The following is a 57,671-nucleotide window of genomic DNA, read 5'->3' on the forward strand; positions in this document are numbered from 1 at the left end:
CGCACCTGCATGGCGTAGATTTCCGGGTAGCTGATGCCCAGACGGCACCCGCGATGGCCGAGCATCGGGTTGGCTTCGGAAAGAGCTGAGCGACGGGCACGCAGAACTTCTACATCCTGCCCCAGAGCCTTGGCGACTTCCTTCAGTTCTGCTTCCCCATGCGGCAGGAACTCATGCAGCGGCGGGTCAAGCAGACGGATGGTAACAGGCAACCCAGCCATGATGCGGAACAGAGCTGTAAAGTCATCCCGCTGGAAGGGCAGCAGCGCACCGATTGCCTTGGCGCGGGCGCTCTTTTCTTCCGTCATGATCATCTGACGGATGTGGCCAATACGGTCAGGGCCGAAGAACATATGTTCCGTGCGGCACAGGCCAATACCTTCCGCACCAAAGCGACGGGCGGTTTCCGCATCTTCCGGTGTTTCCGCGTTGGCGCGCACGCCAAGACGACGCACGGAGTCTGCCCAGCCCATCAGGGTTGAGAAGTCACCAGAAAGGGTCGGCGGAATGGTAGGCACGCGGCCCAGATAGACAGCCCCTGTGCCGCCATCCAGCGTCAGCCAGTCACCAGCCTTCAGCGTATGGCCGTTTACGGTCATGGTCTGGGCTTTGTAATCAACCAGAATGCTGCCTGCACCGGCCACGCACACACGGCCCATGCCACGCGCCACAACGGCGGCGTGAGAGGTCATGCCGCCACGGGTGGTCAGTACGCCACGGGCGGCATGCATACCATGCACGTCTTCCGGGGAGGTTTCTATACGGACCAGAATGACATCCTCGCCCTTGCTGGCGCGGTCTTCTACATCTTCCGCGGAGAAGGCGATGACACCTGTTGCCGCGCCGGGGGAGGCAGGCAGGCCACGGGCAAGCTGCTTGCGCTCGGCCTTGGGGTCCAGAATCGGGTGCAGAAGCTGGTCGAGCGATGCGGGCGGGACGCGGGCAATCGCTTCTTCCTTGGTGATCAGCCCTTCCTGCGCCATGTCGATGGCAATACGCAGAGCCGCTGCCGCCGTGCGCTTACCAGAACGGGTCTGGAGCAGGTAGAGCGTGTTGCTCTGCACGGTGAACTCAATGTCCTGCATGTCCTTGTAGTGGCGCTCAAGCAGGTCACGTACCTTCAGCATTTCCTGATAGGCTTCCGGCAGGGTCTTTTCCATCGGGTTCTGGTCAGCCGCCGCGCGTTCAGCCGCCATGGGCTGCGGGGTGCGGATACCGGCTACCACATCTTCGCCCTGCGCGTTGATGAGGTATTCGCCGTAGAACACGTTTTCACCCGTGGACGGGTCACGCGTGAAGCAGACGCCGGTGGCGCAATCCTGCCCCATGTTACCGAACACCATGGACTGCACGTTAACAGCCGTGCCCCAGCTTGCCGGAATATCATGCAGTTTGCGGTAGGTGTTGGCGCGCGGGTTCATCCATGAGCCAAACACGGCCCCAATCGCGCCCCAGAGCTGGTCCTGCGGCTCTTCCGGGAAGGGAGTGCCGGTTTCATTCAGCACAATGTCCTTATACCCTTTAAGGACCATCTGCCATTCTTCGGCGGTCAGTTCGGTATCTTCCTGTCTGCCGAGTTCACGCTTGGTCTGTTCAAGCAGATCTTCAAAGCGATGATGGGAGACACCGAGCACGACGGAGCCGTACATCTGGATAAAGCGGCGGTAGCTGTCCCACGCAAAGCGGGAATCGCCGGAAGAGCGGGCAAGTCCTTCAACCGTCTGGTCATTCAGGCCGAGGTTGAGAACAGTATCCATCATGCCGGGCATGGAAACGCGGGCGCCGGAGCGCACGGAAACCAGCAGCGGCGCGTCCGCATCCCCAAAGCGCAGGCCCATCGCCTTTTCCACGCGGGCCATGGCTTCATCCAGTTGCGCCTTCAGGTCATCCGGATACTTGCGGCCATTGTCGTAAAAGGCAGAGCAGACTTCAGTGGTAATGGTAAATCCGGGCGGCACGGGCAGGCCGATATTGGACATTTCGGCCAGGTTTGCGCCTTTGCCGCCGAGGAGATTGCGCATTCCGGCGTTGCCGTCATTTTGGCCTGCGCCGAAACTGTAGATCCACTTGGTCATATTGCCGTTCACTTTGTTGTTGCGAACGCAGATGCCGTATTGCCCGCACGAGGGGGAGAGAACAACGGGGAAACAGGCTGGTCTGCGCACGAAATTTTATTTTTATTCTGGACGACGAATTCCACCCCTTCGCTGCCGCATAGCATGGCGCAGATTTGTGGTCTGGGCAACGACTCTTTTTGGGATTTCAGGCAGAAAAATTGCTTTCTTGCTGTGTGCAAAATGCAGTCCAGCCTGCTTCATCCAGCGTGGCGATTTTAAGGTCTTCCGCCTTCTTGGCTTTTGAGCCAGCCTTTTCTCCAAGGATGACGAGATCGGTCTTTTTGGAGACGGAGTCAGACACTTTAGCCCCCATGCGTTCGGCCATGGCGCGGGCTTCCTGCCGGGTGAGAGTGTGCAGCGTGCCGGTAAAAACAACCGTCTTGCCCGCCAGAGCTCCGCCGGAGACGGCTTCCTCATCCGTGATGGTTAGAGAGGCCCGCAGGTCGGCCAGAGTTTCAAGATTGTGCGCTTCCTGCATGAAGGCCACCAGATCATCCGCAATAACCGTGCCAATGCCGGTGATGGACCCCAGTTCCAGCCGTTCGTCCGAGCCGATGATGGCCGCCTTGCGCAGTTGCTCCATCCAGTTTTCGTAAGACCCGTAATGCCGGGCCAGCAGGCGGGCATTACTTTCCCCCACACGGCGAATACCCAGAGCATAAATAAAGCGGGAGAGCGGGATGGTGCGGCGGGCTTCAATGGCCTGCATCAGATTGCGGACAGACTGCTCACCCCAGCCATCCCGCTTCATGATGTCTTCTGCATGGTCCTGCAATCGGAAAATATCGCCCGGTGTGTGCAGGAACCCAGCGTCATAAAACTCCCGAATACTGCGGTCGCCCAGTCCGTCAATGTCAAACGCGGTGCGGGAGACAAAGTGGATCAGCCGTTCAACAATCTGCGCCGGGCAGGTCAGGCCGCCAGTGCAGCGGCGCACGGCTTCACCCTCTGGCCGTACAGCCAGAGCGCCGCAGGCCGGGCAGTGGTCAGGGAAATGGAACGGGTCCTGCCGGGGGGGCGCGTCCGGCGCGAGAGGAATGACACACAGGATTTGTGGAATGACATCCCCCGCACGCTGAATCTGCACCTTATCTCCGGGGCGGACATCCTTGCGGGCAATTTCATCTTCATTATGCAAGGTCGCGCGCATGACCAGCACGCCGCCGACATTGACCGGCTCCAGATGTGCAACCGGGGTCAGAGCGCCAGTCCGGCCGACCTGAATTTCAATGGTTTTCAGGGTTGTGACGGCCTGTTCCGCCGGGAACTTCCACGCCACCGCCCAGCGCGGCGCGCGGCCAGCAAAGCCCAGCCGCTCCTGAAGTGTCAGGTTATCAATTTTGTAAACAACGCCATCAATATCATAAGCCAGTGCGGCGCGTTCCTGACCGATTTTGTCAAAAAATGCTTCCGCGCCACTGGCGGCTTCCAGCCGCATAGAGAGCGGATTGACCGGAAAACCCCACGCTTTCAACTGTTCCAGATAGTCCCAATGGCTGAACGTGGTTTTTTCCGAACAGAACCCCATGGAATACGCAAACAGGGAGAGGGGACGCCGGGCTGTCACGCGGGCATCAAGCTGGCGTAGAGACCCTGCGGCGGCATTGCGCGGGTTGGCGAACGGTTTGCGTCCCAGTTCTTCCTGTGCCGCATTGAGGGCCAGAAAATGCTCTTTGGAGAGAAAGACCTCGCCACGAATTTCAATGAGTTCCGGTGCGTGGCCGTGCAGGCGCTCCGGCAGGTCTTTCAACGTGCGCAGGTTGGCGGTGACATCCTCGCCCTCGGTCCCGTCGCCGCGTGTGGTGCCACGAACAAACACGCCGTTTTCATACGTCAAGCTGATGGAGAGCCCATCAATCTTGGGCTCCGCAACAAAAGCCAGCTTTGCGGTCTCTTCCTCATTCAGGCCCAGAAAGCGTGTGGCGCGGCCGATAAAGGCTTCAAACTCAGCCTGATCAAACACGTTATCCAGCGACAGCATGGGCACCAGATGCCGGTGTTTGCCAAATGCACTGTCCGGCGCGGCCCCGACTGTGCGGGCCGCACTGTCCGCAGGTTCTGCCTCCGGGTGCAGGGCGAGAAGGGTATCGTAGCGTTTGCGGAGTGCGTCATACGCCGCATCACTCACCTCCGGGGCATCCTCCGTATAGTAGGCGGTATTGTAACGGCCAATGAGGTCTGCAAGGCGGGCCAGTTCGGCGCGAGCCTGTTCGGGGTTCAGGGAAGTGAGGTCGGGGAGATCAGTCATTTTCACGTTTCAGTAGGCTGGCGGCGGCCGCGCGGGCGGCATCGGTAATCACATCCCCGGCCAGCATGCGGGCAATTTCTTCCTGTCGTTCTGACTGGCTGAGGGGGGCTGCATGGGTGGCAGTCTGCCCGTCACGCACAATTTTGCCAATGCGCAAATGGGCGTCCGCACTGGCGGCAACCTGTGGACTATGCGTTACAGCCAGAACCTGCACGGTCTTGGCCAGACGGTGCAGCCGCTCCCCAATGGCGGCGGCGGTCGCACCGCCAACACCAGCATCAATTTCATCAAAAACCAGCGTGCCGATGCCAGACTGGCCAGCCAGCACCAGCTTTAAGGCGAGCATTAGGCGGGAAAGTTCACCGCCCGAGGCGACTTTGGCCAACGGGCCGGGGGGCTGGCCGGGGTTGGCCGCAATCAGGAATGTCACCTGCTCCATACCATGCCGGCTCCAGCTTTCCGGCGGGAGCGGCTCAATCTTGGCGAAGAAACGCGCCCTTTCCAGTTTGATGGGCTTGAGTTCTCGGGTAACGGCCTGCTCCATTTTGCGAGAGGCTTTGTCCCGCGCGGCGGAAAGCCCGGTGGCGGCCTGTTCATACTGGGTCAGCGCGTCTTTCACAGCTTGCTCCAGCGCGTCAAGCTGTGTGGCTCCCGTCTCCAGCGCGACCAGACGGGCGGAGAGGTCTGCCAATAGGGCGGGGAGACTATCGACCGTAACATCATGCTTTCGGGCGGCGGCCCGCAGCGTAAACAGGCGTTCTTCAATCTCTTCCAGTAGGCGCGGGTTGGCTTCAGAATCGTCTGCCAGACGAGAGAGAAGCGTTTCTGCCTCGGCCAGAGCGTTCTCCGCACTTTCCAGCGCGTTGAGAGCCTCGTTCGTGCGGATTTCCAGTGGGTCGGCGGCTGTCTGTTCGGCCGAGGGGGCAGGGAGCAGGCGTTGCAGGGCGCGGCTGGCCCCCCGGAGTGCTGCTGCCGGCCCGCTGTTGCGCCTATCTCTGGGCGTGAGTTCGGCAAGGGCGGCAGTAATAGCCTCGCCTCGGCGTTCGGACTGTTGCAGGCTGTGGCGTTGGAGCGCTAGTTGCTCTTCCTCATCTGCCTGCGGGTTAAGGGTCGTCAGTTCCTCAACCGTGTGCCGCAGCCAGTCCTCTTCCCGCGCGGCGTCCTGCAAACTTTTGCGGGCGGCTTCCAGATCTCGCCGCAGGGTCTGCCAACGGTCAAACGCGCAGGAAACATCCCGCAACAGCGCAGTGGGGACACCGTAAGCATCCAGAAGACCGCGATGGGTGCTGGAATCCGCCAGCCCCATCTGCTCATGCTGACCCTGAATTTCTACCAAAGAAACTGCCACCCGGCGCATCAGCGTGATGCCGACCGGCTGGTCGTTGATCCATGCACGGGATCGGCCCTCTGCGGAGACAATGCGGCGCAGCATGAGAGGCTCACCCGTTTCCGCCGGAATGCCCTGTTCTTTCAGGAGGTCATAGGCTGCGTGGTTCTGGGGAATGTCGAAACTGGCTGTCACGCGGGCTTCTTCCGCCCCGGCGCGGACCAGTCCGGCATTGGCGCGTTCGCCCAGAGCCAGCCCGAGGCTGTCCAGCAGGATGGATTTACCTGCCCCGGTTTCACCCGTCAGGGCCGTAAAACCGGCGTGCAGAGAAAGATCTAGTGCTTCAATCAGCACGACGTCCCTGATGGAAAGGTTTGTCAGCATGATGATGTCCGGTCCGAAAGACTGTTCACTATACGTTCTTGTGTCTTGTAGCTGCCCTCTGCTGCTTTGTCTGCCCATAAAACAACAAACCCACGCGGAAGCGTGGGCTTCGGCGTGGGTCTGGTTTTTGCGTCATGCCGCTGGGTTTATCGTAGCACAGGAGCCTGATCGACCTGCGGCTCAATCCGTTGTTTTTTAACAGGTTGAACTGGAGCCGTTTTAATATCCACCGGCTGCGGCTTGCCGGAGCGTGACATGGCCGCGGGAGCCGGAGCAGTGCCAGAAGCCGTTGGCGGCTGGGTGGTGGCAGCAGGCGTGTTCTGGGCCGTAATAACCTTGCCGGGAACAGGGAAGTTGCTGCTGAGCAGCTTGTAGCGTTTCAGATTATTATAAGCGTACCGGTACCATTTGCTGCCCGGATAGTTATAGCCCAGCACAATCGCGGATTTGCGGGCCTGCTCTGTCAGGCCGAGGTCCAGATAGACTTCAACCATACGCTCCAGTGCTTCGGGCACATGGTTGGTTGTCTGGAAATCCTGAATCACGCGCTGATAGCGGTTGATGGCGCCTTCGTAATTTCGTTCCTGCTGGTAGTAACGGCCAACCAGCATTTCCTTACCAGCCAGATGGTCGCGGCACAGGTCAATTTTTAGCTGGGCATCCCGTGCATACTGGGACTGTGGGAAGCGGGTGATGACTTCTTCCAGCGCATCCATAGCTTCCACCGTGCCCTGCTGGTCACGCTGTACATCCGCAATCTGCTCATAAAAACACAGAGCGCGCAGGTAATAGGCGTAAGCGGCGTCAGCACTGGTGGGATGCAGGCCGATAAAGCGGTTCAACTGCTGCACGGCTTCCGGGTATTTGCCTTTTAGATAATAGGCATACCCTTCCATTAACTGGGCGTTCGCGATGTAGCCGGAGTAGGGATAGTTCTGTTGCAGAACCTCGAATTCTGCGGCCGCCAGCGTGTAACGCTGGGTCCGCAGAGCATCAATCCCGTTATTATAGAGGGTTTCCGGAGACGCGAGTTTAGGAGCTGGAGCGGGAGTCCCTCCGCCAAACAGGCCGCACCCGGACAGGCCTAAAAGCAGACCAGCGGATGCCAGACGGCGAATGCGGCAGCGAACGGAGAAAGAATTAATGAGGCTCACAGACATTCCGGCTCTTCAAATTGAACTTGTCTTATAGCACGCATGGCGCTCAAGAAAAGAGAATGAAGACGCCCTTTGTATTTTGGCAGTCGTCATCTCATGCGGCGGCGAGGGAAAAGCCCTCATGGGCAGGGACATAGCGCCACGCTGTGGGGTCTGCAAACAGCGCGCGTAGCACCTTGTTATTCAGGCAATGGCCTGAACGATAGCCTGTAAACCGTGCGCGCAGCGGGGCACCTGCCAGATAAAGATCTCCTACCGCATCCATCACCTTATGGCGGATAAATTCATCAGGGCAACGCAGGCCGGACGGGTTGAGAATCTGGTCTCCATCCACGACAATCGCGTTATCGAGCGAGCCACCGCGCGCCAGCCCGGCCTTGTGCAGAGCCTCAATTTCCTGCCGTAGCGTGAAGGTTCTGTTACGCGCCAGATCCTGCCGGAAGGTGGAGGGGGTGAGTTCCGTGGCAAAAGTCTGCTTGCCAATGGCTTCCGCCGGGAAATCAATACTCAGGTCCAGATGCAGGTTGCGGACTGGGGCCGGTCTGAGTTCAACAAAAGCCCCGTCCTGCTCAACCCGCACGGACCGCAGGACATCAATCCGGTGCCTGACCGCGTCCTGCGGCACGCGCCCGGCGCAGTCCATCAGGAACACGAAGTCCGCCGCAGAGCCGTCAAACACAGGAATTTCCGGGCCATCGACCAGCACCAGCACGTTATCAATCCCGCAGCCGTTGAGGGCGGCCATCAGGTGCTCAACGGTAGCAATCCGGTTGGCAGGATTTGCAGCCTCGCCCAGCACAGTGCTGAGGCGCGTATCCATCACATAATCGAATCGGGCCGGGAGAAAGGCCGCGTTCAGGTCCGAGCGTTTGAAGATGATACCGTGCCCGACAGGAGCGGGCTGGAGGGTAAGCGTAATACGCGCCCCGGTATGCAGGCCGATGCCAACGGAGGAAATGGCATGGTGCAGAGTATGCTGGACGGCAGGCTGCTCTGTTACAGAGGGCTGGGCGGAGCGGAAAACGGGTTCCAGCGTAGCGGAGCGACTCTTCGGTTCCATAAGCAGATTGTCCATGGCTCTGGCTTCTTTCCTGCGCGGTTTAAAAGACGTGCAGGGTAACGCTAAAGCCCGCCTTCTGTTCTGGCGAGTCAATCATTATTGCCGTCTATTACATAAAAAACCGCGCTACTCACGAGGAGCAGCGCGGCAGAAAACTGCGCTTTACTTACTGGCGGCGCAGGAAGGTCGGAATTTCAAGGCCAGTATCATCCGTATCAGCCGGGCGCACGCTCGGGCTATGCTGGGGAGCAGGGCTCACGACAGGGCGCTGCGGCTCCATAGCCGGTTCACTCCGCTGCTCCTCTCCCGCACCACGGCGGAACGCACCCGTCACGCGGCCAAACAGGCTGCGTGAAGACGGCTGGCCGGATTCTGGCAGATACGGGGAGCGTGGGGCTTCCGTAAACAGACCAGCCCGCGGAGAGGCTGCCGGGCGCTGCGGCTGGGCAGGAGCCTGTGCCGCAGGAGCGGAGTTGATCTGGCCGGGAACACTATGCGCGGGCGGCGGAGACATATGCTGCCCCCCCATCTGCGGCTGATAAGCCTGCGGTGCCGGAGCGGCCGGGCGAGGCTGTTGCATGCCCGTATCCATGCGCGGTGCGACAGGCTGCTGCATGGGGGCGGTCGGCTGAGAGGCTCCCGTCATGACGGACGGACCTGTGCCGGTCGCAACAGCCTGCTGTTCAGCCTGTTCTTCGTTTTCCACAGGTACCAGATGCAGGCGGTCATGAGCCTGTGTGCCGATATCAATTCCGGTTGCTACGACGGACACGCGGATCTTGCCGTTCATGTTTTCATCAATAATGGAGCCGAAGATCATGTTCGCATCTTCCGCAACTTCGCGGCGGATACGGTTACAGGCTTCGTCCACTTCAAAGAACGTCATGTCTTCACCACCGGTCACGTTGACCAGCAGACCCTGCGCGCCGGACATGCAGGTATCTTCCAGCAGCGGGTTGGCAATGGCGGCCTCGGCGGCTTCAACCGCACGGTTTTCACCTTCGGCTTCACCCGTGCCCATCATGGCTTTGCCCATTTCCGCCATGACGCTGCGGATATCGGCGAAGTCGAGATTGATGTAGCCGGGAGCCATCATCAGATCGGTCACGCCGCGCACGCCCATGTAGAGAACATGGTCAGCCATCTTGTAGGCTTCACGCAGAGTTGTGCGTTCACTGGCGACGCGGAACAGGTTCTGGTTGGGGATGACAATCAGCGTATCAACATACTGCTGAAGTTCCTTGATGCCTTCTTCCGCAATGCGGGCGCGGCGTTTGCCTTCGTAATCAAACGGCTTGCTGACCACGCCAACCGTCAGAATATTCCGCTCACGCGCCATGCGGGCAATAACCGGAGCAGCCCCGGTGCCCGTGCCGCCGCCCATGCCGGTGGTGATGAACACCATATGGCACCCATCCAGATACCGGGCCAGTTCATCAGCCGCTTCTTCCGCAGCACCCCGGCCTACTTCCGGTTTCGCGCCAGCACCCAGACCGTGGGTCAGGTGCGGGCCAAGCTGCACGCGGCGGTCCGCGCGGCTTTTGGCAAGGCTCTGGGCATCCGTGTTGGCAACGACAAACTCAACACCCTGAAGGCTGGACGCAATCATGTTGTCCACTGCGTTCGTACCGCCGCCCCCAACGCCGAAAACTGTAATTCTCGGTGAAAAATCTGCGTGTGTCTGAGGTGGAACGGTCAGGTTCAGTGTCATGTGGCTCTCCCGGGCAGTCTTGGCAAACTAACGAAGTCTTCGGAAGGATGCTAGATCGAAGTTATCAATATTTCTCTAAGTATATCAGACTCTGCCGCGAATAAAAGCGACTAGTCTTTGTAAAGTGCCAGAAGGCGGGGCTTCGCGGAATTCAACATCCCCAAATGGACGCTCCGCGCTGGCGGCCCAAGACAGCAGACCGGCCGCTGTCGCAAAACCCGCAGCCGCAGCAGTATTTTCCGGAAGTCCCAGAATATGCTTTGGCCGACCAAGGCGGACTGAGCGTGTAAAAGCAGGCCCTCCGCTGCGCCCTTTAGTGGCGGATGCGCCAAGAATACGTTCCGCCAGCGGGCGCATGCCGTCTAGCAGGGAGGCACCGCCTGTCAGCACGATGCGGCCACTGGCGGCATTGCCCAGCCCCGCACCATCCAGTTTTTCACGCACCAGTTCCAGAGTTTCTTCCATACGTGGGCGGATGATACGGCCAAGCTGTGCACGTGAAATCTGTTCAAAATGAGGAACATCATTGCCCAGAAGCTCAACAGTCAGAATTTCATCTTCCACATCGGACGAGAGATCAGCGCTTCCGTAAACTGTCTTGAGCCGCTCGGCATTTTCCAGAGAAGTGCTGAGTCCGCGCGCGATGTCGCGCGTCACATGCAGTCCGCCAACGCTGATTTGTGCCGTGTGCAAAATCTGGCCTTCCCCGAATACGGCGAGTGAGGTTGTGCCACCGCCCATTTCTACAACGGTTGTGCCAAGTTCCCGTTCATCCGCATCCAGCACGGACAGGCCGGAGGCAAGCGGGGAGGAAACCAGTGCTTCCACTTTCAATTCCGCGCGGCTGAGCACGGTTTCAAGGTTCAGCAACGCCGTCGAGGCAGCATCAATAATATGCAGTCGGGCCTTCAGGGTCTCGCACAAATGGCCGCGCGGGTCGGCCACGCCTTCCGTATCATCCACGGTAAAATCAATCGGCAGGGTGTGCACTACATCGCGCCCGTCCACGGTGGCCTGCACGCGTCCTTCCGTGACAACCCGGCGAATATCGGCTTCCGTCACCACGCGCCCGCCGACCGGCCAGCGCACATTGAACAAGCGGCTAGCCGGATGCCCGCAGGAGAGATTGACCACCACGCGGTCAATCGTCCGTTCCGCCATGAGTTCGGCCTGTCCGACCGTCGCGCGGATGGCGGCTTCCGCCGCTTGCAGGTCGGTAATCGCTCCGTTCCGGATACCGGCGGAGCGACGCCACCCGCAGCCAATCACCTTTAAGTTGCCATTGGGCTCGCCTTTACCAATCAGGCACGTGATTTTGGTGGAGCCAATATCCAGCACCGCGGAATAGCCGTTACGCCACGCGCGCGGGCGTTTGTTGGTCTCGGTGGGGGGGAGCGGGAGAATGGTGTCATCCCCGCTCATCCGCAGACTGGACGAGGCGGATACTGTTCCGGCTTTTTTGCGTAAGCGGGACTGAGCATCGGAACTGAGCGAAAAGGACGGGCGCGCGCGGTTGATCATGCGGGACTTCCCTGACGGCCAGCGGGCGGAGTGCTGCCGGATTGTGATGGAGGCTGTTGCGGGGCGTGGCCGCCGGGAGCACCCCCGGGAACATTGGCGGGGGCAGCATTCGTGCCGGACTGCGGTGCCGGGTCGGGTTGCGGTGGACGTTCCCGAATGGTCAGGCGGTCGGGCAGGCGCATATCAATCAGCACCACCGGGCGGTCGAGCAGATGCGTGGTGGCGTCCAGCTTGGCGAGGCGGTGAATAGCCGGAATTTCCTCGCCTTCGGGCAGTAGAACCGTAGCGCCATTCCGCAGCGTCAGATTCCAGCGACGGCTGCTGACCCGCACGGCGGCAATCACATGGTCCCGCACGGTGGGTTCCTGCCCTAGTGCGTCAATCAGCGCGGCAGCGGCGTCATTCGCGCCATCCCCCACCACCAGCGGCAGTTTGGTAAAGGCTTCGGCGTCCTTGCCCGTCATGCCCTGATCCGGCACGCGCTTGCCCTGCTTGTCGATCAGTTCAAAATGGCCCTGATGTTGCCAGACAGCAAAGGGCGGACGCTCGGTAATGGTGACAGTAATTTCCCCGGAAAGATGCCGCTCAACCGTGACATGGTCCACAAAGGGGAGGGCGTTCAGCCGGTCCCGCGCCTCGGAGACACTGAAATTCAGCACCGGGTCCCCTACGGAGACGCCAAGCGCCTTGTGGATAGCGGAGTCACTGGTCAGTTGCGCGCCCTGCACCTGAATTTTTGTGATACGCAAGGGTGCTGAACTCAGAACTTTGTCGCGCAGCGGGGCCAGACGCTCCTGCGCGCCGGGTTGCTGGAGATACAGATACCCTCCTCCTCCTAATGCCGCCAGAAACAGCACGCCAAACAGGGGGCGGACCAGCCGTTTCTGCCGCCGGGCAAACAACCCGAAGCGTGACGGACGATCAGACGGGGAGGAGGGGACTCTCATTGGCGGCAGGTTGCCTGATCAACCAGCCAGCCGCACAACTCCGGGTAGCTGATGCCGCAATAGGCGGCCTGTTCGGGCAGCAGGGAGGTGGCCGTCATGCCGGGTTGAGTATTGACCTCAAGCAGAATGAGCCGCGCCGGACCGGGGCCGGTATCATCCAGCCGGAAATCTGAACGAGACGCGCCAGAGCAGCCAAGAGCCTGATGCGCGGCCACGGCCACGGCGCAGGCTTCTTTGCTGACGACGTCATCAATCAGTGCTGGCAGCACATGGCTGGAGCCGCCGCTGGTATATTTGGCGTCATAATTATAAAAATCATGCCCGGCACCGGGGGTGGGCGTGATGTCCGTGACCGTTAGGGCGCGGTCTCCCAGAACCCCAACCGTAATTTCCTTGCCGGGGATAAAATCTTCCACCAGCGCATGCGGGCCGTAGCACCAGTTTTTTACAATTTCCTGCCGCGTGTTGGAGCCGGGCCGGACAATGGAGACACCGACGGACGAGCCTTCGCTCACAGGTTTGACAACATATGGGGCCGGTAGCGGGTCTGCTTTGGCCAGTTCTTCAATGGCAATCACCCGGCCTTCCGCCACTGGCAGACCGGCGGCGAGAAAAACGGCGCGGGCGGCGGCTTTATCCATGGCAGTGGCGGAGGCCCGCACGCCGGAGTGGGTGTACGGAAGACCCATCCAGTCCAGAACGCCCTGAATACAGCCATCTTCTCCAAACCGTCCGTGCAGGGCGTTGAACACGACGTCAGGTTTCTGCTCGGTCAGGCTTGTTACCAGTGCGGCCAGATCTGCTCCGGCATCCAGTGGTGTCACGGTATGGCCGAGGCTGCGCAGAGCCTCCACAGCCCCCTTGCCGGACGAGAGGCTGACATCCCGCTCGGAAGACATACCACCCATCAGAACGGTAATCCGTTTTGTGCTGCTCATGCGGAGGGTCCTTCTGCCTTGCCGATGCGTTTGATTTCCCAATGGAGCTGAACCCCGGAGTGCTGGGCCACACGCTGCCGCACGTCATCACCCAGACCTTCAAGGTCGGCAGCACTGGCCTGACCGAGGTTGATCAGGAAGTTGCAGTGTTTTTCGCTGACCTGCGCATCCCCGCGCGTCAGGCCACGGCATCCGGCGGCGTCAATCAGCTCCCACGCCTTGCGCGGGGAAATATCCGCGTCGGGGTTACGGAAAGTGGAGCCGCCGGTTCTGGCGCGTACGGGCTGCGAGAGTTCCCGCGCTGCGCGGACCTGAGCAATGCGGGCGGCAATATCCGCTTGCTTGTCCGGCGTGCCACGCAGGCGGGCACGGATGACAAGCGCGCCTTCCGGCAGGCCGGAGCGGCGATAGCCAAAGTTCAGCGCGCCAGCATCCAACCGTATCAGGCTGCCATCCCGCGTGATGATGTCCGCCCAGTCCAGCACGGTGGCGATGTCAGACCCGTAGGCACCGGCGTTCATCCGCACCGCTCCGCCGATGGAGCCGGGGATACCCGCCAGAAATTCCAGCCCGGCCAGTCCCGCCTGTGCGGCGTATTCAGCCACCGTCGCATCCAGACAGGCGCTGCCGACCACCAGCCCGTCTTCTTCCACCGTAATGTCAGAGAAGCCACGTGCCAGACGGATCACAATGCCGTCCAACCCGCCATCCCGGATAATCACGTTCGAGCAGGCTCCGAGTGCCGTCACCGGCAGTTCGGGGGAAAGCCGCTGCATGACAGCGGCAAGGTCTTCCGCATCCGCAGGCTGATACATCCATTCCGCGGCACCGCCCACGCGGAACCATGTGCGTGGGCCAAGTGGGGCCTGCGGTGTCAGGCGGCCACGGGTTTCCGCAAAGGCCTGCTGCACCAGATCCGTCATGGACGTGGAAGACAGGCTCATGCCGCGCGCCCGCCATCGGCCGCGTTCAGGGCGGCAAGCTGTTCCGGCAATGCCTGCGCCCAGTTGGTAATGGTGCCTGCGCCAAGGCAGACCACATAGTCACCCGGTTTGGCGATGGCGTTGATCATTTCCGCCAGATGGTCCGGGCTGGAAAGCGGCACCACGGAGCGATGGCCGCGTTCACGCAGGCCTTCAATCAGTTTGTCACGGCTCACATCCGGGTCGGGCTGTTCCCCTGCGGCGTAGATATCCGACACAATGACGGTATCCGCATCATTCATGCAGGTGCAGAAGTCCGAGAACAGCATTTTCAGGCGCGAATAACGGTGCGGCTGCATGACGGCAATCACCTTGTTCGCCCCGGCCTGCCGCGCGGCTTTCAGCACAGCGGCAATTTCTACCGGGTGATGACCGTAATCATCAATGACCGTTACGCCGTTATATTCGCCCGTGCGTGTGAAGCGACGCTTGACGCCACGGAAGGCGGCCAGACCGGAGCGGATAACGTCATCACTGATATCCATCTCCGTTGCCACGGCAATGGCGGCCAGCGCGTTCTGCACGTTGTGGGCACCCAGCATGGGCAGGCGGAACGGGCCAGCCTTGCGGGTGTGGCGGGTGGAGCGGTCTGTCAGCGTGACTTCAAACGTCGCGCCCATCTTGTCGGTAATCAGTTTTTCAGCTCGCACGTCCGCCTGCGGGGAGAACCCGTAGGTGACAATCCGGTGGTCTGACATACGCGGGATCATCTGCTGCACGGCGGGATGGTCTATGCACAGCACGGCAAAGCCGTAAAACGGTACGTTGGAGACAAACTGGTCATACGCCGCTTCCATGGCCTCGGCGGAACCCCAGTGGTCCAGATGTTCCGGGTCCATGTTGGTCACGACGGAAATCACGGAGGGCAGACGCAGGAAGGAGCCGTCGCTCTCATCCGCTTCCGCCACCATCCAGTCGCCTTTGCCCATGCGCGTGTTGGTGCCGTAGGCTTCAATAATCCCGCCGTTGATCACGGTCGGGTCCAGCTTTGCTGCTTCCAGCACGGCGGCAATCAGGCTGGTGGTGGTGGTTTTGCCGTGTGTGCCGCCAACGGCCACGGACCAGCGCAGGCGCATGAGTTCCGCCAGCATTTCCGCGCGGCGCACCACCGGAATCAGGCGGCTGCGGGCTGCCATGACTTCCGGGTTGTCCCGGCTGACAGCGGTGGAGATCACAACAACCTGAGCCGCGCCCAGATTTTCCGCCGCATGGCCGATGGTAATGGGAATACCCGCAGCGCGCAGCCGTTTGACATTAGCGCTTTCCGCAATGTCTGACCCCTGAACGGAATAGCCCAACATGGACAGAACCTCGGCAATGCCAGACATGCCGATGCCACCAATCCCGACAAAATGAATGGTTCCGATGGAAAGGGGCAGGGCTCTCATGCGTTGGATTCCGTCTGGCTGGGGGGCGTCGGATAGGCGGGCGATGGGGAAAGGTGCAAGCATTCTTCTACAATATCGGCCAGTCGGGTGGCGGCATCCGGGCGGGCGAGTGAGGCTGCGGCGGCCGCTGCGCGCGCCAGCTCTTCCGGGGCCGTAAGGAGGTCATTCAGGCGGTCTGCCAGTGCCACGGCGGTAAAGTCGGGCTGGCGGATCATCCAGCCTGCACCGGCGGTGGTGATGGCATCGGCGTTTTCGGTCTGCTCATCGCTCGCGGCAATGGGCAGGGGCACCAGAATGGAGGGGCGGCCAGCGGTGGTGATTTCCGCAACGGAAGAGCCACCAGCCCGGCCAATGACGAGATGCGCGCTCTGCAACAGGGCGGGCACATCATGCAGGAAAGGCTCCACGCGGGCGGTAATGCCCATATCGGCATAGGCCTTGCGCGTGGCTTCAAGATCATCCTGCCGTGCCTGCTGCGTGACATGCAGGCGGGCGCGCAGGGCTTCCGGCAGTTTGCCAAGGGCCGCGGGCACCACTTTTGCAAAGACACTGGCCCCGAGGGACCCGCCCCAGACCAGCAGATTGATGGTCTGGTCCGGCATGGTCCAGCCTTCACCTGCCAGAGCGGCAATGGCGGGGCGGACGGGCATGCCGGTAAAGGCCGTGCGGGCGCCGATCGGCAGTTTGGCGACGGAGGGGAAAGAGGTGGCAATCACATCCGCAAAGCGGGAGAGCACGGCGTTGGCCTTGCCCAGCACGGCATTGCCTTCATGAATAATCAGGGCGGGATGTTTGCGGCCCAGCAGGCGCGCACCCAACAGCGGCGGCACGGAGGGGTAGCCGCCAAAACCCACCACGGCGTCCGGCTGTATGCTGCGCAGGATGGAACGCGCCTTCCAAGCGCTGCTCAGCAGGGTGAGGCCAGATTTGAACGCTCGCAGCGGTCCGCGCCCGGCCACACCAGCCCCCGGCAGAACATATTGCGGCCCGCGTGAAAAAACGCCTGTCGCGCGGGCACCGGCCCGGGCGTCTGTCATCAGCACCAGCCGGTGGCCGCGTTCTGCCAGAGCATCGGCTAGTGCTTCAGCCGGAAAGAAATGTCCGCCGGTGCCGCCTGCGGCAATGACGATAGTGCGTTGGGTCATACAGGCCGCCATTGTCTGAGAGTGGTCATGAAGCCTCCTTTACCCGACGACCGCTCACCCGGCTGGTGCCGTGTAAGTGCCAGAACCATGCCCATGGCCAGTGCGACGGACATGGCGGAGGACCCGCCATAGGAAATGAAAGGCAGCGTCATGCCCTTGGTGGGGATGAGATGCAAGGAGGACGCCATATTCACAAAAGCCTGAAGGCCGAAACCTGTCACCAGCCCGGTGGTGGAAATGACGATGAACGGATCATCCTCCCGGATCAGCCGGAGCAGGGTGCGGACCACAATCACGCCAAACACGCAGATGATGAGCATGCAGACAATCAGACCATATTCTTCCCCCGCCACGGCGAACACAAAGTCCGCATGAGCATCGGGCAGCAAGTCTTTCACCCGGCCCTCGCCGGGGCCACGGCCAGTCAGACCGCCATTGCCGAAGGCGCGCAGGGCGGTATCAATCTGGTAATGGTCGCCCACATTAGGGTGCATAAAGCGCTCCACGCGGGAGCGCACATGCGGGAAGAGGAAGAATGCGGCAATGCCCGCGCCAATCATGATGGCAACGCCCAGCCCGACCAGAATGAGGTTCAGCCCATCCACAAAAAGCTGGGTCATGAAAACGGTGGTGATAACCGTGAGCATCCCGATATCCGGCTGGGACTTCAGCAGCATCAGAATGACGCCAAACAGCGCGAATGCCAGAAGCATCCCCGGAAAATAACGGGTGACGCGGCGTTTGGTGAGCAGCCAACCAGTGACCACCGCAAAGCAAGGCTTGAGAAACTCAGACGGCTGGAGGGACATCAGCGGCAGGGCAATCCACCGGCGTGCGCCCTTGATTTCAATCCCATGCACCAGCGTGAGCGCGGTAGCACCCAGCATCAGCGCGCCACCGACAAGAGAAAGCCTGAGCACAGTCTTGCGGGAGAGCATGGAGACACTCACCACAATAAATCCCGCAATACTGAGGAACATCACCTGTTTGAAAATGAACATATTGCGGGAAGCGCCAATACGCACCGCAACAGCCGGGCTTGCGGCCAGCATCAGGATATACCCGAAGCCGATCAGAATGAACGCGCAGACCAGCGTGGTGCGGTCCACATTGCGCCACCAGCGCCCAAACAGGGAGTCATCAAGGCGGGAGCCTGCCATCAGTCGGCCTTTCCTGTTCCGGTTTGTGGCTGGTCCGTAACCGCGCGGACGCATTCCAGAAAACGCACTCCGCGGGCTTCAAACCCGGAAAACTGGTCAAAACTGGCGCAAGCGGGGGAGAGCAGCACCACAGGGGTGTCCGTGCTTCGGGCGGCCGCATACGCTGCAGGAACAGCTGCTTCCAGCGTGCCGGACAGCGTGGAGGGAACCCCATGCGCTGCCAGTGTTTCGGCCAGTTGTGCTGCGTCTCGCCCGATCAGGAACGCATGTACAATGCGCGGAAAATACGGCGTGAGCGAGGCAATGCCTCCCTCTTTTGCCATGCCGCCTGCAATCCAGATCAGGCGGTCATAACAGCCCAATGCTCGGGCGGCGGCATCGGCATTGGTGGCTTTGCTGTCATCAATAAAGGCTACGCCATTCTGTTCGGCCACCAACTTCTGCCGGTGGGGCAGGCCGGGGAAGGAGAGAAGGGCTGCTGCCAGTTGTGCGTCAGACACGCCCAGAAAGCGCGCCATGGCACAGGCCGCGGCAGCGTTTTCCGCATTGTGGCTACCGGGCAGAGCCGGGCCGAGGCGCGCGAGGCGCTCACCAGCCCGCCAGATGGCGTTATCCTGACCGTAAAGATCACTGTCCGGGTTGGTGCCGGAGATGGTCAGGCATTGCGCGGGGCCAGATTTAAGCGTTCTGGCAATGGCGCGGCAATAATCATCATCCACGCCAATTACGGCCAGATCCTGCGCGGTCTGCCCGGTAAAGACGCGGGTTTTGGCGCGGGCATAGCCGTCCATGCCAGCATGGCGGTCCAGATGGTCCGGGGTCAGGTTCAGCAGGCAGGCCGCGTCAAAACGCAGCGTGTCCAGCCGTTCCAGCATGTAGGACGACATTTCCAGCACATACACGCCGTTGTCCGGCAGCAAAGGCAGGGCAAGAGCGGCCGGACCAAGATTGCCGCCCGCCGCAACAGGCACCCCGGCTTCGGCCAGAATGTGCGCCAGCAGAGTGGTGGTGGTGGATTTGCCGTTGGTGCCGGTAATGCCCGCAAACCGTGCTTTGCTGCCTGATTTGCGCACGGCGCGATACAGTAGTTCCGCATCGGACAGGATCGGCACCCCTGCTTCCTGCGCCATGAGAGCAACGGGATGCGGTTTGGGCAGGACATGCGGGATACCGGGGGAAAGAACGAGACCATCCGCGCCAGCAAGGCTTTCAATGGGGGCGCAGGTAATCCGGGCCGCTGCGTCCTGCGGTAGCCCAGTTATAGCTTTGGCGAGCGCTGCACGGGCAGCCTCGCCATCATCCCACGCCTGAACGGTCGCCCCGCTTTGTGCGAGGGCGCAGACAGCGGGCAGGCCGTTCCGGCCCAGACCCAGCACAGCAAAATGCTGGCCGGTAAAAAGGGTGGGGGGAAAGGCGCTCATCGCAGTTTCAGCGTGGCGAGGCCACACATCCCCAGAATGACGGAAACAATCCAGAAACGGATAACGATTTTAGGCTCAGCCCAGCCCTTTTTTTCAAAATGATGATGGATGGGGGCCATAAGGAACACCCGTCGCTTGGTGCGCTTGTACCAGAACACCTGAATAACCACGGACAGCGTTTCCACCACAAACAGACCGCCCACAATGCACAGAACCAGCTCGTGCTTGATGGCAACCGCCATGGCTCCCAACGCGCCGCCGAGAGACAGGGAGCCAGTATCCCCCATGAAGACGGACGCCGGAGGGGCATTGAACCACAGGAACCCAAGGCCCGCCCCAACCAGAGCCGCGCAGAAAACCGCCAGTTCCCCCGTGCCGGGCACGGCATGAACCTGTAGATAATCCGCAAAAACATGGTTGCCGACAACATAAGAGAGGATGGCAAACACCAGGGCCGCAATCACCACCGGGACAATGGCCAGTCCGTCCAGCCCGTCGGTAAAGTTCACGGCGTTGCCGAAGCCGGTAATGGTGAGCATGGCGAAGATGGGATACGCAAACCCGAGCGGAAGCAGCAGGTCTTTCACAAAGGGAAAGGCGAGCTGATTGGTCAGGTCATCCGGCATCAGGGTTTGCAGGAACCAGCCGCACAGCAGGGAGGCGGAGAATTCACACCCCAACCGCATCCGCTTGGAGACGCCATCCGTATTGCGGCGGGCCAGTTTGCGGTAATCATCCGCAAAGCCCACAGCGCCAAACGCCAGCGTGGTGAGCATGACGGCCCAGACAAACCCGTTTTCAAGGTCACCCCACAGCAGCGTGGAGCCGAACAGCGCGATCAGGATCAGCACACCACCCATGGTTGGCGTGCCGGCTTTTTCCAGCAGGTGCCGTTCTGGCCCAAGGGCGCGGATGGGCTGCCCACCGCGCTGGATGCGGCGCAGCATGGCAATGAGCGGTCGGCCCAGCAGCAGGCTGATGGCGAGTGCCGTAAAGCAGGCAGCCCCGGCCCGGAACGTAATGTAGCGGAACAGGTTAAGCAGCGGGATATGTGCGTCTGTCAGCGGGTGGGAGACCAGAAAATAAAGCATCAGGCGGGCTCCACGGTGTTCAGGCTGTTCAGCGCCGTAATGATGTCCCGCATGCGGCTCCCCAGACTGCCTTTGACCAGAATGGCGTCCCCCTTGCGCAGGGCCGCGCAAACCAGAGGAGCCAGAGTGGCGGCGTCTTGCGCCCAAGCGCCCTGTGCCGATTTGGGCAGGGCATCAAAAAGGGATTTCATATGGGGTCCGCAACAGAAAACAAGGTCGGCACCATCGGCGGCGGGCTGGGCCAGTGCCTGATGCTCAGAGGTGGAAAAATCGCCCAGTTCACGCATATCGCCCAGAACGGCAATGCGGCGTGTGACTGGAAGGTGATGGAGAACATCCAGTGCCGCACGGATGGAGGCGGAGGAGGCATTATAGCTTTCATCCAGCAGGGTTACGCTCCCGCCAGCAATCTGCGCTAGTGCGCCGCGCCCCTTCCCGGGGCGGAAGTTGGCAAGAGCCTGCGCGGCCTTGCCGAGATCACCCCCCAGAGCGGCACACACGGCCAGCGCCGCCAGAGCGTTGCGGGCCAGATGGGTGCCGGGGGCGTGAAGCGTGACGGGCACGGAGCGGCTGCCCGCATGGGCGGTAAACTCGCTGCCACCTTCAATGGCTTTCAGGCCGGACAGATGCACAAAGCTGTCACGCTTCAGGCCGGTGTGCCATAGGGTCGCGTTAGCCTGCCGGGCGGCGGCGGCAAAAAAGGACTGGCCGTGCGCATCATCCGGCACAATGGCTACGCCGCCTGTGGGGAGTGCGGTAATCAGTTCCGCTTTTTCCTGCGCAATGGCGTCCACGCTGCCCATATAGCCCAGATGGGCGGAGCCAATGGTGGTGATAACGGCAATGTCCGGGCGCACCATGCTGGCCAGCGGCAGGATTTCCCCCGGATGGTTCATGCCGATTTCACTGACACAGAAGGCCGCATCACGCGGTAGGCGGGCCAGCGTGAGGGGCACACCCCAGTGGTTATTGTAGGAAGCCTCCGCCGCATGGGTGGCCCCGAGCGCACCGAGGCACAGCCGCAGCATTTCCTTGGTGGTGGTTTTGCCCACGCTGCCGGTTACAGCCACCATCTTGCCGGTAAAACGCGCCCGTGCGGCGCGGGCCAGCGCCTGCAAGGCCGCCATGGTATCTTCCACCACCAGCAGGCGCGGGTCCGTGTTGCTGGTGGTGTCATGCACCAGAACCGCCGCAGCCCCTTTGTCCAGCGCCATGGCGATGTGCGCGTGGCCGTCACTGTTATCGCCTTTCAGGGCGACAAACAGATCACCGGGTGCGAGTGTCCGGGTATCAATGGAAATGCCGGTGACAACCGGGGTGCATGGGCCAGCGAATGTGCCGCCCGTGGCGGCTTCCAGTTCATCGCGCGTCCAGAGTGCCGTCATGCCCGGTCTGCCTGTTTTGAGGAACTATGCGTCGGGGCACCGGCGAGTTCGCGCAGCACGGCGGCATCATCAAACGGATGGACTTCCGTGCCGATAATCTGGCCCTGCTCATGGCCTTTCCCGGCGACAACCAGCACATCATCCGGGCCAAGCAGGGTCAGGGCTTCGGCAATGGCCTGCCTACGCCCGCCAATTTCCAGCGCATCCGGGGCACCTGTGCGCACTTCCGCGCGGATGGCCGCGGCGTTTTCCGTCCGGGGGTTGTCATCCGTGATGATGGCGATGTCCGCCCCGCGTGCGGCTTCCTGCGCCATGAGCGGGCGTTTGCCCCGGTCTCGGTCACCGCCCGCACCAAAGACCACAACCAGCTTGCCGTGCGCATGGGGGCGCAGAGAGGCCAGCAGGCGGGCGAGGGCGTCCGGCGTGTGGGCATAGTCCACATAAGCACTGGCGCCGTTGGGCAGAACGACCGCGCGTTCCATCCGCCCGCGCACACCTTGTAACTGCGGCAGCAGCGCAATCATCGCGGGGAGGGCAGCGTCATCCGGCGCAGCAAGGGCGGCGGCGAGCAAGGCGTTATCGATCTGGAAACGGCCCGGCAGTGCGAGAGAGACTGTCTGGCGTTGGCCACAGACCTCTAGTTCCAGCTCTTGCCCGGAGGGCAGCGGCGTGTGGCGCAGCAGGCGTAAAGTGGTGCCGTTTTCTCCCGTCAGCCGCAGCTTGAGCCCACGACAGGACGCAATGGCGCGCAGGTCTGCCAGCGTCTGTGCATCCATATCCGCATTGGCAACGGCCAGCCCACCTTCGGGCAGCACGGTTTCAAACAGTTTCAGCTTGGCGACGCGGTAGGCTTCTAGAGTGCCGTGATAGTCCAGATGGTCGCGCGTCAGGTTGGTAAACCCGGCAGCGGACAGATGCAGCCCATCCAGCCGCCCCTGTTCCAATCCGTGGGAAGAGGCTTCCAGCGCAACATGCTCAACACCGGCCTGAGCAAGGGCCGCCAGCCCATTGGCCAGCGCTACCGGGTCCGGCGTGGTGAGGGAGGGCATGGTAATGCCAGTCTCGTTTACGCCCGTCAGACCGAGTGTGCCTACGCCCGCAGCTTTCAACCCTTGCAACGCCCAGAGCTGGCGGAGGAAATCCGTCGTGCTGGTTTTGCCGTTGGTGCCGGTAATGGCCACAAGGCAGTCCGGCTGACGCCCGGCAAGAGCCGTTGCCAGAACAGCCAGCACATGACGTGGGTTTTCCGCAAGCACTAGCGGGCAGGGCGGAACATCCGCAGGCCAGACGGTGCCGGTCGGGGCCAGCACAGCGGCGGTGCCGTTCTGCACGGCGGCGGGAATAAAGGCCCGGCCGTCACTTTTGGTGCCGGGCAGCGCCACAAACAGCGTGCCGGGTTTAACAGCACGACTGTCCGCTGTGATGGCGGTAATGGCAGGATCATCCTGCGGGCCTGTTGCGGCAAACCCGACGGGCTGGAGAAGGGTGGAAAGGCGTGTGGTCATTCGTCCATCACCTCCTGAGCCTGTTTTTTCAGAGCAGCTTTTCTGTCTGCCAGTTCTTTGCGTTCCGCAGCCTTGGCCGCGCGGTGCTCGGCTTCCGCCTTGCGCGGGTCTCCGGGGTCATTCCCCGGACCAAGTGGGCGCACACCACGAGGCACAGCCGGGTGCATGGGCAGCGTCATGCTGGCGTCAATCTGTGCGGCATGGGCCGTATCAGGGAAGATTTGCAGCATTGGCCCGATGCGCGAGACAATTTTGGAAACCGTAGGCGCGGCGTTCCAGCCAGCCGTGGTCCAGCCGTGCGTCTGCGGTGTGGGTTTGGGGCTGTCCAGCATGACATACACGGCGTAACGCGGTGCGTTCATCGGGAAAATACCTGTAAACGCCGAGATATTGACGTGTTTCAGGTAGCCACCGTGCGGGCCAATTTTTTCCGCCGTGCCAGTCTTGCCGCCCACAAAATAGCCGGGAGATTCCGCGGTGCGTCCCGTGCCGCTGGTAACGTCCAGACGCAGCAGGCGGCGCAGTAGTGCCGAGTTTTTCTCAGAAATAACGCGCCGCCCCTGTGGGGTAGCAAGGTCGTCCTCGCTTGTGCTGGTCTGCGGGGGCGTCGTCTCGGTTTCCGCCTGTTCCAGTGCTGTAGTCTGCATGCCTTGGGAAAGGGGTGTCGCCTGCGTGGGGGCGGAAGAAGCGTCTTCTTTTTCCAGCAGTGTCGGCGTGACGAGAATGCCGCCATTTACCGTCGCTGCGGTGCCGCGCACAATGGACAGCGGTGGCTCTGCCATACCGTGCCCAAACCCGACCGTCATGGTTGTGGAAATCCCCCACTGATGTGGCACCAGCGGGCGGGCAGCTTCCGGCAACTCAATGGGGACAGGCGCAAAAAAGCCCAGATCACGGAACCATTGCGCCTGCCGCGTTGCGCCAACATCCAGCGCGATATGTGCGGCGGCGGGGTTCGAGGAGAATGCCATAACTTCTGGCAGGCTCATCCATGGTGCAAAATGGTCGCTCTTCATGTCTGAGATAGTGAAGCGGCCAATGTGGATGGGAATGGAAGAAAAGCGGTCCCAGATATGGATGGTTCCTGTTTCCAACCCCATAGCCGCCGTTTGCAGCTTGAAGGTAGACCCCGGTTCATACAGGCCGGTCACGGCGCGGTTGAAGCGGGCGTCGTTCGTGGCGTGGGAAAACTCGTTCGCGTCATAGTCCGGCAGGCTGACCATCGCGATGACTTCACCCGTCCGCACATCCATTACAATGGCGCAGGCGCCAATGGCCTGAAAGGTCGTCATGGCGGTTGCCAGTTCATCCCGCACAACGGACTGAACGCGCACATCTAGAGAGAGGCGGAGCGGGCGGTGGTCGCTCATCAGGCGTTTGTCAAAATACCGCTCAACGCCTGCTACGCCGTGGTCATCAATATCCACCGTGCCCATAATCTGCGCGGCCATGTGGCCAAGGGGGTAATGGCGACGCTCTCCGGGTTCAAAATAAATCCCCGGAATACCCATGCTGTTAATAGCCAGTTCCTGCTGCGGCGTAATATTACGGGCGATATACACAAACTGTTTGGGCAGGGAGAGCTTACGGGTGGTGTCTTCCTCGTTCAGGTCTTTCAGAACGGTTTTGAGTTTTTTGGTGACATCCTGTGGGTCAATCAGTTCCTGCGGGTTCGCGTAAACCTGCGCCACAGGCAGAGAGAGGGCTAGGGTCTGCCCGTTGCGGTCCATAATAGAGGCCCGGTGTACCTGCGGGAGAGAGAAATCTCCCGCCAGACTGCCTTTGGGGTCGATTTTGGGAATTTCGGGAACCTGCGACGCGATTTGCCGCTTTTCCGGGGCCATGGGGTGCAGAACTGTCGCGACCGATAGCTTGATGGCAACAACAGTAAAAAGTAGGCAAAATCCGCCTGCAACCCCAAGTAATCTGACATGCATTTGCTCCCGATGGGCACGCGCACGAAGATCCTCACCCGTTACGCGCACAGTGCGCGTAACGGGGGGCGGCGTATCATAATCGTGCGGCGGAACGGCCATATCGGATTGAAGTCACCTTGTTGTCTGGGGAAATCAGTTGGTCATGGGCACCGGGGCTGGCAGCGCATCATCCCCGTGGCTCAGCAGAGAGCCGCCACTGTAGGAGGACGTTGCCCGGGCTTCAACATATCCAGCGGAAGGCGTTGCGGCCCGATGCTGCCGGGTTGCATGCCAGCTTGCCACAGTAACCGGCAGCGGATGCCGAACCTGAGAGTCTGCCTCGCTGTCCGCGACACTGGGGCGGGGTGTTGCCGCCGCAACGCGTGTGGGGGCCGGAGCGCTCTGGCGATGCACAGGCTGAGAACTCTCTGCCGCGCTGGCAACCGTCACCGGCGTACGTATTACGGGCTGGCTGCTGCGGGGTGCTTCAGCCATCTGGGGGGCAACATGGCGCGGGGTAACAGGCCGAGCAGCGGGAACCGGCGCGCTGAGTTGCGCCATCCGCATTGCAACATCGTCCGTATCATCCGCAGTCGGACGCGATGCCCGTTCATGATGCACAACCGCACGGATAGCAGGGGCCGGGCGGGCTGGTGCGTCTTCCGCAACAGTCATGACAGCATGAGGCGCTGGGGCTGAGCTATCATCCGTCGCATGATCCCGATGCGGGAGGAGTGCGGGCCGCGCGGGTTTGCTATCGGCAACAGCAATAACGTCCGGATGCGCTACCGCCACAGGTGCGGCTGGCAGAGCGGAGGCCAGCGTAGCAGCCGTCATGCCTGCGCGTGGGTCTTCAACCGGGCCTTTGACGGTCGGGGCAGGCAGGCGGGCCGCCAGATCCGTCATGCGCACAAACTGCGCCGGGTCCATGGTGTGGAGACCCACCAGATGATGTTCCGCCAGACGGGTCAGCCTTTCCGGCTGGTTTTCCAAAGCCCATTCCGTGCGCAGCATGGCTGTCTGCGCGCGGACACGCTCCGTGTCAGACACGATTTTGGAAATCTGCTGGTCCAGCAGCGTGGTCTGATGCTTCTTCGTATAAAGGAAAAATCCCGAGGCTATGGCCAGAACGGCGCAGCAGCAGGTAAAGGGCCGGGGGATCATGGGATCAATCCTTTGCCGAAGGAGGAAATATCGGTCTTGCGTTTTTCCACAGCGCGGAGGCGGGCGCTGCGGGCACGCGGGTTGGCGACGCATTCTGCGTCACCCGGACGAAGGGGCCTCCCGGTGAGCGCGATAAAGGCGGGTTCATCCCCCTTCGTCAATGCCGCACGCGGATCATAACGTGAAAAACTTATCGTTTTGCCGGTTGCAGTCCCCATCACCCGCTTGGCGATGCGGTCTTCCAGAGAATGGAAGGAGACAACAACCAGTCGTCCACCGGGGGCGAGCAGATCAAGCGCCTGCGTCAGGCCGCGCTCTATTTCCCCCAGCTCATCATTCACGGCAATGCGCAGCCCCTGAAAAGAGCGGGTTGCAGCATCAATCCCGGAACGGTCCGCGGGCACCACGCGGCGGATCAATCCGGCAAGCTGCGCAGTTGTTTCAAAAGGCGTTTCCACACGGTCGGCCACAATGGCGCGGGCCACGCGGCGGGCGTGGCGCTCTTCCCCATAAAAATGGAAAATATCCGCAAGTTCGCTTTCCGGCGCGGTATTGACGATATCCGCAGCGGAGCGACCACTTTTTGCCATCCGCATATCCAGCGGGCCATCCATGCGGAAGGAAAAGCCGCGTTCGGCTTCATCCAACTGGAAAGAGGACACGCCGAGGTCCAGCACAATGCCATCAAACGCCGGAGCGTGGGCGGCCTGTGTCAACTCTGTCATACTGCCAAACCCACCATGCAGCATGTGCAGGCGCGGCTGACCGGCTGGGGAGGTGAAGCCTGCCGCCATGGCCTGCCCACGCGCAATGGCGTCCGGGTCACGGTCGATGCCCCATACGGTGCAGTCAGCACTTTTCAGAATGGCGGATGTGTAACCACCACCGCCGAACGTGCAGTCGAGAATGGCCTCGCCGTCAGCCGGTTTCAGCGTGTCCAGCACTTCCGCCAGCATCACCGGGACATGGCCCGGATTTGGTGTGTGGGAGAGTGGCAGGGGTGAGGCGGAAGCAGTCAGAGCGTTCATGCAGCCCCTCCGTCCTGTCCATCCCGTGCGGCGGGAATGCTGATGCGGCGCGAGCGCTGACGGGCTTCCTCACGGCGCTGGCGCGCAGCGTTTGGTTCCCAGATCTGAAAAGTGCGACCTACGCCCATGAACGCAACCGCTGCACTTTCCGTAATCCCTGCGTGTTCACGAAGGAAATCGGGAATGATGATGCGGCCTTCACGGTCCGGGTCGAGCGGGTAGGCATCCGCATACAAGGCTGCGGCGAGGTCATCATGGTCTTCAGAAAACATGTCCAGCCGATCCAGCGGCTGGGTGAGGTGAGAGAACGCTCCCGCGGGCCATGCTTCAATGCAGGGCATTGTATGGGAGGGTCGCAGGATCACCAGTGAATCGCCTTCCGTATGCTGCGCCTTCAGAACAGTGCGGAATCCGGCAGGAATCGAAACGCGACCTTTCGCGTCGAACCGATTCTCATGCGTGCCGAGAAACACACTCACGTAAGACGATGTCCTTCTGATTCAGACCTTTCCGTTCGCAGAACAGCGGGGAACGGAGCCACCTTCACCACTTTCATGGTGTGTTATGGGATAGCATGGGATTTTATGGGACGCAAATGAAAAAGGCAGAAAAAACAGCAGAAAACCGCCATTTGTAAAGTAGTTCTGAAAAACTGTTCTGGCACATGAAAGCAATGATGAAATAGAGATAAATAACACTTTGCCACATCATGTTCTTCAAATGTTCTGAATATATGCGCAAATATCGGCTTTAAGCCGTTCAATGCGGGTGCAAATGGGGCAGAAACAGAAAATGCCAGACGGTCTGTAAGCCGGGTTCTGTCCAGCTCCGAAGAGCCTAGACGGTCATTCGTCTGGGACACGCCTCGCGGCATGCCTCACGCAACCAACCCGAGCGGCGGGGCGGGAGAACCCCTGAAATCCTCGCGGATTTCCGCCGCTCCTATTCGGTCTTGCTCCCGGTGGGGTTTACCATGCCCCCTCTGTTGCCAGAGGAGCGGTGCGCTCTTACCGCACCGTTTCACCCTTACCTTCAGCTTTGTCCCATGGTTTCCCACGGAGCATCGCCCGGAAGGCGGTTTGTTTTCTGTGGCACTTTCCCTAAGGTCACCCTCGCCAGCTGTTAGCTGGCACCGTTCTCCCGTGGAGCCCGGACTTTCCTCCCTCCTGCATAAAATGCAGAACAGCGACCGTCCGACCGTCTGGCGGCGCCACCCTGCGTCGGGCGGCACAGCAGGTCAAGAGGCAAGCGTATCGGAATCGTATCGGCAGGCGCCAAGAATGCGGTATGCTGGTGTTATGAGAGTTCTTGCCGAGCCTGAGCGCGCTCAGGGTGTTCCCGCCTGTCCCAACCTGTCCTCCCGCCTTCTACTGGCGTGGATACGCTGGCAGGCGCGGCGGCGTAACGCCAGAACGCCTCAAAACCCTGTTCCGATGGTCGAAAGCCTTGTGCCGGAAAGCCTCCGGGATGAAAACGCGGCACAGGCGGCTTTTCTGGCGGCCCTTCGTAAGGCGATGGATACGCCGTCTTTCCCCACACGGCTTTCTTCGCTGGGGATTAGAAAAGTTCTGTCTCTTTCCGTGCCCGGCGCGGCTGGCTCCATGCAGGCAAGGCTTTATCTGCCGTATGGGCGGGTGCGGGGGGCGGTGCTGTATTTGCACGGGGGCGGGTTTGTGCATTGCGGCCTGAATTCGCACCATGGGCTTTGCTGCCGTCTGGCGCGGGTTTCCGGTGCGGCGGTGCTGTTGCCGGATTATCGGTTGGCGCCCGAGCATCCGTATCCCGCTGCGGCGGACGATGCGCTATGCGCCCTGCGTTGGCTGGCAGACCTGTCCGCACGGCTTTGGGGAGGCAAGGTTGCTGTGGCGGGGGATAGCGCCGGGGGCAACCTGTCCGCCGTGCTGGCGCAGGATGGGGCGGCGGGGCACGGGCCGGTTCCGGCGTTGCAACTGCTCTATTATCCCTCTCTGTATGGCGCGCAGGTTTTTCCCTCGCATGAGCTTTATGCGGAAGGCTATTTCCTCTCCCGTGCCTCCATGCAGTGGTATGGGGACCAGTATATTGCGCGGGAGGAAGACTGGGCCGCCCCGCGCTTTGTCCCCGGCCTTAAGCCTGATCTGTCCGGTCTGGCTCCCGCGGTGATTGTCACGGCGGAATGTGACCCGATGCGGGATGAAGGCGCGGCCTATGCCGAGGCGCTACGGCAGGCGGGTGTGCCGGTGCAGTATAAATGCTATCGCGGCGCGCTGCATGGTTTCCTGAATTTTTACGCGCTTATGCCCAACGGTAAAGCCGCGCTCAGGCTGGGTGGCCGTGCTTTGCGGAAAGCCTTTGCGCGCTGAACATCCTGAGGTGTTCAGCGCGTCGCACCCTTAAGGGATTGGGTGAAAGAGGGTGGGAGACCCCTGATCGGACATAATGACGTGGTTCATCCGGTCAATCCGCAGGGTGAACAGTTTGGGCAGTTCCCCTTTAGGGCCGGGGCAGGAGCCGGATGTTTTCTGCATCACGTCAATGCGGGAGGCCGTTGGCGGGTCATTACCATTTACTACAAATAGCAGACAGTCCGGCTTGATTTGCGTCATGCCGTTATGGGTGACCGTCACGCGCAGGTGGCGCACCAGAGCGGTATCATCAAACCAGCTTTCCGGCCGGAAGGTGTAGCGGTCCGTCAGCGTGTCGAGCACGCCACTTTTCGCGAGCACAATCACCAGCACGGAAATGGGCAGCACCAGCATTAGACGGCGGAGAATATGCTGCCGCAATGTGCGTTTGCGAAACGGGCCGCGCAGTTGCGGGGTGGTGGGTTTGGGTGTGTTTGTGTTCATGTCAGCATATCTTCGTGCCACAGGGCGCCGTCACGCGCCAGTAGGGCGCGGGTTGAGGCAGGCCCCCAGCTTCCAGCCGGGTAGGGTTCTAGCGGTGAGAGCGCATGGCGCCATGAGTCGAGGATCGGTTCAATCCAGCGCCATGAGGCTTCGACTTCATCCCGGCGGATAAACAGGGCCGGGTTGCCGCGTACGGCGTCCAGAAGCAGGCGCTCATAGGAATCATGATATTCGATGGTGAACTGGTTCTCGTACGACATATCAAGCGCTGCATTGCGCACGCGGAAGCCCCCTGCGCCGGGGTCTTTGGTCGCCAGAACGAGTGAAAGACCTTCCTTGGGGGCAATGCGGATAACCAGTCGGCCGGGGGAGGGCGTGTTGGTAAAAATCGGCCACATCTGCGGGCGGAATTGCAGCACGATTTCCGTTGTCTTGGCCGCCAGCCGCTTGCCGGTGCGCAGGTAGAACGGCGTGTTGCCCCAGCGGGAGGAGCGGATTTTAGTGCGGATCGCGACAAAGGTTTCCGTATTGCTGGCGCGGTTCTGGGCCAGATCCTCGGCGTAGCTCGGCACGTCCTGCCCATCAATGCGGCCAGCGGTGTACTGCCCGCGAATAACATTGTGGCGCACCATGTCCGGCGTCATCGGACGCAGCGCGTTCAGAACCTTCAGCTTTTCGTTCCGCAGGTCATCAGCCTGCAAGGAGGCCGGGGCATCCATCGCCACCATGCACAGCACCTGCAACAGGTGGTTCTGCACCATGTCCCGCAGAGCGCCGGATTCGTCGTAATACGGACCGCGCTTGCCAACCCCCACAGTTTCCGCCGCGGTAATCTGCACATGCGCAATGGCATCGGAAGACCAGAGTTTTTCTAGCGCCGGGTTAGCAAACCGGAGTGCCAGAATGTTCTGAACGCCCTCTTTTCCCAGATAGTGGTCAATCCGGTAGATTGAGTCTTCCGAGAAGAAGCGGCCTACGCCGTCATTGATTTCGGTCGCTGTTTTCAGATTCACCCCGATGGGTTTTTCCAGCACGACACGGGTGATGGGGGTAATCAGGCTGTGGTCTGCAAGGGCCGCGCACAGCGGAGCATACAGGGCCGGGCTGGTGGCCAGATAAAAGACTCGCGTGCGCTCCGCATCGCTCAGGCGGTCTTTTAAAGCCGTCCAGTCACTGTCTTCTTTCGTGGCGTCGAGCGAGACATACTGCACAATGGCCAGAAACTTGTTCAGCGTTTCCGTGTCTTGCGCGGCAGCGGGTGAGAATTCTTTTAAGGCGCGGCCCACCTGCTCACGGTACTGGTCCGGGGAGTGGGCGGAGCGTGCCACACAGATAATGCTGGCATCATCCTGAAATTCCTGCGCGTGGAAGCGCTGTAAAAACGCAGGCAGAAGCTTGCGCATTGTCAGATCGCCCGTAGCGCCGAAGATAATAAAATCGAAAGGGTCAATTCGATTAGTGTGCGCCATGGCCTGAGTACTCCCGCAGGATTATGGGTGCCCTTGAAAAGCCCCAAACAAAGACTTTCTTCCCCGTGGATAGAGATAAAGAATGGGGCAGTCGGGAAAACGTTGTGGCAGACGGTTTGTCCATAAGGCTTCTGGCTGTCAAGGTAATTGACCGCGCGGGCCGCTCGCGATAAGCCCGCGCCTTTGGTGTTCGGGCGTGGTGGGCGAAAGGCCTACCGCATTCTGGCCCGGAACACGGTCTGTAAACGGGGGAACTGGAGCATGGATACCGAAGGATTTTCCGGTGGTGATGATGCCGCTGTGGGTGGCATCGCCGCTGACCGGCTGAGAAGCATCATCGAGCGTGTCGAGCGTCTGGAAGAAGAACGCAAGGCGCTTGCTGGCGATATCAAGGATATCTTTACCGAAGCCAAGTCCGCCGGGTTTGATGTTAAGGTCATTCGGCAGATTATCCGCCTGCGCAAGCAGGAGCCGAGTGAGGTGGAAGAGCAGGAAACCCTGCTTGATATCTATCGTCGCGCCCTTGGAATGTAATAAAAACCGTGTAGCACCCGCGGGTGCCCTGATGGGGCGTCCCGCTGTTGCATGGAGTCCTGTCATGTCGGGTCTGTAAGGAATGATGTCTGTGGTGTTTCCAGATTGGATGCCGCTTTGGGCGCAACTGCTGGTGATAGCTATTGCTATTGTCTTCGGCCTTGCGTTTCTGATGATGCCTTTTGCCGTTTTTGGTGTGAAAGGCAGACTGGTTGAACTGGAACTGCATATTCAGGAAATGCAGGCCGAGCTGCGGGCGCTGTCCATGCGTCTGGCTGCGGGGCCGGGACAGTCCGAGCGCCCCGCGCATGAAAATGCGTCGTTACTCCGCCCCCCCGCGCCTGAAGGCGTGCAGGTGGAGGAAATTCGTCCGCCGGAACCCGTCCAGCCCTCTCCCATTCTGTCTGCCCCTGTGCTGACACCGCTGCGGACTCCCAAAGTGTCCGATGCGTATGAACCGCGCCGGGATGCGCCACCTGCGCCCAATCTGGAGCCGGAACCACGGGAAGTCGGGGGGCATCGTGTCATGCCATGGCACGAACCGCAGAAAGATGCGTCCGGGCGGAAGGAGCCTTTAGCAGACGCCATGCGTCGCTATCAGGCGCCGGATGCGGACCAGCCACCTTACCGGCCAGATTTTTTACGCGCACCCACGCAGCCAGCAGAGCCGCGCGTTAATCGGCCTTATGATGAAAATACAGGGCGGTCTGAGCCCGTGCTGAACTGGCCGCCCCGCAAACCGGCCGATTTTTAAGGGGAAAGGAAGGGCGTTTCCCTTCCTCACACCATAACGAGATCATCCCGATGAATGATCTCATCCCGTCCCTGCCAGCCCAGAATGTCAGACAGTTCTGAGGAGCGATGCCCTGCAATCAGGCGGGCGTCATCGGCGTCATAAGCGGATAGGCCACGCGCCAGAACGCGCCCGCCATTATCAGTTACAACGACCAGATCGCCCTGCGTGAACTCACCCTTCACGCCCAGAACGCCCGCGGGTAACAAAGACCCCCCTTGGCGCAGGGCACCTGCGGCGCCCTCATCAATCATAATTTCACCCGCAGGGGTCAGGCTGCCGGCAATCCACTGTTTGCGGGCTGTCTGCGCACAGGTCTGCGGCAAAAACCAAGAGCAACGGGCTCCTTCCTGCAGCGCACGCAGGGGGTGGTCCTGCTTGCCAAGGGCAATCGCCATCGCGCAGCCAGAGCGGGTTGCAATGCCTGCCGCCAGAAGTTTAGTACGCATGCCGCCGGAAGAATAACCGGGAGGCGGCTCGCCTCCCATGGCCTCAATCTCCGCCGTCATGGTTTCAATGACAGGCAGATGCTGGGCATCCGGGTTGGTGCGTGGGTCTGCCGTGTAAAGGCCGTCAATATCCGAGAGCAGGACAAGCTGATCCGCTCCGGTCATCTGGGCAACGCGCGCGGCTAGGCGGTCATTATCGCCAAAACGGATTTCTGAGGTGGCGATCGTATCGTTCTCGTTGATAACCGGCACGCATCCCAGCCCAAGCAGGGTGTCCAGTGTCGCACGAGCATTCAGATACCGCTTGCGGTCTTCCGTATCTTCGGGGGTCAGTAAAAGCTGAGCCGCAGTCAGCCCCTGTGCGGAGAGCGCCTGACTCCACGCTTGCGCCAGACTGATCTGCCCCACCGCGGCTGCGGCCTGTTTTTCTGGCAGGCGGAGCGCGCCATGTGTCAGCCCCAACGTGTGGCGGGCCAGTGCAATAGCGCCGGAGGAAACAACGGTGACATCGGTGCCCTGCCGCCGCAGTTGCGCGATATCCTCGGCCACGCTGGCCAGCCACGTCTTTCGTGGGGCTGCTTTGTCCGGGTCCACCACTAGCGCACTGCCGATCTTGATAACAAGCCGTCGCGCGGAAGAAAGGGAAGGGCTGGTGAGGCGTCCGGTCATGGAAAGCAGTCCATTCTCTGTCGTGACCCCGGAGGGGTATGTAGAGCTTAAGCGGGGTCTTTTTCATCCTTACGGATGGTTGTAACCTGTGTCTGTATAGCCCGGAGCAATTCCGGCACACCCTGCCGCGTGGCAGCGGAAATCAACATGACCGGCGCGCCACTGGCTTTTTCCAGAGCGCGTTTGCGGGCAGATGCTTCCCGCGGGCTCATGGCATCATTCTTGTTCAGGGCGATAATTTCCGGCTTGTCCGCCAGACCGCCACCATAAGCCGCCAGCTCATGCCGGATGGTGCGCCATGTGTCCACAACGTCGCCCGCTGCCCCATCAATCAGATGCAGGAGCACAGCGCAGCGTTCGACGTGCCCGAGAAAGCGGTCACCAAGGCCAGTACCTTCATGCGCACCTTCAATCAGCCCCGGAATATCCGCCACCACAAATTCTTCTGTCATGGACAGGCGCACTACGCCCAACTGGGGGTGCAAAGTGGTGAAGGGATAATCGGCAATCTTCGGGCGCGCGGCGGATACAACGGAGAGAAAAGTGGATTTCCCGGCATTGGGCAGACCGACCAGACCAACATCGGCAATCAGCTTCAGACGCAGCCAGACCCAGCGTTCTTCACCCGGCCAGCCTTTGTCAGACCGGCGCGGGGCGCGATTGGTGCTGCTTTTGAAGTTTGCGTTGCCAAAGCCGCCATCGCCACCCCGGCAGAGGGTAATGGTTTTACCGGCTTCATCCAGATCAGCCAGCAGGGTTTCCCGGTCATCATCAAAAATCTGGGTGCCGATTGGCACTTTGATCACCACGTTCTGCGCGGCAGCGCCCGTGCGGTCAGAGCCAGCCCCGTTACCACCCTTACGGGCACGGAAATGCTGGGTGTAGCGGAAGTCGATCAGCGTGTTCAGGTTGGGTACGGCTTCAAACAGAATGTCACCACCCCGACCACCATTGCCACCGTCCGGGCCGCCGAATTCAATATATTTTTCCCGGCGGAAGGCGGTGACACCATCTCCGCCATCGCCGGAGCGGACGTAGATTTTTGCCTGATCAAGAAACTTCATGGGATACCTTCAACGCCAGAACAGGAAAAGGGGCCGATCCTGTGAGGACCGGCCCCTTGCCATTCCGGCCACGGGAAAAACGCGTGGTGGAGCTTGCCGAATACTTATTCAGCAGCAGCCGGCAGCGCGTCCACGGAAACGTGCACGCGGCCTTCGGCGCGACGCTCAAAGCGAACGCTGCCGTCAATCAGAGCGAAGATGGTGTGGTCACGACCAACACCAACGTTCACGCCCGGCTTCATCTTCGTGCCGCGCTGGCGGATGATGATGTTGCCAGCGATAACCTGTTCGCCACCAAATTTCTTAACGCCAAGACGGCGTCCGGCGCTGTCGCGCCCGTTGCGGGATGAACCGCCTGCTTTTTTTTGTGCCATGACCTAAGTCCTCCTTGGTCTTACCAGCCGAACCCTAAGGGGCTCAGGCGGCGTTAATCTCTTGAATGCGCAGAACGGTAACCGGCTGACGGTGGCCATTCTTGCGGCGGCTGTTCTGCCGGCGGCGCTTCTTGAAGATGATGACCTTCTTGAGGCGGTCCTGAGCGATGACGGTTGCCGTCACCTTTGCGCCAGCAACGGTGGGGGCGCCAATAGTGGTCGTGCCTTCGCCACCTACGGCAAGAACTTCATCAAAGGTGATGGTTGCGCCAGCTTCGGTTTCCAGCTTTTCAACCTTGAGCACCATGTTGGGCTCAACCCGATACTGCTTGCCGCCTGTGCGGATAACTGCGAACATAAAACCTGTCTCTCTTTCCGATCTCTGGACCTTCCGCGGCATAGGCGCAGGCGAAAAATCTGGTCGCTTTTTGTTCCTTGGCCGCATGGGCGGCATGGCTCCATCTTTGTGGAGTGGTGCGGCCTTTTACGGGGAGAGTCCCTCATCCGTCAACAAGAACTTGCGAGGCTGGTTGATCTCTGCTTAAACCCGGACCCACGGAGAGATGCCGGAGCGGTCGAACGGGGCGGTCTCGAAAACCGTTGTGCAAGCAATTGTACCTAGGGTTCGAATCCCTGTCTCTCCGCCAGAGATGAAATTCCCAATGAAAACAACGACTTATGAACTTCCTCCGGTAGCTCAACCTACCGTGTCGGTAGCGGTCCAGCGGTAGTCCTTCACATGCCCAAGAAGGATGCCGACGTGTTTGGTCTGAAACGTGCTGCCAGTGGCCTGTGGTCCGCTCGGCTCTCCATTCCCCGTGATAGATGGCAGGATGTCGGTCTGGCCTATGGAACGAAGTCAGGCATCCGGCAGGAGTTCCTGAAGTCCCTCCAGACCCATGACAGGCAGGAAGCTATCAGGCGGCGTGGTCCGGCACTGGATGCCCTCCGCTCTCAGGTGAATGAGAAGCTGGCCGCCATTGGCAAACCTGCTCTTGAAGGGGACTGGAAGGTTCAGTCAGTGGTTGAGCAGGCCGTTGCTGATGCCCTGTCCGCCAAGGAAGAGATTGAGAAGGCCAGCACTGTGCCTGTCATCACCAGAGATGCGAATGGTCAGGTGATGGAAGAGCTTCCCGCCACAGATCAGGAGCATCTGAAGAACGTGGCCACAGGGCTGGCTGAGGACGTGGCTCAGGGCCTGCCGGATGCCAAGGGGCATTTATACCTGACCACGTATATGGAGACGCTGGCAGGCACAGCAACGCCTCTTGGCCCCTTGCTGGACCGCTGGGAACTGGAGAGAGACAGAAGCGTCAGCAAGGCTTCACGAGCGATGGACACGGCTGCTTTCAATCACTTTGCTGGCTATCTTGCCGAGCATGACAGTCAGCGGCAGGGCGGCTCAATAACAGACCCGATGAAGCATCTCAGAGCCAAAGGGCTGGAGCGTCTGGAGCCAAGGGTTCTGGGTGGCTTTACCGAGTGGCTGCTAGACAGTGCAGGTCTGACTGCCAAGACCGTGGGGAGCCGTGTCAGCCCTCTGAAGATGTTCTGGGACTGGTGTATTCGCAAGCACATTATCTCTGGTCCGAACCCGTGGGATGGTGCCACCCGTGGTCTGAAGCAGCAGGCTGCACGTCAGGGCAACGGCAAACCAAAGCGGCGCGAGTTCTCAGAAGATGAACTGCTGGCCCTCTTGCAGACTGATCCTGATGCAGGGAAACGATGGGCATGGGGGCAGGCTATCCGTGACCTGATGCCCTTGGCTCTCCTGACAGGAGCCAGAGAGAACGAACTGTGCAGCCTGACAGTGGACAAGGTTGTGCAGCTTTCGGGGGCTGAGCTGCTTGGCATTGCTGTGCTTGAAGAGGACGCAAAGACAGCCAGTTCCATCAGGCGTGTGCCTCTGCACCCTCTGGTCAGACCCATTATTGAAAGAAGGCTGGCTGCTGCCCGTGCCACAGGCGAACCAGACGCTCCCTTGTTTCCTGAGTGCAAGCCCGGAGGACCAGCCGAGAAGCGTGGTTACTATTTCTCAAAACGCTTCACAGAGTTCAGGCGGGATGTGCTGGGAGCCGAGTCTGATGGTCTGGTGACATTCCACAGCTTCAGGAAATGCTTTGGCACGTTCATGCGGAGGGCTGCTGTGGCTGGTGTGTCTGAGTGCCAGTTATCGGTTGCTCAGAAGCTGATGGGCCACAAGCCCCAGACCATCACAGAGACAACCTATATGGAAGCAGAGATGCCTTGGAAGGTCTATGAAGCGGCCATTCTGGGCATGGTGGACAAGGGGATGCCGGAGGGTGTCATAGAGGCGCTAACCTGAAAGCCCACACAGGGCCTTCCTGTTCCCCTCCGGTGTCTCTGGTGCAGGGAGGGGTTGGAAGCGTCTGTGTGGGCTTCTGTGTGGGCTTCTGTGAGTCTCTGGTTCGCTATTTGAAGGCTGATTTAGCTCTCTGTGGCTTCGTTAGTTTTCAGGGGGCGGGCAATCTATCGGTTAGCGTCCTGAGAATGAGGCTGAGGAGGTTTCAGACACACAGATCAAGCTGCCGGATGTGACGGGAAGTGTTCAGCATTTCCATGGCTGCAATCACAGCTTCATAGTCAGAGATCAGGCGGTAGCGGCGCATTTGCTCAGCAGCTTCATGGCCAAAACGGTGCTGTTCTGCGGTGAAAATGTCGGCATCATGAGCATGGAAGTCCAGCAAACGGACCACTTCGTCAGGAGTGACTTTCAGTTCCTCTGCAATGCCGTTCGTGGTCATGCCGGTTCCTGACAGTTCCACAGCTCTGTTGAGCTTGTTCAGGATAGCGGATTGGCAGGCATGTCTGCCCTTGGCAATGCAGTCCTGTGTGTTCTCGTTAGAGCTTCCCAAGACCATGTGATCGACGTTGCAGCAGGCAGGGTTGTCGCACAGGTGGAGAATGGCGAAGGGGCGTCCGGTTCTCTGGTCAGTCGGGATGTCACCATGTGCGGCTTCCCATGCGACCCTGTGGGCATACCGAATTTTTCCGGCATCTCTGATTGCTCCGTGTCCGGCTTTGTTGAGCTTGCCGCCCTGAAAGACCTGACAGGGGCCTTGCAGGAAGCGAGGGCTTTTCTGGGCTTTCAATTTGCTGTCCAGTCTTTCCTCAAGTGTTTGGTGATGGTTTGTCATGAGATTGATCCTTTTGAGTTATTGGAGAGGTTGGCATTCGGCTGCCGGGGGCTGGTAGAAGGGACTTCCTTCTTTCACATGCTCAATCTTCATCCTTCTTCTTTGGTCAGGATGCAGGCTCTCAGCAGTGCTGAGGTTCGGACCACAGAGATGAGATTGGGAATGGAATATGATTTATGCTTCCTCCCTTGTGAGAGAGGCAGAAGGCAGCTTGCCGGACCTTGCTAGTTAACCGCTGTGCTGCGGATCGTAGCAGTATACCGGCAGTGGGCCTTTAGGCTCTTTCCCCACCGGGTAGATTATTCTAGCCTTTTTCTCATAAAGTCGAGAATATACCTTCAAGGTTGCTATTTCAGGATTGGGATGAAAATGCTTCTTCTGAAGATGGTTCTGACCACCTCTGAAAGCCTTCTCGTGTCCGCAGTCTGGTCAGGATGTGACCTCATGGGCGGCTGGCTCTTCAGGTCTCTATCACAGGGTAAGTCATTCTAGCCATTTTCCAAGAAGGTCGAGAACATAACTGCAAGGTTGCTATTCTCAGCACATGCCTCTTTCATGGTGGATATGAAGCCACCGGACAGCGTCCCTGAAGTGTCCATTCAGCAGCTTGCTTTCTGGTTTTATATCACAGGGCAATCGTTTCTAGCCATTTTCCCATAAAGTCGAGAATATACCTTAAAGGTTGCTAAATAGAAGAGGTCCGAATGCACGGGCAACATAGAAGTCTATTTGCAAGCCATTCCGGCACAGACAAGGACACTGGACGGCACCCTCCAGACCCTCAAACGCCACTGGCGTGGCTCTCAGAAGCCCACCAGTGCCTGCCTGCTCATATAGGCCCGGGACTACCACAGAAAAGGCATACTGGTCTCTGTGGGCTTCTGTGAGGCTCTCCGTAAGCATTCAAGGGACCGGAAGGGACCGTGCTGGGCTGCAAGGAAACTTCAAGGCAACCTCCAACACCACCAGCAGCGGGGTTTAGTCCCCATCTTTGAAGTCAGACCGTGGGCCATGAAATGAAATGCAGGGACCGGGTTGGGCCGAAAGGGACCCAATCGCTTCTGGCATGGTTCCAATCCAGACTGTTCCAATGGGGCTTGGTCTATCGGAACAATGGCACTGGAACACTTTTCTGTTCCACATGGGTTGACTTGCTGTGTTTTGGAACGGCATATGATCCGGGTCTAAACCCTAATGGAACACAAGCGCCATGAAGATCGGCTATGCCAGAACCAGCACCACGGAACAGATTGCCGGATTGGAAGCGCAGGTCAGAGACTTGAAAGCTGCCGGGTGCGAGAGGGTGTTGCAGGAACAGGTGAGCGGAGCCACCACAGACAGGCCCCTGCTTGCCGCTGCACTGGATCAGATGCGGGCTGGGGATACTCTGGTGGTCATGAAGCCGGACAGGCTTGCACGGTCCACAGCGGACCTTCTGGGCTATGTGGAGACGGTAAAGGCCAAGGGCTGTCACCTGATTGTCCAGAGCATGGGCGGACAGACACTGGACACCAGCAATTCGACCAGCAAGCTGATGCTGACCATGTTGGCCGCTGTGGCAGAGTTTGAACGTGACCTGATGAAAGAGCGTCAGGCGGAGGGCATCGCCAAAGCCAAGGCTGAGGGGAAGTATCAGGGCAGGAAGCCCACGGCCCGCACTCAGGCCAGTGAGGTCCACAAGTTGCACCAGCAGGGCGTCAGGCCAACGGAGATTGCCAAGAGGCTGGGCATAGGCCGGACAAGTGTTTACCGCTGCCTTTGTCTGGTGAACTGAAAGCCTCAGATTTTCGTTGCATTACGGAGTGTTCATCTTTGAAGAAGGAAAACGGACGGTCTTGCCTTGTCTGCTGTGGGCTGTCTGGTTACTTTGTGGCTCCTGACTACTTGCTGGTGCTACCGAGCTGGTGGTGAGTGCGTCGGTAGTTGTTTTTTGATGGTATTCTGCGGTTTTTCGTCAATTCACGAAAAGTCCCTGTCTCTCCGCCATGATGCGGTTTTCCCTGAAAAAACAAGCACTTACGCCAATCTGTCACGACATGATTGTATTGTGCAGTTACATGCTCAGCGTTACATATCGACAGGTATGGACGACATGAACAACATATTCCGGCGGGCAGGTGCTCAGACATGGAGTGTCCGGTTTCATATCCCACGGGACCGGCGCTCTGACGTAGGCGAGGCATACGGAACAAAGGGTGGGCACAAGGCCGATGTGGTGAGAACTCTGAGCACCACAGACCGTAGAGAAGCGATGGGCAGGCGTCCAAAGGCTCTTGAGAAGATCCGTTCAGAGATTGACGCAAAACTTCAGGCAATCGGTCTTGCACCCCTTGATGGTGGCTGGGAGCCTGACTGGGCTTTTACATGGGATGATGAAGAGAAAGCTGTAGCAGGAGGGCTTGAGGCTCGGAGGGAGCTTGTCATGGCCTCAGACCGGGAAGATGAGGCTGAAGAGTTTCCCGTAGTAGACTCTGACGGACGCATTCGCACTACGACAATGCGCACAAGCCCCCGTGACAGGAAGGAAAGTCAGCTACGTGACCTCATAGCGGAACAGTTGGGTGACCTCAGGGACGCAGGCAAACCTGTGGGGCCATATTATGACCGTTTCGTCGCTGTTGCCTTTGGTGAAGAGATGCCTCTTGGCCCCTTGCTGGATCGCTGGGAACAGGAGAGAGACAGGAGCGTCAGCAAGGCTTCACGGGCGATGGATAAGGCTGCCCTCAACCATTTTGCTAGTTATCTTGCAGAGCATGACAGCCAGTGGCAGGGCAGTTCGATAACAGACCCGATGAAGCATCTCAGAGCCAAAGGGCTGGAGCGTCTGGAGCCAAGGGTTCTGGGTGGCTTTACGGAGTGGTTGCTGGACAGTGCAGGTCTGACTGCCAAGACCGTGGGGAGCCGTGTCAGCCCTCTGAAGATGTTCTGGGACTGGTGCATTCGCAAGCACATTATCTCTGGTCCGAACCCGTGGGATGGTGCCACCCGTGGTCTGAAGCAGCAGGCTGCACGTCAGGGCAACGGCAAACCAAAGCGGCGTGAGTTCTCAGAAGATGAACTGCTGGCCCTCTTGCAGGCTGATCCGGATGCAGGGAAACGATGGGCATGGGGGCAGGTTATCCGTGACCTGATGCCCTTGGCTCTCCTGACAGGAGCCCGAGAGAACGAACTGTGCAGCCTGACAGTGGACAAGGTCGTGCAGCTTTCCGGGGCTGAGTTGCTGGGCATTGCTGTGCTTGAAGAGGACGCAAAGACAGCCAGTTCCATCAGGCGTGTGCCTCTGCACCCTCTGGTCAGACCCATCATTGAAAGAAGGCTGGCTGCTGCCATAGCCACAGGTGAGCCAGACGCTCCCTTGTTTCCTGAGTGCAAGCCCGGAGGGCCAGCCGAGAAGCGTGGTTACTATTTCTCAAAACGCTTCACAGAGTTCAGGCGGGATGTGCTGGGGGCTGGGTCTGATGGTCTGGTGACATTCCATAGCTTCAGGAAATGCTTTGGCACGTTCATGCGGAGGGCTGCTGTGGCTGGTGTGTCTGAGTGCCAGTTATCGGTCGCTCAGAAGCTGATGGGCCACAAGCCCCAGACCATCACAGAGACAGCCTACATGGAGGCAGATATGCCTTGGAAGGTCTATGAAGCGGCCATTCTGGGCATGGTGGACAAGGGAATGCCGGGTTCTCTTGTGGCAAAGCTGGGATAGAGGCAGGCAGGCGCTGGGCCTTTAGCAAAAAAGCCCACACATGGCTTTCCTGCTCCCCTCCGGGTTCTCTGGCCGGGGGAATGGTGGAAAGTGTCTGTGTGGGCTTTCTGTAGGCTATCAGGGCTTTATTGGTTAGTCTGACGCTCAAGACATGACTGCATCTTGGTCTGACGTGCAGCCACAGCCTTTTGCCAGTCAATCGTGAAGGTCTCTTCAATGGCTGGCACAAGCACTTCCAGATTGTCCCGCGTGAGGTTGAAGGCGTTGCGGTCCTTGAAGCGGATGCGCCTCCCTCCGTGCGTTTCCCCGACAAGGAAGCGGGCAGCGGTGACAAGATCACTTGGGTTGGTGCTGTGCTTCCATGCTTTGGCTTTTCTCCCACCAATCTGGATTTTCACCTGACCAGAGCCATTATCGATAACATGTAGTCGTGTGCCATTGTCTGTGAAAATCATCAGGTCAGGAAGGTCCGTTTTGCTGACCCGGAGGTGCCTGCCTGTGCCGTGGCGTCCTGTCAGGGCAATTAGTGCGGTTCCATTGTCCATGTGGGTGATTGGACTGGCTTTCCGGGGCGTCCGAGGGCCTTGGGGCTTTCCGGCATCTGAGCGTTTCTTGCGGGTGTTCTGGGGTGCGTTCATCTGAGGTGTCTCCTTCATTGTGAGGATGAGTAGAGACACAGGGCGCTCCTATAGGAGTCCTTAAAGGATAGTCCTTATTGTTATCCCTTATAAAAGAAGGTTAGGAGTCTTTAGGGAGCCTTTAAGGAACTCTATAGGAGGCCCCATCTATCTATTCATCTATCTGTATGCTGCATTTTTGCATGACATGAGTTTCAGGGCTTCCAAGTGCTTGTTTTCTCTCGCCTTTGCTCAAGAGAAAGAGACACAGGGAAGTATTGTCTTGATTGTCTTCCTTCAAATGGTCTGGAAGGGACGCAGGACAGCCAAGAGGAAACCAACCTCACAGGAGAGAGTCACAGAGTCCCGTAGAAGCCGGTCTGCCTCTTGTCTGGCACCCTTGTAGCAGGGGAGCGCTTGATGCCTCTCTACGGGCAAATGCGAGGCTATTGGAGAGGGGAGGTGCCAAAAGGCTCTCTGGGAGTTTTCGTCTAATTTTCACAGTGCGAGAACTGCTGACAAGGCTCGAACAACAGCAACAGCGATTGGGTTTAACCTCTGTCTCGAAGTCGAAAAATGGCTGAAGACTGGGATTGGTGGCCCGTTTGGAGTCCCTGTTGAGACCGGGCTCTGGCCTCACTCGCCTTGGTGCATTCCTTGCGAGAGGGTGTTCCGGTGCCTTTCGAACATGAACTAGATGTAACCTGAAGCTGAGTGCCTTTGGATAACAAAGAACCGACACGCAGGCAGAATGCCTCTCCATGCCCTGAGAGAGTCATAGCAGCCCGTAGAGGTCTGTCTGTCCTGTTTCAGCTAACTGACAGCCATGAACGCTGAGAGCCTTCTGTGCGGGCTCTGTGAGGCTTTTGGGAAGCATCTGTCGCTGTGCTTGTGGAGCATTGGGGTATACCCTTGGGTGATGGAACATTGCTGGGAGATTTTACGGAACATTTGGGTTGACTTTCGATTTGTGTTCCATGAAGACGGGAATGTCTAAAGCCTAATGTTCCACTTCAGCAGGACACCCAAGCAATGCGTTACGGATATGCCCGCGTCTCAACGATAGACCAGAACACGGATGCCCAAGTGCAGGCCCTGAAAGCTGCTGGGTGTGATGAGGTCAGGGCAGAGCAAAAGACGGGCACCAAGATGGAAGGGCGGGATGAACTGACAACCCTCCTTCAATTCATGCGCGAGGGGGATATGCTGGTCGTGACGCGGATAGACCGACTTGCCCGTTCGGTTGCTGATCTTCAGAAAATTGTTGGCATGCTAAAGAGCAAAGGCGTTGCGCTGCAATGCACAGAACAGCCCGTAGACACGTCAACAGCGGCGGGAAAAGCCTTTCTGGATATGCTGGGAGTGTTCGCTGAGTTTGAAACCAACCTACGGAAAGAACGCCAGCTTGAAGGAATAGCGCTTGCAAAAGCGAAAGGTGTCTACAAAGGCCGCAAGCCAAAGGTTGACCGTGAAGAGGTGAAGAAACTGAAGGCGGAGGGGCTGGGTGCAACAGCTATTGCTCGTCAGCTTGGCATCACACGCCAGCACGTTAACAGATGTCTCCGCGCTGTGTCTTGAGCGCATGGCCTCGTGTAAAGACCGTAGACAGGTGCGAACTGTCAGCGGTAGGGAGTGAATGAAGCGGCTCTAACAACAGGCTGTGGTGTGTAACTTCGCCATACAATGCTGTAGTGACATGTTTTTTGGCGGTTTTCTGCGGTAAATTGCTCATAAAAAGAGAGTCCCTGTCTCTCCGCCAATACACAAAAAACGCTAAATAACTCCGTCTTTTATGATGTAGCATCTCAATGCTCCCATCATATACCCCATTTTATGATTTGTGGTCACCTGCGGGCTCGAGCGGCTTCAAAGCAGGTGGCAACGACTTATGTCGGTAGAATGTTGCGTACTCTGCTAGGGTCAGTCGACATTCATGATTCCCAAACAGCCTGATTGCTGAGTCATAGGTCTCCATGTTGATGTGCGGAGCTTACGATAGGGGGCGAGCGATACGAATTGAGCAACACTCAATGGGAGCGGACTAGGGTTCTGTTGCCTGCGAAAGTGAATGATTCGGGGCGCACAGAATCGGATAACTGCTTGTTTGTAAATGGATGTTTATGGGTATTGCTATCGGGTGCGCACTGGTGTGATCTGCCTGAACGTTATGGAAACTGGAAGACGCCCCATCGGCGTTTCAGTCGCTGGTGTCATGGCGGCGTGTGGGAGCGGGTATTTACCGCGCTGACCGCTGATCGCCGACAACGCCATCTAATAATCGACAGCACGATTGTCCGCGCCCATCAGCACACGGCGGCCGGAAAAGAGGGGACAAAATCTGGCGCTGGGGCGTTCCCGAGGTGGATTAACCACCACGATCCACATGCTTGCCGACGCTCTGGGTCGACCGTTACGCTTCATTATCACCGGCGGTCAGCTTAATGATACCACTCAGGCATCTGCATTGCTCGAAGGGCAGATTACAGGCGGGGTAATGGCGATAAGGCTTATGACAGCAATGGGTTCCGCGAACAGATCACTGACATGAACGTAAAGGCTGTCATTCCGTCAAAACGGAACAGCAAGGTGTTCATCCAGCACGACCAGACTATTTACAAAGACCGAAACCGTATCGAAGGATGCTTCAATCGCCTCAAATATTTTCGTCGTTTCGCAACGCGCTACGATCGAAGAGCCATCCATTTCACAGGCTTTATTCATCTCGAAACAGCCGTGATCTGGAGCGCTTGAATGTCGGTTGGCCCTAGTTCAGATAAAAAACGTCTCCACAAAACCCAGAGCAATTCAACCGGTGCCAACTGTGCGATGTCGTCCTGAAGAATGAAGGGAATGCGACCTTTGCGATCATTATCCCGGATATGCATCTCCTCGCGCGCATAGCGGTCGACCAGTTCATGGACGGTCTGACGCTCCAGTGGTCGCATGTCTTCAAACTGTCCAAGTTTTAATTTGGCGGACGTCGTGTCTAGCCAACGACGGGCGAGTTTTTAGGCCGAAGAGAAGGTCTGATGGATACGCTCTCCACCTGCAATGCGCTTACGGGCACGATACTGGCCCTTGCCGCGATACTCCATGTCAGAGGGAAGAGCGCGGCCTGTCGCATGATCAATTTTAGCAGAAGTGATTCGATCTTTCATGATGAGCCTCATCTGGGCCCATTGGGACCATGTGCTTATCGTGTTTTTTGGCGATTGGCCCAAGGTGGGCCCAAAAGCAGTCAATCGTTTCGTGACCAAAACTCTAAGTCATTGGAAATAATTGGCGTCCCGTACGGGATTCGAACCCGTGTTGCCGCCGTGAAAGGGCAAAAATAGACCGCAGTCATCTGCGAGTTCCTTTCATAACTATATGATAAACATACATATATGTGTCACACAACATCATGCGTTGTCACCCTAAATCTTTCTTGTTGTGGTGCAAAAATGGTGCACGGATCCCTGTCAGCCGTATTCAGTGTTTCTTATAGAGGGCGTATGCATGACTAATTTTGGGGAGATCGCTTGACGTAATATTTGCGAAAGTTACGTAGTCCGACCGCAAGCGCACGAGACGTCTGGAATTTATAGGGCGGTCGCAAGTCTAAAAAGTTCTCTAATTGGGAAGATGGACGTATAGAAGTTCACATTTTAGATTTTTTATGATTTTTCAATAAAATCAGTGTCTTAGGGATTGCGAACTGCGGGACTCGAACCCACTGAAGTAAATCGTACAATCCATAACATATTGTTTTAAAACAATATTCTGAACACTTGTGTAAGAGTCTGTGTAAGACTTTGTGTGAAATCGGTCAAGTCTCTAAGGGAGGCGAATGCTGTGACACAAAAGCTGACTTTTGGGTGTGGATGATGCCAGAAGATTTGTTTTTCTGTTTGTAAACAACGGAGGAAACAGTTTCTACATGACAATCTCATTCGTAGGTATGTCTGCATCAACATTAATGGGCAAATCATAACAGTTGAGAATTCGGTAGATATGAGTTTTTGATATCCCTGTTTGTCTCATAATTTCCGCGATACCCAAGCCGTTGGTTTTGAGCTGTTTGACATGCTCATGGTCATAAGATTGCTTTCTACCTTTGTAGACACCTTCCGCTTTGGCTTTGGCGATACCTTCAAGCTGGCGTTCCTTTCTCAGTTCAGTCTCAAATTGAGCAAAGACACCGAGCAGATTCAGGAACATTTTCCCTACAGCGTTGGATGTATCTATGGGTTGCTGAGTGCAAATCAATGATACCTTTTTATCTTCCAAGTATCTGACAATATCCTGCAAATCACTGATTGATCTCGCTAACCTGTCGATACGAGTAACCACCAACGAATCACCGGCCCTTAAAAACTGAAGCAAGGTATCCAGTTCTTGCCTTCCTTCCCGACTGGTTCCAGAGACCTTCTCACCCCTGATAATTTCACATCCTGCCTTTTGGAGTGCTGTTTCCTGTATGGTCAGGTCTTGGTCTGATGTGCTTACTCGTGCGTATCCGTATTTCATACCTTTCGTTCCTTATGGGTTATAGGGATGGCGGGACTAACCGCTCCCTAATTCCATTATAGACCCAAAAGGCACATAATACCGGGGTAGGTGGCTATGTCCCTTTAGGGACTACTTAAAAAGAACGCATAAAGAATTTCGGATTCACATATTCGGAATCAGGGAAGATCTATTTTTTTAATACGCCATATTGTTCTAACAGGGAACGTCCTTCATATAGTGCAGGACTTTTAAGAAAAATATTTTTAATGAATTCTTTTTTGATTCCAACTATCCGCAGAACTGAACATACATATATTGGAGTTAATGATAAACTCAACAATTGAATTCTCTGGACACTATACGGGTCATCCGTGCTTCGTGGACCACCGTAATGCATAATAGTATTTCTGGATTCAATGACATCATCAAGAAAATCGTTCAATTTTTTTTCATTGTAATCGCCATATATCTCGTGAAATAAATCTAAAAGGCGTTTTTTTAGATTTGGCTTCATGTTGTACTTTATGGAGTCAATTATTTTCTGTCTGTCTCTGCTGTTTAAAGAGGTTGCTTTCCTCAACTCATCCTTGATGTGGGAAAGCTTCTCTTCATCAATGTCAGGATTTTTTCCATAGCGATGAGTGTGTAACGCCTCAAGCCCACACACAATGTTACTGAATTGCTGTTCAACGAAAATTCCCCTTATTAAAGAGGAAGGATATAAATAAAATCCACTTAAATATGTGTCGTATAAATTGATATAGGACTGAAAAAGCTCTCCAAATTCCGATTCTATATCTTTAAAAAAGGTTACAAATTTCACAAAACCCTTTTTAGGTGCTTTTATTTTTGGTTGATCTATATTTAATTTTATGCAGGAATTGTTGCCAGTTTTTATTTCTGGATTTGATATACAAACATCACTGGATACAAATGTTAAAAAGAACCGGAATATTCTTCGTGAGAGCTCTATACAGTAATTAATGCCCTTTTTTTCAGAAAAATCAAGCGTCAGATAATACTGCTCCTCAATCAAAATTGAGCTCGAAGGTATGGGATTTGGACAACTCCAATGTCTTTTCAAATATAAATTACCGAGACTGATATCCCATTTTTTTAATGGCATGGGTTCAAAGGTAACTTCTGGAATGCTTTCTTTCTCGTTTCTTATATATTTTACTTGTCCGGAAAATAGATAAAGCCATTTCTCAAAATTTTTGAGAGGCCACGAGATGGAGGATATGACGTTACCTTCTATATCAAATGGTTTTTTTGATATGGCATAAGAAAAAGCTTTATATGTTTCTGTTGAATTTTCTGTGCAAGAAAAGTCGAAATTCTGATTCCAATGGAAAGGATTTATCAGGCATATGTGCTCGTATTGAGGATGACTTTCTCCATATATATTTTGTAGATTACTCTTCTTGAGTTTGAATCTATCAAAAGGATGTTGCTCTCCTTCTAATGGCAACAATCCATACAATGACAACAAAGCCCCTTTTCTCTTGGTAAAGGAGAATGTTCCGGAAATTTTGGTTGAATCGTCATTTAGCCACCAGAATTTTCCGGTCCGTTCCATAATGCTATTCCTTTAGCTTTCTAGAATATCCAGCGCAGGCAACCCGTTCACGATCTTCATGGTCTCCAGACTGATAGTAATCACACGCAGGAACAGTTCCAGCGGATAGCGTGGGTTATCCATGGTCTCGATAGCCCAGTCATTGGCATCGTTGACGATACCGCTAGCCTTGTCGGTCTTCACGCACTGACGTTCGACAACCCAGTCCAGAGCAGACTTGCCATTCACCACATAGTCATAGGCTTCCAGAGGAATGCCTGTGACGGTGATGCGGTCATTATAATGTAGGATGCTTTTGTCTTTACTCTTACCGTATTTCATCTTTTTAACCCGGAAGACTTCCGGTGTCAGCGGTCCCTTGCCATAATCGACCTTGACGCCTTCATAGATAGGCTGGCTGTCGAAATTGACATGCATCTCACCTAGTCTGCGACCAGCATCAGAGAATGCCTTGAAAGCCTCGTATGTCTTCATACGGGGGATGCGGGGCAGTTCTTTCCTAAGGGTGTCGGCATAGCGTTCCCGATATTCCGGGGAGTGCAGAAGCCCATAGACATAATAGAACAGGTCTTGCTTGCTGATGGTCTGCCCCGGATAGGCATCCTGGAAATGCTTCAGCCCTTCGTCTGTGATGGCATCCTGCTTGGTTGGTCCTGATTGTGATGAACCTGTTAGCAAGTCGGGATGGTCTGAGGTGGTAGTGTTTTCGTGATATACGAAAAGAGGGAAACACTGGGAGCCATCAATATCGGCCATATGTAGGCTGGGAATATGATTGGTCATTGTGCATGTGAATGCTGACCTCCCTCCCGTTCCTGAAGTGACGATGGCCAGATTATCTGCCTTAGCATCAGGAAACAGCCGAGGCATCTGATAAATCATATCGTTCATCTGCCGGTCAAAATACATCCATTGGTGGAAAAATGGTCGGTAAACGGATTGCACGACATGTTCAGGTTGAAAGGATGACGGTTTATCTCGGGCAAAATCCTGAAGTAATGAACGGTTCCAGCTTATCTTACACGAGTCATTATCGACAAAGTTGCCAGATTTTTCAGATCGTTCTTTCGAAGATGCATCAGGGTATTCACTCCGAAAGCGCTGTCTTTCCGAATTATATACGTCAATCATGGAGAGCATGTTTTCGGTTAATACCTGATGGGATGAGTTGTAGCACCATGCATCACGAGCCGTTGCAACCCCACGGGAAAACAGGTCGAACAGAACTAGCCCGGCATCCTTCTCTTTACTTCCAATAGCGATGAACTTCCCGAAGCTGTCATCTCTCTGCCTGAGCCAGTCTCCATGTTCGTCGGGCGTGATAGTCTGCCATAGACCGGCATCAGTGAGCCCATTGAGGCTGGCCAGTTCCTGAATGCGTTTCAGCTTCTGCTCACAGGTCAGATAATCTCCGATATCATGAAACAGGATACGTCCCTGTTCTTTGGCATCTGGGTTTTTGACCATGATGGAAATGGCAGGAGCGACCATGATGTCGAAAATATTCCCACCTTCCCGTTTGGCTAAATCCCCTGATTTTCCTCGGACACCACCCCGCAGATGGACCACATGAATGGACGAAAACTCTTCTGTCAGACACTGACGCAGACCATTGGCTGTATTGGCGTCCAGAAAGCCCGCATTGGTTACAAACCCGATGACACCACAGTTACCAATGCGGTCGGAAGCCCAACGGATAGCCCGTATGTAGCTGTCATACAGGGCACGTTTGTTGATGGCTGATGAGCGTTCCGCATAGGTCCGGGCAATACGACTATCCAGAGCGGGATAGGACACGTTCTGATTGTTGTCGTTCCCGCTTGTCTGCCCCACAGAATAAGGCGGGTTTCCCATAATAACGCGGATATCAAGCTTTCTCTGTTTTCTGATCCGTTTGTTATTGTCTTCGAGTGTGGACCCGATCAGATCATGTGTTTCATTGAGACGGAAAGTGTCTGTCAGGCAGATACCTTCAAACGGCTCATATACGTCGTCCATCAATCCAGAGAATGTGGCTTCAATATTAATGGAGGCAATGTAGTAAGCCAACAGGACAATTTCGTTGGCGTGCAGTTCCTGCTGGTATTTGTGCAGAAGTTGTTCCTTCGTAATTAGACCACTTTGCAATAACCGGGTAATGAAGGTTCCCGTCCCGGTGAAGGGGTCCATGATATGAACGCCCTGGCTTCCTAGAGCGTGTCGTCAGTTAAACGGGGGGGGATTATGAAGCTTGTACTCCCGTTTGATCTGTGATGTTTTCTTCCTGTTTCTGGAACGGGGAGAGTGTGAATGCGACGGTATGGTCTGAGCGATGGTCAGTGGGAGCGGATAAAAGATCTTCTCCCGGGTCGCGAAGGTCATGTCGGTGGGACGGCTGCGGATAACCGTCTGTTTATCGAAGCCGTGCTGTATCGTTACCGTGCAGGCATTCCCTGGCGTGATCTGCCCGCCCGGTTCGGGGACTGGAAGAACGTGCACCGGCGGCTGCGTCGCTGGTGCGAAGGCGGCGTGATCGAGCGGATTTTCCGGCATCTGGCTGCTGACCATGACAACGAATACATGATGATCGACAGCACCATTGTCCGTGCTCACCAGCATAGCGCGGGCGCCCGTAAAAAAGGGGTATGGATCAGGCCACCGGGCGGTCCCGTGGCGGACTGACCACGAAAATCCATGCCATTGTCGATGCCGCGGGAAAGGCTGCAGCTCTTTCCCTGACGCCCGGACAAAGGGCCGACATCACAGAAGCAGAGCCGTTGCTCGATGAAGTCGATCCCGAGGTCTTCATCGCCGACAAGGCTTATGATGCCGATCCCCTCATCGAAAAGCTTGAAGAGCGGGGGATCACACCGGTTATTCCGTCAAAGAAAAACCGACGCAATCCACGGAAAATCCTCTTTTCGCTTTATAAAAAACGAAACATCATCGAACGCTTCTTCGCCAGACTTAAACAGTTCAGAGGTATTGCAACACGATATGACAAGCTGAAGTCAACTTTCCTCGCAGCCGTGCAATTCGTCTCCGCCATCATTGGAATTAACTGACGACACACCCTAGCGTCTGACCAAACTCACTTTCCAGCACGTCATTGATAGACCAGATAATGAAATCCACCACCTCGATGGGAGTGTAAACGATACCAAGACGGTCTTTCAGGCGAGGGAAGGCGGTCTGGAAAAACCCGTCATACAGTTCCTTGATGACCTTCTGACGACCATAGGCTGTATCAATGCCGGAAGCACGTTCTCGCACATTGGCATAGAATGCTTCCAGCGTGTCTGCTTCCTTGTGCAGGTTGTATCTGTCCAGAGCATCCAGCACGGACTGCATGGCTTTCGACATGGGATTGTCGGAGACAAAGCTGTGGCCTGAGAACAGGGCTTCGAACACCGGACGGGTAATCAGGTGCTGGGCCAGCATCTCGATGATTTCCTCGTCGGTGATGCTATCGTTCAGTTCTGAACGCAGGTCTGTTGCAAAATGGTCAAAGGCTTTACGGGCATCGACATTCTCCGGGTTCTCAAGAATGGTGGTGATACGGATAATGTGAGTCTGGGCGATTTTTGCAATATCACCGGCCCAGTCTTCCCAATGGTGGCGATTGCCAACTTTCTTGACAATTTTTGCGTAGATGGCGCGTTCGATTTCCCCGACTTCGAACTCCATTTTGAACTGTTCTTCACTGGGACGAGAGGCTTTCTTTCCAATATCGTAGGAAGAATGAGCCTTCTGGGCTGTGCCTGTGGTCAGGGCTTTTGTTTTCGCGGTGATGGTCTTTGTGACCGCGACAACTTCCATACGGGATGTGTCGGGCTTTGCCTGAAGATCCATCTTGTTGACCATGCTGTCAAAGCGGTCATCGTGGGACCGTAAAGCCTGAAGCACTTGCCAGACCACTTTATAAGCCTGATTATTGTCCAAAGACTGTTCGGGAGGTGTTCCTGCTGGGATGACAACGGGCAGAACCACATAACCACGCTTCTTGCCTGGTGCATTCCGCATCACGCGACCGACGGACTGCACCACATCAACCTGAGAATTACGGGGTGTCAGGAACAGGACGGCATCCAGAGCCGGAACATCCACACCTTCAGACAAACAACGGACATTGGACAGCACTCGGCAGGTTTTATCCGGCGTTTCCTCTTTCAGCCATGAGAGTTTGCCTTCCTTTTCGCTGGCATTCATCCCGCCATCGACATGTTCTGCTTCGCAGGTCAGGCGTGCTTCTGGCTCGATACCGTCCTGTTTCTGATATTCTTCCACTACCTTCTGGAACATGTCGGCAATCTGGATGGAACTGACTTTGTGAGCGCGTCCCTTGTAGTCAGGAGAGATAACCTGACAGAACGCCACAGCCCGTTTCATGGGGTCGGGGTCTTCCACGCCATCCTGTGACAGACCGATCTTGGCCAGAGCTTTCCAGCATCCGACAATCTTGGAAGCATCATCGACCTTCAGGCCATTGTCTGGATCATCCAAAAGCTTCTGAAGTCTTGCACTGACGGTTCCCTCATCCACAGCCAGCACAATGACCTTGTAATCCACCAGCAGTTTGCGTCTGACCGCTTCGGAGAAGGTGATGACATGGAACTCTGGGCCGAAAATCTCGGCATTGTTCATGCCATAGACGATGGCACCTTCCTTTTCCGCCTTCTCCTGAGCCACATCGCCATAAATGCGGGGGGTGGCGGTCATGTAGAGACGACGCTGGCCGTACAGATAATCCTGATTGTGGACCTTCACAAAGGCGCTGTCGTTCTCTTCTCCACCAAAGGTCACGCCGGTTGTCCGGTGAGCCTCATCACAGACAATCAGATCGAATTCAGGGAAGTCATAGTCTTTCTGGGCCTGACTGATGACATCAATGGAATGATAGGTGGAGAACACCACCGTCATATGGGTGGCGTCATGCCGTTTCTGATATTCAGTCGCCAGTCGCTCAGGATTTGTAGTCGCAGGGTAGCGAAGTTCGTGAACCTTGACCTTGATTTCGTCGTCGTTGGATGCCTTTTTCTTTCCCACATCACTGTCTGAGCAGACAGCGAAGCTATGCAGGGGAACCAGACTTTCCTGGGTCCATTCCGTCAGGGACTGGGAAAGCAGGGACAGGCTGGGAACCAGAAACAGGACGCGACCACCAGGGCCAACCAGTTGTTCTGCCAGTTTCAGGCTGGTGAAGGTCTTGCCTGTGCCGCAAGCCATGATGAGTCGGCCACGGTTATGAGTCTCGAAACCTGCCAGCACGTTCCCGATAGCCGTTTTCTGATGCTCGCGGGGTCTCTTTTTCTCCCGTAGGACAGGCTTCTGTTTCGGTTGATACTGCGACCAGTCAATGACGCTGGTTTCAAGGTCTAGCAGGTCAATCTTGCTAACTGGCGGGTGCTGGTTGGCCAGTGTGTCTTCGGCGTTGCTGTTCCAGTGGTTCGTGGTCGCCACAATGACGCGATGGGAGAACCAGCTTTTGCCGGACGCAGAGAAGAAGGTGTCGATATCCTTCTTTGTGATCTTGTGGTCCGGTGCGTAGAACTTGCATTGGATGGCATGAAGATTGCCTGTTCCCCGTTCTCTAGCCACAAGGTCGATGCCTGTATCCTTGACGGGATGCCCTTCTTCCTTTGCCCATTCCTTGTAGGGCCAGACCTTGTCATAAAGATCGACATAGCTGGGTTCTGTCCGCAGGTAGCAGACGACCAGTTCCTCAAAATATGTCCCTTTTTCGCTCTCGGTAACGGCCATATGGCGCAGGGTATCAAGGAGGGTAGAAAGAGCAGACATAAACAGAAGCCTTCAAGGGTAAGATATTTCATCTTATCGCTCAACGTCTGTCAGTAAAGTCGTGTCTTTATGACTCTGTAATGTGGAAGGATGAAATCGAGCCCTCCTCCCACACTCTCCATCTTTGCTGGGGCGAGAAATAAGGGCAGTAAACTGCCTTTATGGGGGTCAACGGGGGAGGTTTCTCCCCCTTGCCAGATGCTCAATGGGTAGCCATTGAGCACTGCTGGCTCCCTTTTAAAACGCTAACTTTTTGAAGGCTTTTTCCGGGTAGCTGATTGCCTCTATTGTTTGGCTGAGGTTGGCAGTCGAAATCCTGGTCAGATAGGTGGTTGTCCCTTGGCTTTTGTGAGTTGCTTCATGACCCAGCAGGCGGTCAATCCAGACCTCTCTGATATTGGCATCTGCATTTCTGAGTTGGGTGGAAACAGTATGCCGGAATGAATGGAAGGTGATTTCTGCTGGTACCAATGCGGGTCTTGAGCAATGAGAAAGCCCTGCCAAGGGCTGCGCCCCTGACGCCCTGTTTTGAAGTCTCCAAGCCGGGAATGAGGTATGGGCCGTCTGTGGTATCCTTAAGGGCTAGAATACCGGCTTCAATCAGCTTTGAATGGATTGGCACCACACGAGTGCCAGCTTCCGTCTTTGGTGACCAGCCATCGTCAGAATGTGGCCTGACCATAAAACAGGGGATACCATCAACGGTCTGGAGGTCTTCTTTTCTCAGGGTGCAGATTTCACCCAGCCTCATACCAGAGTAGGCAGCAATAAGGGTCACAAGCCGGAAGGTCTGTTCTGGCACGGATGTGCTATGCCATGACGCGGAGGCCAGCAAAGCCAGTTCTCTGGCAGTCCAGCTTCTGCGTATGGTCTTTTGCCCATTTTCAAAATTCCAGCCCGTCCACGGGTTACGTGTGACCAATTCCCGCTGGTGTAACTGGCTCCAAAGGGCAGAGAGACGCATCATATGGTTTTTAACGCTCTTGCCACTCAAAGTTGGCAGACCTTCATCTCTGACTCTCTGTGCCTCTTCCTCAAGGGTAAGGCGGCTCTTACGTTTGCCCAGCGATGCCGGAAGATAAAACAGCAGGTCACGGAAGGCTCCGGCCTTCTCGCCCCCTATGATGGATACAGGAGCATCTCCAAACGCTTGAAGAAAGAGGTCCACTGCCCGCTGGGTCGCTTTCTTGGTGTCAGCACTGGCATGGGAATTATCCTGCACAAAGCGTTTCAGGGCACCGGAGAGCATCAAAGGTTGGGCTTTGGGTGCTTTGGCCGGTTTCTTGATTGTTCGGGGTTTTGGCATCGGTGCTGACACCGGCACGGACCCCGTTTCCTGAGCAGATGAAGGCAGGTTCACGCTCTGCAAATCCCGCAGTGAAACCCGCAGTCCCTCAAGCCTGCTTAAAGCGTCTGGTTCTACCAGTGCAGAATGGGCTTGCATGAACATTTCAGTGGTTCTGGCGTGAAGTAAACAAGCGCGTTTGCGAGCTTCATTCTGGTAGCCAGTTTTCAAAGAAACCCAGATTTCCCGCCGGTTTAAGGCTGCTCGCAGGGCAGGGGGAACGATACGGCGGAAGTGGTAGGTAGTGCCTCGGACACGGAGCATAGAATCTTCCCTCGGTGGGGAAGGATGATGGAGCAAAGACAGCCTTTGCTCCTCATTCAGCCGAAAAATCGTGCTATTTCAGGTGTCTGTGGTGCGAACTGCGGGACTCGAACCTGCATCAACCCGCAGTGACGCTTTGCTAACCCATTGAAACAGCAAAAAGAACGCGACGTGCTGTCTTCTGGTCTATGTTTTAGCTCCCAACATTGATTAAACAGTCTGGGAGCTTCAATAAACCGATTTAACCTTAACCTATGGTTTTTGGAAGGGGTTAATGATTGTCACCATATCAAAAATCTTCAGACCATTCTGCATAAAAGACCTTCTTCCCGGTCGTGAAGGTTATGTTGGCGGCACGGCTGCGGACAATCGTCTCTTCGTGGAAGCCGTGTTGTATCGCTATTGCGCAGGCATCCCCTGGCGTGATCTTCCACCGCGTTTCGGGGACTGGAAAAATGTCCACCGGCGTCTGCGCCGCTGGTGCGAAAGCGGTGTAATCGAGCGGATATTTCGCCATCTGGCGGCAGATCACGACAATGAATACATGATGATCGACAGCACGATAGTCCGGGCGCATCAGCACAGCGCCGGAGCCCTGAAAAAGGGGGCGCGGATCAGGCCATCGGACGGTCGCGGGGCGGACTAACCACAAAGATCCATGCCATCTGTGATGCTCTCGGGAACCCGGTGGAACTCGATATCACACCGGGTCAGGATGCCGATATTACTCAGGCCGAACCGCTTCTGGAAAAGATCGACCCGGATGCCTTTCTTGCCGACAAGGCTTATGACGCAGACAGGTTGATCGACCGACTGACAGAGCGTGGGATTACCCCGGTCATTCCACCAAAACGCAACAGAACGACACAACGCAAAACAGACTTCGCTCTTTACAGGGAACGTAATCTTATTGAGCAGTTCTTCAATAAACTCAAACAGTTCCGCGCCATCGCAACGCGCTAC

At 57.3% G+C, this 57,671-nt stretch carries 44 protein-coding genes, 2 tRNA genes, 1 other RNA gene and 2 pseudogenes (2 of these 49 only partly in view); 11 read left to right on the top strand and 38 right to left on the bottom strand.

Translation table 11 applies throughout. The annotated features are described in order from the left end of the window. The 22 genes from ppdK to rnpB all read right to left on the bottom strand — a co-directional run. Positions 1–2,075, bottom strand: the 5' portion of a protein-coding gene (gene ppdK, locus AD949_RS07020; protein ID WP_048835359.1) for a pyruvate, phosphate dikinase. It extends 595 nt beyond the left edge of the window; the window shows 2,075 of its 2,670 coding nt (coding positions 1–2,075); its start codon is at positions 2,073–2,075; its stop codon lies off the left edge, out of view. A gap of 187 nt (positions 2,076–2,262) precedes the next feature. Further along, on the bottom strand, positions 2,263–4,365 hold the full coding sequence (gene ligA / locus AD949_RS07025) for an NAD-dependent DNA ligase LigA (protein WP_048835358.1): 2,103 nt from the start codon (positions 4,363–4,365) through the stop codon (positions 2,263–2,265). Beyond that, positions 4,358–6,076 (bottom strand): DNA repair protein RecN, encoded by a 1,719-nt coding sequence (gene recN / locus AD949_RS07030; protein ID WP_048835357.1) that lies wholly within the window; start codon positions 6,074–6,076, stop codon positions 4,358–4,360. Before recN ends, ligA begins: the two co-directional genes overlap by 8 nt. A gap of 146 nt (positions 6,077–6,222) precedes the next feature. Next, positions 6,223–7,236 (bottom strand): outer membrane protein assembly factor BamD, encoded by a 1,014-nt coding sequence (locus AD949_RS07035; RefSeq protein ID WP_048835356.1) that lies wholly within the window; start codon positions 7,234–7,236, stop codon positions 6,223–6,225. Positions 7,237–7,327: 91 nt separating this feature from the next. Next, a complete protein-coding gene (gene lpxC / locus AD949_RS07040) occupies positions 7,328–8,308 on the bottom strand; it encodes a UDP-3-O-acyl-N-acetylglucosamine deacetylase (RefSeq protein ID WP_048835355.1) in 981 nt (326 codons plus the stop codon). A 151-nt stretch (positions 8,309–8,459) separates the two neighbouring features. After that, positions 8,460–10,004: a cell division protein FtsZ gene (ftsZ, locus tag AD949_RS07045; RefSeq protein ID WP_048835354.1), complete on the bottom strand. Its 1,545-nt coding sequence runs from the start codon at positions 10,002–10,004 to the stop codon at positions 8,460–8,462. Between the two features lie 84 nt (positions 10,005–10,088). Then, the gene (gene ftsA / locus AD949_RS07050) at positions 10,089–11,525 is read right to left on the bottom strand and encodes a cell division protein FtsA (RefSeq protein ID WP_048835353.1); all 1,437 of its coding nucleotides are present in this window, start codon (positions 11,523–11,525) and stop codon (positions 10,089–10,091) included. Beyond that, positions 11,522–12,472: a cell division protein FtsQ/DivIB gene (locus tag AD949_RS07055; RefSeq protein ID WP_048835352.1), complete on the bottom strand. Its 951-nt coding sequence runs from the start codon at positions 12,470–12,472 to the stop codon at positions 11,522–11,524. The genes ftsA and AD949_RS07055 overlap by 4 nt, the downstream gene beginning before the upstream one ends. Then, positions 12,469–13,410 carry a D-alanine--D-alanine ligase gene (locus AD949_RS07060; protein ID WP_048835351.1) on the bottom strand — a complete coding sequence of 314 codons (942 nt, stop codon included), beginning with the start codon at positions 13,408–13,410 and terminating at the stop codon, positions 12,469–12,471. Before AD949_RS07060 ends, AD949_RS07055 begins: the two co-directional genes overlap by 4 nt. Then, entirely contained in the window at positions 13,407–14,354 is a 948-nt protein-coding gene (gene murB / locus AD949_RS07065) for a UDP-N-acetylmuramate dehydrogenase (protein WP_048835350.1), read from the bottom strand. The genes AD949_RS07060 and murB overlap by 4 nt, the downstream gene beginning before the upstream one ends. After that, positions 14,351–15,781, bottom strand: a complete 1,431-nt coding sequence (gene murC, locus AD949_RS07070; protein WP_048835349.1) for a UDP-N-acetylmuramate--L-alanine ligase — start codon at positions 15,779–15,781, stop codon at positions 14,351–14,353. Before murC ends, murB begins: the two co-directional genes overlap by 4 nt. Further along, complete coding sequence (gene murG, locus AD949_RS07075; protein ID WP_048835580.1) at positions 15,778–16,926, bottom strand: undecaprenyldiphospho-muramoylpentapeptide beta-N-acetylglucosaminyltransferase; 1,149 nt, start codon at positions 16,924–16,926, stop codon at positions 15,778–15,780. Before murG ends, murC begins: the two co-directional genes overlap by 4 nt. Next, the gene (locus AD949_RS07080) at positions 16,923–18,086 is read right to left on the bottom strand and encodes an FtsW/RodA/SpoVE family cell cycle protein (RefSeq protein WP_048835348.1); all 1,164 of its coding nucleotides are present in this window, start codon (positions 18,084–18,086) and stop codon (positions 16,923–16,925) included. Before AD949_RS07080 ends, murG begins: the two co-directional genes overlap by 4 nt. Further along, positions 18,086–19,507, bottom strand: coding sequence for a UDP-N-acetylmuramoyl-L-alanine--D-glutamate ligase (gene murD, locus AD949_RS07085; protein WP_048835347.1), 1,422 nt, complete (start codon positions 19,505–19,507; stop codon positions 18,086–18,088). The genes AD949_RS07080 and murD overlap by 1 nt, the downstream gene beginning before the upstream one ends. Beyond that, entirely contained in the window at positions 19,504–20,598 is a 1,095-nt protein-coding gene (gene mraY, locus AD949_RS07090) for a phospho-N-acetylmuramoyl-pentapeptide-transferase (protein ID WP_048835346.1), read from the bottom strand. The genes murD and mraY overlap by 4 nt, the downstream gene beginning before the upstream one ends. Continuing rightward, a complete protein-coding gene (locus tag AD949_RS07095; RefSeq protein ID WP_048835345.1) occupies positions 20,598–21,983 on the bottom strand; it encodes a UDP-N-acetylmuramoyl-tripeptide--D-alanyl-D-alanine ligase in 1,386 nt (461 codons plus the stop codon). The genes mraY and AD949_RS07095 overlap by 1 nt, the downstream gene beginning before the upstream one ends. Continuing rightward, the gene (locus AD949_RS07100) at positions 21,980–23,488 is read right to left on the bottom strand and encodes a UDP-N-acetylmuramoyl-L-alanyl-D-glutamate--2,6-diaminopimelate ligase (RefSeq protein ID WP_048835344.1); all 1,509 of its coding nucleotides are present in this window, start codon (positions 23,486–23,488) and stop codon (positions 21,980–21,982) included. Before AD949_RS07100 ends, AD949_RS07095 begins: the two co-directional genes overlap by 4 nt. Next, positions 23,485–25,524 (bottom strand): peptidoglycan D,D-transpeptidase FtsI family protein, encoded by a 2,040-nt coding sequence (locus AD949_RS07105; RefSeq protein ID WP_048835343.1) that lies wholly within the window; start codon positions 25,522–25,524, stop codon positions 23,485–23,487. The genes AD949_RS07100 and AD949_RS07105 overlap by 4 nt, the downstream gene beginning before the upstream one ends. 33 nt (positions 25,525–25,557) lie before the next feature. Then, complete coding sequence (gene ftsL / locus AD949_RS07110) at positions 25,558–26,568, bottom strand: cell division protein FtsL (RefSeq protein ID WP_048835342.1); 1,011 nt, start codon at positions 26,566–26,568, stop codon at positions 25,558–25,560. Then, complete coding sequence (rsmH, locus tag AD949_RS07115) at positions 26,565–27,596, bottom strand: 16S rRNA (cytosine(1402)-N(4))-methyltransferase RsmH (RefSeq protein ID WP_048835341.1); 1,032 nt, start codon at positions 27,594–27,596, stop codon at positions 26,565–26,567. The genes ftsL and rsmH overlap by 4 nt, the downstream gene beginning before the upstream one ends. Beyond that, the gene (gene mraZ / locus AD949_RS07120; protein ID WP_048835340.1) at positions 27,593–28,075 is read right to left on the bottom strand and encodes a division/cell wall cluster transcriptional repressor MraZ; all 483 of its coding nucleotides are present in this window, start codon (positions 28,073–28,075) and stop codon (positions 27,593–27,595) included. Before mraZ ends, rsmH begins: the two co-directional genes overlap by 4 nt. A gap of 312 nt (positions 28,076–28,387) precedes the next feature. Further along, positions 28,388–28,801: RNase P RNA component class A (gene rnpB, locus AD949_RS07125), an RNA gene on the bottom strand. Positions 28,802–28,876: 75 nt separating this feature from the next. Between rnpB and AD949_RS07130 the strand changes: the two genes are divergently transcribed. Continuing rightward, complete coding sequence (locus AD949_RS07130; protein ID WP_052944534.1) at positions 28,877–29,938, top strand: alpha/beta hydrolase; 1,062 nt, start codon at positions 28,877–28,879, stop codon at positions 29,936–29,938. Between the two features lie 30 nt (positions 29,939–29,968). Here the strand turns inward: AD949_RS07130 and AD949_RS07135 are convergent, their stop codons facing one another. Both AD949_RS07135 and zwf read right to left on the bottom strand, forming a co-directional pair. Then, positions 29,969–30,424, bottom strand: coding sequence for a hypothetical protein (locus AD949_RS07135; RefSeq protein ID WP_048835339.1), 456 nt, complete (start codon positions 30,422–30,424; stop codon positions 29,969–29,971). Beyond that, positions 30,421–31,893 carry a glucose-6-phosphate dehydrogenase gene (gene zwf, locus AD949_RS07140; protein WP_048835338.1) on the bottom strand — a complete coding sequence of 491 codons (1,473 nt, stop codon included), beginning with the start codon at positions 31,891–31,893 and terminating at the stop codon, positions 30,421–30,423. The genes AD949_RS07135 and zwf overlap by 4 nt, the downstream gene beginning before the upstream one ends. 261 nt (positions 31,894–32,154) lie before the next feature. On the opposite strand from zwf, the gene AD949_RS07145 reads away from it, so the two are divergent. Next, positions 32,155–32,427, top strand: a complete 273-nt coding sequence (locus AD949_RS07145; protein WP_025825221.1) for a DUF2312 domain-containing protein — start codon at positions 32,155–32,157, stop codon at positions 32,425–32,427. An 85-nt stretch (positions 32,428–32,512) separates the two neighbouring features. Next, positions 32,513–33,181 (top strand): hypothetical protein, encoded by a 669-nt coding sequence (locus tag AD949_RS07150; RefSeq protein ID WP_244463330.1) that lies wholly within the window; start codon positions 32,513–32,515, stop codon positions 33,179–33,181. A gap of 26 nt (positions 33,182–33,207) precedes the next feature. Here AD949_RS07150 and proB read toward each other — a convergent pair whose 3' ends face one another. The 4 genes from proB to rplU form a co-directional block, all read right to left on the bottom strand. Beyond that, positions 33,208–34,338 (bottom strand): glutamate 5-kinase, encoded by a 1,131-nt coding sequence (proB, locus tag AD949_RS07155; RefSeq protein WP_048835336.1) that lies wholly within the window; start codon positions 34,336–34,338, stop codon positions 33,208–33,210. Between the two features lie 47 nt (positions 34,339–34,385). Beyond that, a complete protein-coding gene (gene obgE, locus AD949_RS07160) occupies positions 34,386–35,402 on the bottom strand; it encodes a GTPase ObgE (protein ID WP_048835335.1) in 1,017 nt (338 codons plus the stop codon). Between the two features lie 104 nt (positions 35,403–35,506). Further along, positions 35,507–35,776, bottom strand: coding sequence for a 50S ribosomal protein L27 (gene rpmA / locus AD949_RS07165; RefSeq protein ID WP_048835334.1), 270 nt, complete (start codon positions 35,774–35,776; stop codon positions 35,507–35,509). Positions 35,777–35,819: 43 nt separating this feature from the next. Then, entirely contained in the window at positions 35,820–36,134 is a 315-nt protein-coding gene (gene rplU, locus AD949_RS07170; RefSeq protein ID WP_006559166.1) for a 50S ribosomal protein L21, read from the bottom strand. Positions 36,135–36,333: 199 nt separating this feature from the next. Here rplU and AD949_RS07175 point away from each other — a divergent pair. Together AD949_RS07175 and AD949_RS07180 are read left to right on the top strand one after the other, a co-directional pair. After that, a tRNA-Ser gene (locus AD949_RS07175) sits at positions 36,334–36,423 on the top strand. Positions 36,424–36,515: 92 nt separating this feature from the next. Further along, on the top strand, positions 36,516–38,102 hold the full coding sequence (locus tag AD949_RS07180; protein WP_061504646.1) for a tyrosine-type recombinase/integrase: 1,587 nt from the start codon (positions 36,516–36,518) through the stop codon (positions 38,100–38,102). Positions 38,103–38,304: 202 nt separating this feature from the next. On the opposite strand, the gene AD949_RS13780 is transcribed toward AD949_RS07180, so the two are convergent. After that, positions 38,305–38,934, bottom strand: a complete 630-nt coding sequence (locus AD949_RS13780; RefSeq protein ID WP_082064843.1) for an HNH endonuclease signature motif containing protein — start codon at positions 38,932–38,934, stop codon at positions 38,305–38,307. Positions 38,935–40,144: 1,210 nt separating this feature from the next. Here AD949_RS13780 and AD949_RS07195 point away from each other — a divergent pair. Next, a complete protein-coding gene (locus AD949_RS07195) occupies positions 40,145–40,708 on the top strand; it encodes a recombinase family protein (protein ID WP_048836637.1) in 564 nt (187 codons plus the stop codon). A gap of 318 nt (positions 40,709–41,026) precedes the next feature. Continuing rightward, complete coding sequence (locus AD949_RS07200) at positions 41,027–42,634, top strand: tyrosine-type recombinase/integrase (protein ID WP_248845779.1); 1,608 nt, start codon at positions 41,027–41,029, stop codon at positions 42,632–42,634. A 125-nt stretch (positions 42,635–42,759) separates the two neighbouring features. On the opposite strand, the gene AD949_RS07205 is transcribed toward AD949_RS07200, so the two are convergent. Beyond that, complete coding sequence (locus AD949_RS07205; RefSeq protein WP_048836827.1) at positions 42,760–43,272, bottom strand: hypothetical protein; 513 nt, start codon at positions 43,270–43,272, stop codon at positions 42,760–42,762. A gap of 1,011 nt (positions 43,273–44,283) precedes the next feature. On the opposite strand from AD949_RS07205, the gene AD949_RS07210 reads away from it, so the two are divergent. Together AD949_RS07210 and AD949_RS13785 are read left to right on the top strand one after the other, a co-directional pair. Then, positions 44,284–44,829, top strand: coding sequence for a recombinase family protein (locus AD949_RS07210; RefSeq protein ID WP_048836828.1), 546 nt, complete (start codon positions 44,284–44,286; stop codon positions 44,827–44,829). A 417-nt stretch (positions 44,830–45,246) separates the two neighbouring features. After that, a pseudogene (locus AD949_RS13785) lies at positions 45,247–46,002 on the top strand (IS5 family transposase). Here AD949_RS13785 and AD949_RS14545 read toward each other — a convergent pair. From AD949_RS14545 to AD949_RS14555, 6 genes are all read right to left on the bottom strand, one after another. Further along, the gene (locus tag AD949_RS14545; RefSeq protein ID WP_244463442.1) at positions 45,969–46,196 is read right to left on the bottom strand and encodes a hypothetical protein; all 228 of its coding nucleotides are present in this window, start codon (positions 46,194–46,196) and stop codon (positions 45,969–45,971) included. The pseudogene AD949_RS13785 and the gene AD949_RS14545 overlap by 34 nt on opposite strands. A 63-nt stretch (positions 46,197–46,259) precedes the next feature. Further along, on the bottom strand, positions 46,260–46,409 hold the full coding sequence (locus tag AD949_RS14550) for a hypothetical protein (RefSeq protein WP_244463443.1): 150 nt from the start codon (positions 46,407–46,409) through the stop codon (positions 46,260–46,262). Between the two features lie 122 nt (positions 46,410–46,531). Then, positions 46,532–46,599 (bottom strand) — tRNA-Glu (locus tag AD949_RS14100). 567 nt (positions 46,600–47,166) lie between these two features. Next, entirely contained in the window at positions 47,167–47,760 is a 594-nt protein-coding gene (locus tag AD949_RS07220) for a recombinase family protein (protein WP_061504648.1), read from the bottom strand. A 169-nt stretch (positions 47,761–47,929) separates the two neighbouring features. After that, the gene (locus AD949_RS07225) at positions 47,930–49,321 is read right to left on the bottom strand and encodes a HEPN domain-containing protein (RefSeq protein WP_048836794.1); all 1,392 of its coding nucleotides are present in this window, start codon (positions 49,319–49,321) and stop codon (positions 47,930–47,932) included. 12 nt (positions 49,322–49,333) lie between these two features. Beyond that, on the bottom strand, positions 49,334–51,490 hold the full coding sequence (locus tag AD949_RS14555) for a type ISP restriction/modification enzyme (RefSeq protein WP_158319961.1): 2,157 nt from the start codon (positions 51,488–51,490) through the stop codon (positions 49,334–49,336). A gap of 120 nt (positions 51,491–51,610) precedes the next feature. Between AD949_RS14555 and AD949_RS13790 the strand changes: the two genes are divergently transcribed. Next, a protein-coding gene (locus AD949_RS13790) for an IS5 family transposase (RefSeq protein ID WP_096430301.1) occupies positions 51,611–52,365 on the top strand; the annotation gives its coding sequence in 2 pieces (ribosomal slippage) (positions 51,611–51,941 and positions 51,941–52,365; 756 coding nt in all). Here AD949_RS13790 and AD949_RS07245 read toward each other — a convergent pair. Both AD949_RS07245 and AD949_RS07250 read right to left on the bottom strand, forming a co-directional pair. Next, positions 52,358–55,099, bottom strand: a complete 2,742-nt coding sequence (locus AD949_RS07245; RefSeq protein ID WP_244926398.1) for a restriction endonuclease — start codon at positions 55,097–55,099, stop codon at positions 52,358–52,360. The genes AD949_RS13790 and AD949_RS07245 overlap by 8 nt on opposite strands. Positions 55,100–55,336: 237 nt before the next feature. Next, positions 55,337–56,708: pseudogene (locus AD949_RS07250) on the bottom strand (DUF6538 domain-containing protein). A 274-nt stretch (positions 56,709–56,982) separates the two neighbouring features. On the opposite strand from AD949_RS07250, the gene AD949_RS13795 reads away from it, so the two are divergent. Then, positions 56,983–57,671, top strand: a protein-coding gene (locus AD949_RS13795) for an IS5 family transposase (protein ID WP_141325542.1) whose coding sequence is annotated in 2 segments (ribosomal slippage) — positions 56,983–57,304 and positions 57,304–57,671 — 756 coding nt in all (it continues 66 nt past the right edge of the window). Because the reading frame shifts where the segments join, the coding sequence is not laid out codon by codon here.

It is taken from the genome of Acetobacter orleanensis, assembly GCF_001581005.1.
Lineage (GTDB): Bacteria > Pseudomonadota > Alphaproteobacteria > Acetobacterales > Acetobacteraceae > Acetobacter > Acetobacter orleanensis.

Bases quoted from the DNA above. Each gene is read 5' to 3' on its own strand.
- AD949_RS07105 (WP_048835343.1), bottom strand. From the start codon at position 25,524: ATGGCCGTTCCGCCGCACGATTATGATACGCCGCCCCCCGTTACGCGC.
- AD949_RS07150 (WP_244463330.1), top strand. From the start codon at position 32,513: ATGTCTGTGGTGTTTCCAGATTGGATGCCGCTTTGGGCGCAACTGCTG.
- rplU (WP_006559166.1), bottom strand. From the start codon at position 36,134: ATGTTCGCAGTTATCCGCACAGGCGGCAAGCAGTATCGGGTTGAGCCC.
- AD949_RS07245 (WP_244926398.1), bottom strand. From the start codon at position 55,099: ATGTCTGCTCTTTCTACCCTCCTTGATACCCTGCGCCATATGGCCGTT.
- AD949_RS07145 (WP_025825221.1), top strand. From the start codon at position 32,155: ATGGATACCGAAGGATTTTCCGGTGGTGATGATGCCGCTGTGGGTGGC.
- ftsA (WP_048835353.1), bottom strand. From the start codon at position 11,525: ATGATCAACCGCGCGCGCCCGTCCTTTTCGCTCAGTTCCGATGCTCAG.
- lpxC (WP_048835355.1), bottom strand. From the start codon at position 8,308: ATGGACAATCTGCTTATGGAACCGAAGAGTCGCTCCGCTACGCTGGAA.
- AD949_RS07055 (WP_048835352.1), bottom strand. From the start codon at position 12,472: ATGAGAGTCCCCTCCTCCCCGTCTGATCGTCCGTCACGCTTCGGGTTG.
- AD949_RS07100 (WP_048835344.1), bottom strand. From the start codon at position 23,488: ATGACCACACGCCTTTCCACCCTTCTCCAGCCCGTCGGGTTTGCCGCA.
- murD (WP_048835347.1), bottom strand. From the start codon at position 19,507: ATGAGCGCCTTTCCCCCCACCCTTTTTACCGGCCAGCATTTTGCTGTG.
- proB (WP_048835336.1), bottom strand. From the start codon at position 34,338: ATGACCGGACGCCTCACCAGCCCTTCCCTTTCTTCCGCGCGACGGCTT.
- AD949_RS07080 (WP_048835348.1), bottom strand. From the start codon at position 18,086: ATGGCAGGCTCCCGCCTTGATGACTCCCTGTTTGGGCGCTGGTGGCGC.
- mraY (WP_048835346.1), bottom strand. From the start codon at position 20,598: ATGCTTTATTTTCTGGTCTCCCACCCGCTGACAGACGCACATATCCCG.
- AD949_RS07180 (WP_061504646.1), top strand. From the start codon at position 36,516: ATGCCCAAGAAGGATGCCGACGTGTTTGGTCTGAAACGTGCTGCCAGT.
- rpmA (WP_048835334.1), bottom strand. From the start codon at position 35,776: ATGGCACAAAAAAAAGCAGGCGGTTCATCCCGCAACGGGCGCGACAGC.
- ftsL (WP_048835342.1), bottom strand. From the start codon at position 26,568: ATGATCCCCCGGCCCTTTACCTGCTGCTGCGCCGTTCTGGCCATAGCC.
- ftsZ (WP_048835354.1), bottom strand. From the start codon at position 10,004: ATGACACTGAACCTGACCGTTCCACCTCAGACACACGCAGATTTTTCA.
- AD949_RS07095 (WP_048835345.1), bottom strand. From the start codon at position 21,983: ATGACGGCACTCTGGACGCGCGATGAACTGGAAGCCGCCACGGGCGGC.
- ligA (WP_048835358.1), bottom strand. From the start codon at position 4,365: ATGACTGATCTCCCCGACCTCACTTCCCTGAACCCCGAACAGGCTCGC.
- rsmH (WP_048835341.1), bottom strand. From the start codon at position 27,596: ATGAACGCTCTGACTGCTTCCGCCTCACCCCTGCCACTCTCCCACACA.
- AD949_RS13780 (WP_082064843.1), bottom strand. From the start codon at position 38,934: ATGACAAACCATCACCAAACACTTGAGGAAAGACTGGACAGCAAATTG.
- AD949_RS07200 (WP_248845779.1), top strand. From the start codon at position 41,027: ATGAACAACATATTCCGGCGGGCAGGTGCTCAGACATGGAGTGTCCGG.
- AD949_RS07130 (WP_052944534.1), top strand. From the start codon at position 28,877: ATGCGGTATGCTGGTGTTATGAGAGTTCTTGCCGAGCCTGAGCGCGCT.
- AD949_RS07205 (WP_048836827.1), bottom strand. From the start codon at position 43,272: ATGAACGCACCCCAGAACACCCGCAAGAAACGCTCAGATGCCGGAAAG.
- murG (WP_048835580.1), bottom strand. From the start codon at position 16,926: ATGACCCAACGCACTATCGTCATTGCCGCAGGCGGCACCGGCGGACAT.
- AD949_RS14555 (WP_158319961.1), bottom strand. From the start codon at position 51,490: ATGGACCCCTTCACCGGGACGGGAACCTTCATTACCCGGTTATTGCAA.
- AD949_RS07195 (WP_048836637.1), top strand. From the start codon at position 40,145: ATGAAGATCGGCTATGCCAGAACCAGCACCACGGAACAGATTGCCGGA.
- AD949_RS07060 (WP_048835351.1), bottom strand. From the start codon at position 13,410: ATGAGCAGCACAAAACGGATTACCGTTCTGATGGGTGGTATGTCTTCC.
- AD949_RS07225 (WP_048836794.1), bottom strand. From the start codon at position 49,321: ATGGAACGGACCGGAAAATTCTGGTGGCTAAATGACGATTCAACCAAA.
- AD949_RS07210 (WP_048836828.1), top strand. From the start codon at position 44,284: ATGCGTTACGGATATGCCCGCGTCTCAACGATAGACCAGAACACGGAT.
- AD949_RS14545 (WP_244463442.1), bottom strand. From the start codon at position 46,196: ATGCGACCACTGGAGCGTCAGACCGTCCATGAACTGGTCGACCGCTAT.
- murB (WP_048835350.1), bottom strand. From the start codon at position 14,354: ATGAGCCTGTCTTCCACGTCCATGACGGATCTGGTGCAGCAGGCCTTT.
- obgE (WP_048835335.1), bottom strand. From the start codon at position 35,402: ATGAAGTTTCTTGATCAGGCAAAAATCTACGTCCGCTCCGGCGATGGC.
- AD949_RS07035 (WP_048835356.1), bottom strand. From the start codon at position 7,236: ATGTCTGTGAGCCTCATTAATTCTTTCTCCGTTCGCTGCCGCATTCGC.
- AD949_RS14550 (WP_244463443.1), bottom strand. From the start codon at position 46,409: ATGAAAGATCGAATCACTTCTGCTAAAATTGATCATGCGACAGGCCGC.
- zwf (WP_048835338.1), bottom strand. From the start codon at position 31,893: ATGGCGCACACTAATCGAATTGACCCTTTCGATTTTATTATCTTCGGC.
- recN (WP_048835357.1), bottom strand. From the start codon at position 6,076: ATGCTGACAAACCTTTCCATCAGGGACGTCGTGCTGATTGAAGCACTA.
- AD949_RS07135 (WP_048835339.1), bottom strand. From the start codon at position 30,424: ATGAACACAAACACACCCAAACCCACCACCCCGCAACTGCGCGGCCCG.
- murC (WP_048835349.1), bottom strand. From the start codon at position 15,781: ATGAGAGCCCTGCCCCTTTCCATCGGAACCATTCATTTTGTCGGGATT.
- AD949_RS07220 (WP_061504648.1), bottom strand. From the start codon at position 47,760: ATGAAATACGGATACGCACGAGTAAGCACATCAGACCAAGACCTGACC.